The sequence below is a fragment of the Pseudomonas sp. FW305-E2 genome (genome assembly GCF_058782925.1).
Genome location: NZ_JBYSYE010000018.1, coordinates 1 through 56563, shown reverse-complemented (window position 1 = coordinate 56563; position 56563 = coordinate 1). Strand labels below are relative to the sequence as shown.

Annotated in this window: 49 protein-coding genes (1 of these 49 cut by a window edge); 18 read left to right on the top strand and 31 right to left on the bottom strand. The window is 62.3% G+C overall.

What is annotated here, in order from left to right:
• The 6 genes in view from gspH to AC3WLP_RS15360 are tightly spaced (each overlapping or abutting the next) and all read left to right on the top strand, a layout consistent with a single transcriptional unit that may run on beyond the window.
• Positions 1-303 carry the 3' portion of a type II secretion system minor pseudopilin GspH gene (gene gspH / locus AC3WLP_RS15385; RefSeq protein ID WP_003254996.1) on the top strand. The gene continues 129 nt to the left of window position 1, outside the view, so 303 of the gene's 432 nt are visible here — the last part of the coding sequence; its start codon lies beyond the left edge, outside the window; the stop codon is at positions 301-303.
• Positions 300-668: a type II secretion system protein GspI gene (locus tag AC3WLP_RS15380; protein WP_003254995.1), complete on the top strand. Its 369-nt coding sequence runs from the start codon at positions 300-302 to the stop codon at positions 666-668. Before gspH ends, AC3WLP_RS15380 begins: the two co-directional genes overlap by 4 nt.
• Positions 665-1255: a type II secretion system protein gene (locus AC3WLP_RS15375; RefSeq protein WP_088512952.1), complete on the top strand. Its 591-nt coding sequence runs from the start codon at positions 665-667 to the stop codon at positions 1253-1255. The genes AC3WLP_RS15380 and AC3WLP_RS15375 overlap by 4 nt, the downstream gene beginning before the upstream one ends.
• Positions 1252-2328 (top strand): type II secretion system protein GspL, encoded by a 1077-nt coding sequence (locus AC3WLP_RS15370; protein ID WP_237617306.1) that lies wholly within the window; start codon positions 1252-1254, stop codon positions 2326-2328. The genes AC3WLP_RS15375 and AC3WLP_RS15370 overlap by 4 nt, the downstream gene beginning before the upstream one ends.
• Complete coding sequence (gene gspM / locus AC3WLP_RS15365) at positions 2325-2711, top strand: type II secretion system protein GspM (RefSeq protein ID WP_003254992.1); 387 nt, start codon at positions 2325-2327, stop codon at positions 2709-2711. The genes AC3WLP_RS15370 and gspM overlap by 4 nt, the downstream gene beginning before the upstream one ends.
• Positions 2708-3370, top strand: coding sequence for a hypothetical protein (locus AC3WLP_RS15360; protein ID WP_003254991.1), 663 nt, complete (start codon positions 2708-2710; stop codon positions 3368-3370). The genes gspM and AC3WLP_RS15360 overlap by 4 nt, the downstream gene beginning before the upstream one ends.
• 293 nt (positions 3371-3663) lie before the next feature.
• Here the strand turns inward: AC3WLP_RS15360 and AC3WLP_RS15355 are convergent, their stop codons facing one another.
• The 3 genes from AC3WLP_RS15355 to AC3WLP_RS15345 all read right to left on the bottom strand — a co-directional run bounded on the left by AC3WLP_RS15355 (position 3664) and on the right by AC3WLP_RS15345 (position 8202).
• Positions 3664-4425 carry a siderophore-interacting protein gene (locus tag AC3WLP_RS15355; protein ID WP_012051379.1) on the bottom strand — a complete coding sequence of 254 codons (762 nt, stop codon included), beginning with the start codon at positions 4423-4425 and terminating at the stop codon, positions 3664-3666.
• The gene (locus AC3WLP_RS15350; protein WP_012051380.1) at positions 4418-4963 is read right to left on the bottom strand and encodes a PadR family transcriptional regulator; all 546 of its coding nucleotides are present in this window, start codon (positions 4961-4963) and stop codon (positions 4418-4420) included. The genes AC3WLP_RS15355 and AC3WLP_RS15350 overlap by 8 nt, the downstream gene beginning before the upstream one ends.
• 89 nt (positions 4964-5052) lie before the next feature.
• Positions 5053-8202, bottom strand: a complete 3150-nt coding sequence (locus tag AC3WLP_RS15345; protein WP_012051381.1) for a transglycosylase domain-containing protein — start codon at positions 8200-8202, stop codon at positions 5053-5055.
• A 388-nt stretch (positions 8203-8590) separates the two neighbouring features.
• On the opposite strand from AC3WLP_RS15345, the gene AC3WLP_RS15340 reads away from it, so the two are divergent.
• Positions 8591-10009 (top strand): amino acid permease, encoded by a 1419-nt coding sequence (locus AC3WLP_RS15340; protein WP_003254987.1) that lies wholly within the window; start codon positions 8591-8593, stop codon positions 10007-10009.
• Positions 10010-10045: 36 nt separating this feature from the next.
• On the opposite strand, the gene AC3WLP_RS15335 is transcribed toward AC3WLP_RS15340, so the two are convergent.
• Both AC3WLP_RS15335 and AC3WLP_RS15330 read right to left on the bottom strand, forming a co-directional pair.
• Positions 10046-11665, bottom strand: coding sequence for an FMN-binding glutamate synthase family protein (locus tag AC3WLP_RS15335; RefSeq protein WP_012051382.1), 1620 nt, complete (start codon positions 11663-11665; stop codon positions 10046-10048).
• A gap of 282 nt (positions 11666-11947) precedes the next feature.
• Positions 11948-16228 (bottom strand): DEAD/DEAH box helicase, encoded by a 4281-nt coding sequence (locus tag AC3WLP_RS15330; RefSeq protein WP_088512950.1) that lies wholly within the window; start codon positions 16226-16228, stop codon positions 11948-11950.
• 136 nt (positions 16229-16364) lie between these two features.
• Between AC3WLP_RS15330 and AC3WLP_RS15325 the strand changes: the two genes are divergently transcribed.
• On the top strand, positions 16365-16778 hold the full coding sequence (locus tag AC3WLP_RS15325) for an NUDIX hydrolase (protein ID WP_003254983.1): 414 nt from the start codon (positions 16365-16367) through the stop codon (positions 16776-16778).
• Here the strand turns inward: AC3WLP_RS15325 and metR are convergent.
• Positions 16762-17679 carry a transcriptional regulator MetR gene (metR, locus tag AC3WLP_RS15320; RefSeq protein ID WP_003254981.1) on the bottom strand — a complete coding sequence of 306 codons (918 nt, stop codon included), beginning with the start codon at positions 17677-17679 and terminating at the stop codon, positions 16762-16764. The two genes, AC3WLP_RS15325 and metR, sit on opposite strands and share 17 nt — an antisense overlap.
• A gap of 195 nt (positions 17680-17874) precedes the next feature.
• On the opposite strand from metR, the gene AC3WLP_RS15315 reads away from it, so the two are divergent.
• Positions 17875-18870, top strand: coding sequence for an alpha/beta fold hydrolase (locus tag AC3WLP_RS15315; RefSeq protein WP_012051384.1), 996 nt, complete (start codon positions 17875-17877; stop codon positions 18868-18870).
• A 117-nt stretch (positions 18871-18987) separates the two neighbouring features.
• Here the strand turns inward: AC3WLP_RS15315 and AC3WLP_RS15310 are convergent, their stop codons facing one another.
• The 7 genes from AC3WLP_RS15310 to AC3WLP_RS15280 all read right to left on the bottom strand — a co-directional run bounded on the left by AC3WLP_RS15310 (position 18988) and on the right by AC3WLP_RS15280 (position 25857).
• Entirely contained in the window at positions 18988-19323 is a 336-nt protein-coding gene (locus AC3WLP_RS15310; protein WP_003254977.1) for a GlpM family protein, read from the bottom strand.
• 23 nt (positions 19324-19346) lie between these two features.
• Positions 19347-20675, bottom strand: a complete 1329-nt coding sequence (aauR, locus tag AC3WLP_RS15305; RefSeq protein ID WP_012051385.1) for a two-component response regulator AauR — start codon at positions 20673-20675, stop codon at positions 19347-19349.
• Complete coding sequence (aauS, locus tag AC3WLP_RS15300; protein ID WP_012051386.1) at positions 20672-22576, bottom strand: two-component sensor histidine kinase AauS; 1905 nt, start codon at positions 22574-22576, stop codon at positions 20672-20674. The genes aauR and aauS overlap by 4 nt, the downstream gene beginning before the upstream one ends.
• 68 nt (positions 22577-22644) lie before the next feature.
• Positions 22645-23379: an amino acid ABC transporter ATP-binding protein gene (locus tag AC3WLP_RS15295; RefSeq protein WP_003254971.1), complete on the bottom strand. Its 735-nt coding sequence runs from the start codon at positions 23377-23379 to the stop codon at positions 22645-22647.
• On the bottom strand, positions 23376-24047 hold the full coding sequence (locus AC3WLP_RS15290) for an amino acid ABC transporter permease (RefSeq protein ID WP_088512949.1): 672 nt from the start codon (positions 24045-24047) through the stop codon (positions 23376-23378). Before AC3WLP_RS15290 ends, AC3WLP_RS15295 begins: the two co-directional genes overlap by 4 nt.
• A complete protein-coding gene (locus AC3WLP_RS15285) occupies positions 24048-24794 on the bottom strand; it encodes an amino acid ABC transporter permease (RefSeq protein ID WP_012051388.1) in 747 nt (248 codons plus the stop codon).
• Positions 24795-24939: 145 nt separating this feature from the next.
• Positions 24940-25857, bottom strand: a complete 918-nt coding sequence (locus AC3WLP_RS15280) for a glutamate/aspartate ABC transporter substrate-binding protein (protein WP_012051389.1) — start codon at positions 25855-25857, stop codon at positions 24940-24942.
• A 332-nt stretch (positions 25858-26189) separates the two neighbouring features.
• Here AC3WLP_RS15280 and AC3WLP_RS15275 point away from each other — a divergent pair, with 332 nt between their 5' ends.
• Positions 26190-30512 carry an NEL-type E3 ubiquitin ligase domain-containing protein gene (locus AC3WLP_RS15275; RefSeq protein WP_088512948.1) on the top strand — a complete coding sequence of 1441 codons (4323 nt, stop codon included), beginning with the start codon at positions 26190-26192 and terminating at the stop codon, positions 30510-30512.
• Between the two features lie 27 nt (positions 30513-30539).
• On the opposite strand, the gene glpD is transcribed toward AC3WLP_RS15275, so the two are convergent.
• The 4 genes from glpD to AC3WLP_RS15255 form a co-directional block, all read right to left on the bottom strand.
• Positions 30540-32078 carry a glycerol-3-phosphate dehydrogenase gene (gene glpD, locus AC3WLP_RS15270; RefSeq protein WP_088512947.1) on the bottom strand — a complete coding sequence of 513 codons (1539 nt, stop codon included), beginning with the start codon at positions 32076-32078 and terminating at the stop codon, positions 30540-30542.
• Between the two features lie 294 nt (positions 32079-32372).
• Entirely contained in the window at positions 32373-33128 is a 756-nt protein-coding gene (gene glpR, locus AC3WLP_RS15265) for a DNA-binding transcriptional repressor GlpR (RefSeq protein WP_003254962.1), read from the bottom strand.
• 101 nt (positions 33129-33229) lie between these two features.
• The gene (glpK, locus tag AC3WLP_RS15260) at positions 33230-34729 is read right to left on the bottom strand and encodes a glycerol kinase GlpK (protein ID WP_004575666.1); all 1500 of its coding nucleotides are present in this window, start codon (positions 34727-34729) and stop codon (positions 33230-33232) included.
• A 51-nt stretch (positions 34730-34780) separates the two neighbouring features.
• The gene (locus AC3WLP_RS15255) at positions 34781-35632 is read right to left on the bottom strand and encodes an MIP/aquaporin family protein (RefSeq protein ID WP_003254959.1); all 852 of its coding nucleotides are present in this window, start codon (positions 35630-35632) and stop codon (positions 34781-34783) included.
• A 302-nt stretch (positions 35633-35934) separates the two neighbouring features.
• Between AC3WLP_RS15255 and ybaK the strand changes: the two genes are divergently transcribed.
• The gene (gene ybaK, locus AC3WLP_RS15250) at positions 35935-36405 is read left to right on the top strand and encodes a Cys-tRNA(Pro) deacylase (RefSeq protein ID WP_003254957.1); all 471 of its coding nucleotides are present in this window, start codon (positions 35935-35937) and stop codon (positions 36403-36405) included.
• A gap of 120 nt (positions 36406-36525) precedes the next feature.
• Here the strand turns inward: ybaK and AC3WLP_RS15245 are convergent, their stop codons facing one another.
• Together AC3WLP_RS15245 and argF are read right to left on the bottom strand one after the other, a co-directional pair.
• The gene (locus tag AC3WLP_RS15245; RefSeq protein ID WP_014755513.1) at positions 36526-37635 is read right to left on the bottom strand and encodes an ABC transporter ATP-binding protein; all 1110 of its coding nucleotides are present in this window, start codon (positions 37633-37635) and stop codon (positions 36526-36528) included.
• Positions 37632-38552, bottom strand: a complete 921-nt coding sequence (argF, locus tag AC3WLP_RS15240) for an ornithine carbamoyltransferase (protein ID WP_012051394.1) — start codon at positions 38550-38552, stop codon at positions 37632-37634. The genes AC3WLP_RS15245 and argF overlap by 4 nt, the downstream gene beginning before the upstream one ends.
• Before the next feature lie 374 nt (positions 38553-38926).
• Between argF and AC3WLP_RS15235 the strand changes: the two genes are divergently transcribed.
• Positions 38927-41035 carry a molybdopterin-dependent oxidoreductase gene (locus AC3WLP_RS15235; RefSeq protein WP_012051395.1) on the top strand — a complete coding sequence of 703 codons (2109 nt, stop codon included), beginning with the start codon at positions 38927-38929 and terminating at the stop codon, positions 41033-41035.
• Positions 41036-41126: 91 nt separating this feature from the next.
• A complete protein-coding gene (grxD, locus tag AC3WLP_RS15230) occupies positions 41127-41462 on the top strand; it encodes a Grx4 family monothiol glutaredoxin (RefSeq protein WP_003254949.1) in 336 nt (111 codons plus the stop codon).
• A gap of 57 nt (positions 41463-41519) precedes the next feature.
• Here grxD and bfr read toward each other — a convergent pair whose 3' ends face one another.
• Both bfr and AC3WLP_RS15220 read right to left on the bottom strand, forming a co-directional pair.
• On the bottom strand, positions 41520-41993 hold the full coding sequence (gene bfr / locus AC3WLP_RS15225; protein WP_003254948.1) for a bacterioferritin: 474 nt from the start codon (positions 41991-41993) through the stop codon (positions 41520-41522).
• 199 nt (positions 41994-42192) lie between these two features.
• Entirely contained in the window at positions 42193-42411 is a 219-nt protein-coding gene (locus AC3WLP_RS15220) for a bacterioferritin-associated ferredoxin (RefSeq protein ID WP_003254947.1), read from the bottom strand.
• A 224-nt stretch (positions 42412-42635) separates the two neighbouring features.
• Here AC3WLP_RS15220 and AC3WLP_RS15215 point away from each other — a divergent pair, with 224 nt between their 5' ends.
• Positions 42636-43238, top strand: a complete 603-nt coding sequence (locus AC3WLP_RS15215; RefSeq protein WP_003254945.1) for a peroxiredoxin — start codon at positions 42636-42638, stop codon at positions 43236-43238.
• 159 nt (positions 43239-43397) lie between these two features.
• Here AC3WLP_RS15215 and rnt read toward each other — a convergent pair whose 3' ends face one another.
• Together rnt and pyrC are read right to left on the bottom strand one after the other, a co-directional pair.
• Positions 43398-44009 carry a ribonuclease T gene (rnt, locus tag AC3WLP_RS15210; protein WP_010952252.1) on the bottom strand — a complete coding sequence of 204 codons (612 nt, stop codon included), beginning with the start codon at positions 44007-44009 and terminating at the stop codon, positions 43398-43400.
• A 59-nt stretch (positions 44010-44068) separates the two neighbouring features.
• On the bottom strand, positions 44069-45115 hold the full coding sequence (gene pyrC / locus AC3WLP_RS15205) for a dihydroorotase (RefSeq protein WP_012051397.1): 1047 nt from the start codon (positions 45113-45115) through the stop codon (positions 44069-44071).
• A 130-nt stretch (positions 45116-45245) separates the two neighbouring features.
• Between pyrC and AC3WLP_RS15200 the strand changes: the two genes are divergently transcribed.
• Both AC3WLP_RS15200 and AC3WLP_RS15195 read left to right on the top strand, forming a co-directional pair.
• On the top strand, positions 45246-46187 hold the full coding sequence (locus tag AC3WLP_RS15200; RefSeq protein ID WP_088512946.1) for a flagellar protein MotY: 942 nt from the start codon (positions 45246-45248) through the stop codon (positions 46185-46187).
• A 462-nt stretch (positions 46188-46649) separates the two neighbouring features.
• The gene (locus AC3WLP_RS15195) at positions 46650-47867 is read left to right on the top strand and encodes an argininosuccinate synthase (RefSeq protein WP_003254941.1); all 1218 of its coding nucleotides are present in this window, start codon (positions 46650-46652) and stop codon (positions 47865-47867) included.
• A 67-nt stretch (positions 47868-47934) separates the two neighbouring features.
• On the opposite strand, the gene AC3WLP_RS15190 is transcribed toward AC3WLP_RS15195, so the two are convergent.
• A complete protein-coding gene (locus AC3WLP_RS15190; RefSeq protein ID WP_012051399.1) occupies positions 47935-48417 on the bottom strand; it encodes a hypothetical protein in 483 nt (160 codons plus the stop codon).
• A gap of 368 nt (positions 48418-48785) precedes the next feature.
• On the opposite strand from AC3WLP_RS15190, the gene AC3WLP_RS15185 reads away from it, so the two are divergent.
• On the top strand, positions 48786-49409 hold the full coding sequence (locus tag AC3WLP_RS15185) for a response regulator transcription factor (RefSeq protein WP_003254939.1): 624 nt from the start codon (positions 48786-48788) through the stop codon (positions 49407-49409).
• Positions 49410-49479: 70 nt separating this feature from the next.
• On the opposite strand, the gene AC3WLP_RS15180 is transcribed toward AC3WLP_RS15185, so the two are convergent.
• The 7 genes from AC3WLP_RS15180 to metG all read right to left on the bottom strand — a co-directional run bounded on the left by AC3WLP_RS15180 (position 49480) and on the right by metG (position 55182).
• A complete protein-coding gene (locus tag AC3WLP_RS15180; RefSeq protein WP_003254937.1) occupies positions 49480-49656 on the bottom strand; it encodes a PA3496 family putative envelope integrity protein in 177 nt (58 codons plus the stop codon).
• A 104-nt stretch (positions 49657-49760) separates the two neighbouring features.
• Complete coding sequence (nth, locus tag AC3WLP_RS15175; protein ID WP_003254935.1) at positions 49761-50399, bottom strand: endonuclease III; 639 nt, start codon at positions 50397-50399, stop codon at positions 49761-49763.
• Between the two features lie 4 nt (positions 50400-50403).
• On the bottom strand, positions 50404-50928 hold the full coding sequence (locus AC3WLP_RS15170; protein WP_064492965.1) for a hypothetical protein: 525 nt from the start codon (positions 50926-50928) through the stop codon (positions 50404-50406).
• Positions 50921-51523, bottom strand: coding sequence for an RnfABCDGE type electron transport complex subunit G (locus AC3WLP_RS15165; RefSeq protein WP_088512945.1), 603 nt, complete (start codon positions 51521-51523; stop codon positions 50921-50923). The genes AC3WLP_RS15170 and AC3WLP_RS15165 overlap by 8 nt, the downstream gene beginning before the upstream one ends.
• Positions 51520-52491, bottom strand: a complete 972-nt coding sequence (locus AC3WLP_RS15160) for an RnfABCDGE type electron transport complex subunit D (RefSeq protein ID WP_012051403.1) — start codon at positions 52489-52491, stop codon at positions 51520-51522. Before AC3WLP_RS15160 ends, AC3WLP_RS15165 begins: the two co-directional genes overlap by 4 nt.
• The gene (locus tag AC3WLP_RS15155) at positions 52488-53036 is read right to left on the bottom strand and encodes an Rnf-Nqr domain containing protein (RefSeq protein ID WP_014755521.1); all 549 of its coding nucleotides are present in this window, start codon (positions 53034-53036) and stop codon (positions 52488-52490) included. Before AC3WLP_RS15155 ends, AC3WLP_RS15160 begins: the two co-directional genes overlap by 4 nt.
• 106 nt (positions 53037-53142) lie before the next feature.
• Positions 53143-55182 carry a methionine--tRNA ligase gene (gene metG / locus AC3WLP_RS15150; RefSeq protein WP_014860064.1) on the bottom strand — a complete coding sequence of 680 codons (2040 nt, stop codon included), beginning with the start codon at positions 55180-55182 and terminating at the stop codon, positions 53143-53145.
• A 158-nt stretch (positions 55183-55340) separates the two neighbouring features.
• Here metG and apbC point away from each other — a divergent pair, with 158 nt between their 5' ends.
• Positions 55341-56435 carry an iron-sulfur cluster carrier protein ApbC gene (gene apbC, locus AC3WLP_RS15145; protein ID WP_003254924.1) on the top strand — a complete coding sequence of 365 codons (1095 nt, stop codon included), beginning with the start codon at positions 55341-55343 and terminating at the stop codon, positions 56433-56435.
• The last annotated feature ends 128 nt before the right edge of the window (positions 56436-56563 follow it).

Below are 56563 nucleotides of genomic sequence, written 5' to 3'. Positions count from 1 at the left end.
CTGGCGGTCGAGGTCCGCGGCCAGGCCGCGCTGGCCCGGCATGCGGGGCAACTGCGCGGGTTGCGCTGGAATGGCCAGCGCCCGGAGTTCGTCCGCCGCGAGGGCAATGCCTGGGTGGTCGAAGCGGTCCCGCTCGGCGACTGGCCCAAGGGCCTGCACCCGGACTGGCCCGCCAGCCCGCAACCGCGCGTGCTGTTCACGCCGCATGGCTGGGCGCAGGCGGGTAGCGTGCGCTGGCGCTGGGCCGATGGCAGTCAGCAATGGGCCTGGAGCCGCACCGATGGCATGTGGGTCGTGCCATGAAGCAAGCACAGCGTGGTTTCACTCTGCTGGAGGTGACCGTAGCCCTGGCAATCGCTGCCGTGCTGGCGGTGATCACCAGCCAGGTACTGCGCCAGAGGCTTGCAGTGCAGGACAACCTGCAACAGCACCGTCTTGGCCTGTTGTGCGCGCGTGAGCTGCAAGCCCGCTTTGCCGTCGAGCAGTACTGGCCTGCCGAAAACCAGGTAGCCGGCGAGCTCGGCCAAGGTGGCCAACGGTGTCACTGGCAACTGCAACTGCGCCGCACTGGCGTGCGAGACCTGCGCCGTGGCGAACTGCAATTGTTCGCCGACCGCGATCAGCGCCTGCCACTGGGCCAGTACACCGTGTTTCTGGAGCGCCCATGAAACACCGCCAAACCGGCCTGACCCTGATCGAACTGATGGTCGCGCTGGCCCTGACAGCCGTGCTCGGCATCATGCTGGCCGCCCTGGTCAACGGATGGCTGAAGGTGCGCGAACGCCTGCAGGACACCACTCGGCAAACCTCGGTGCTGGACTTTTGCCTGGCCCTGGAGCGGCGCTTCGACAGCCCGGTGCTGCGCCGTGTCTACGACCAGCGTCTGCCGCTGGCCAGCCGTTGGCTGGACTGGCAACCCGCCAGCAACCAGTTGCTGTGGGTCGCCAGCACCGGCCTGCCGGCAGCCGAAGGTGGCTCGCGCCTGCAACGCCAGCGCCTGCGGTTCGAGGCCCGGGAGCAACGCCTGCTGCTGGAAAGCTCGGCGGACTTGTACGCCGCCGTCGCCCCGCGCTGGGTACAGCGCGAACGACTCGACCAGGTCAGCGCCATGAACGTTCTGTACTACCAGGGCGGCCGCTGGCTGGCCTGGCCTTCTGACCAACCGGTGCACCCAGGCCGTGGTGTGCGTCTGGAAATGCTGCGTGATGGAGCCCCCTATGTCTGCACCTTCGCCCTTCCATGGGGGCGCTCATGAAACTTGAATGGCGGCGGCGTGCGCCGGCCCAGGTGTGGCTGCTGCTGCGCCCGGGTGCTGTCTGGCATTGGGCGCTGGTCCAGGACGGTATTTTGCAAAGCCAGGGGCAGGGCGAGCCACCGGCCAACCCGCAGGCCCATGTTGCGCTGGTCCTGCCTGCCGAGGCGTGCAGCCATTTTCGCGTGCCGGCCCCGCCCGGGCTCAAGCGCGAAGAGTGGCCTTTGCTGCTTGAGGATCGCTTGCTGCAGGCCCCGCATGAGGTGGCCTGTGCCTGCCTGGCCCGTGAACCCGGGTACCTTCGTCTGCTGGTAGTGGCGCGTCAGCAGTTGGATGACTGGCGTGGCCAATGTGCCGAATGGGGCTTGCAGACGGTGCGTTGCTGGGCGGAGCTGCAGCTGCTGCCTTCGCCGGAGCCAGGATGCGCCTGGCAATGGCAACGCACCCCCGGGCTGTCCTTCTACAAAGGCTTGGCCGAAGACGGACAGGAGCACTGGCTGGCGTGGCCTGATGCCTTGGGTGGCGTGCCGCAGCCACCGTGGGCAGGGCTGCACAAGACGTCGCTGAGCGGCAATTGGCCAACCGTATTTGCGCCGCTCGACACACTGCCCGGCCTGTTCGATCGCGCCCGCAAGGTGCGCTCGTTGCCGGCGGCCTCCCGCCAGCAGCAGCGGCTGCTGGCAGCTTGCCTGGTGCTGGCCACTGTTTGGGGTGGCCTGTGGGTGAGCCAGCAATGGCGTCAGGCGCAACTCTGGCGCAACCAGGTCGTTGCCGTGACCGGCGAGCAGGCCAGCCCTCGGCACGCGGCACAGGCCCTCAAGCGCCTGCGCGAGAGCGTACTGCAGCAGCAACTGCGTACACGTCAGCTAGACGACCTGCAGGCTCGCTTGCAGACCTGGCTGCGTGCCAACCCCGGCTTGCGCCTGCAAGCGGTGCGCTTCGATGGTCAGCGTTGGCACCTGCGCCTGGAAGGCGAGGGCAGTGCGCCGCCATGGCGTGATATGGCGGCTGCCGCTGGCGCCACAGTGCAGGTTCAAGAAGGCCAAGTGATCTTCGACCTGGGAGCAGCTTCATGAACCGGGACTGGCTACAGCGTCATCGCTTCACGTTCGCCTGGGGACTGATCGCCCTGCTGCTGGCCTTCCTGGCCCTGCGCGAAGGCGTTGCGCAATGGCGCGTGCTTGGCCAGTGGCGTGTGCTGGCCGAACAGGCGGCCAGCCTGCAAGGCGGGCCCGGTTTGAACCTGGAGCGGCTACGTCAGTCGGCCCAGGCCCGTGGGGTCGAACTGACCGAAGTCGATACGCAAGGCAAGGCCTGGCAACTGCGCGGGCAGGTGGCCGATGAGCGCATGCTGCAAGGCTGGGTGCAGAGCCTGCGTGCAGAAGGCGCACTGCCGTTGCAATGGGGACTGGAGCAGCAGGGCAAGGGTTTGCGATTTGATCTGGTGGTGCAGCCATGAGCCGCAGTGCAGCAATGGCCTGGGTGTTACTGGTATTCGTGCTCACGCTGTTTATCGAGCTTCCGGCCAATTGGGTGGTGCGTGCGTTCGGCCTGCCGGTACGCGATGTCGGTGGAAGCCTCTGGCAAGGGCAGGCACAACAATGGGGGCCGGTCGGGCCTTTGCGCTGGACGCTGCAGCCCTGGCGCTTGCAGGCGAACGCGCAAGTGGGGTTCCAGGGGCAGGCCTGGCAGTTGCGTGCAGAAGGCTGGCCCTGGCGTTGGCGGCTGGAGGCATCAGCCAAGGGGCCTTTGGCGACGGTCTCGACGGATTACCGCCTGGCCGGCCAGTGGCAGGGTGTGTTGAGGATGCAGGGGACAGGGCGCCAATGCCAGGCCAGTGAAGGCCGCGTGATCGTAACCGACCTTGCCCTGAGCGACCCGTGGTCCCTAGGCCTTGGGCACGGCTGGCTGGAAATGGATTGCCGCAGTGGCTGGCACCTGCGCGGGCAGTTGGCGCAGCAAGGGCAACATCAACTGGCCGTGGATGCCGACCTGCCAGGACGCCAGGCGCAGGTGGTGTTCCAGCTGCAGCCTGAAGCGCAGTTGACGCCATTGTTGCGTGGCGCCCAATGGCTTGGGCCGCAGGCCTTGGCGGGGCAGCGAGACCTTCGTTGGTAAGCAACAACGTGGCGCGGCCTCCTGTAGATACGCTGCGAGCGGTCGAGCTTTTCTGAGGTGCTCGGGGCTTAAGCGCTTGGTCGTATCGATGGTGCATACCCGCGAAGCAGGCGGCGCGTTGCGTGGCACTGGCTGCGCCGGTTTTCGCGGTTGAACCCGCTCCTACAACGGCCTGTGCCCAACCGCCGATTTGTGTCCAACCACCGATTTGTGTCCAACCGCCGAGTTGTGTCCATCCTCGATCGGTGTAGGAGCGGGCTTGCCCGCGAAGACGGCAGATCAGACAAGCACGTTCACTCGTCGTCGGCAGTCCCGTTGGCCCGCCAGTAGGCTGCAGCCTTTAGCGCGTCTTCCTTTACCCCTTTCTCCAGCAACAACGCCTTGGCCTGGCGAGTCAGGGCTTTTTCCAGCGCCACCCAGGCATACAGCTGGCCTTGCGGCAAGCTCAGGTTACGCACCAGCTCCAACAAGTCTTCCCCTTGGCGACGTACCCAGATCACTTCCACCTGCGCCTTGCTTGGCAGCGGCTGGCGCTCGTGCTCGTCTTCGATCTGGATCACTGCCAGCACCTGGCGGCCCGCCGGCAACTCCTCCAGCCGACGGCCAATGGCCGGGATGGCAGTTTCATCTCCGATCAGCAGGTAGCTGTCGAAAATATCCGGCACCACCAGCGAGGCCCGTGGCCCTGCGATGTCCAGGGTTTGCCCGGGCGCGGCTTGCGCGGCCCAGGTAGAGGCAGGGCCGTCGCCGTGCAGCACGAAGTCGATGTCCAGCTCATGTGCCACCAGGTCGATGCGCCGTGGTGTGTACTCGCGCATGGTGGGCCGCGCGCCACCGTCCTTGCCCAGATTACGGGCCTCGATGGCCTGTTGTTGCTCCGGCGTTTCGGCGAACAGCAGCTTGATATGGTCGTCGCTGCCCACGCTGGTAAAGCCTTGCAGCTCGGCACCCCCCAGGGTGATGCGGCGCATGCGCGGGGTCAGCTCGGTGACCCGCAGCACCTGCAGACGGCGCTGGCGGATCTCGTGGTTTACGCGGTGAATGGTGTCACTCATGGGGCGTCTCCCTGAAAGGTTCGGTGGGCCCGGAGGCGATGGCCTTGGCGGTATGGTTGAGCAGGTCACGGACCCGTTCGATTTCTTCCACTGTCCAGCGGCCGCTGTGCATGTGCAGTGCATGGCGCAGGTTGCCGACCGCTTCATGAATCTCTGGCGGGCGGTCGTGGCCGCGCAGGGCGCGTTTGCTGACCTCGATGCGCATGCGCACGCCATCCAGGGCTACTGCCTGATCCACCAAGGCGCTGCGGCCGGCATCGGTGATGGCGTAGAGGCGTTTGCTGCCTTGTACCTGGCCGCTGATCAGTTCGGCCTCTTCGAGGAAGTTCAGCGTGGGGTAGATCACCCCAGGGCTTGGGCTGTAGCTGCCGTCGAACAGATTTTCGATCTGGCGGATCAGGTCGTAACCGTGGCCGGGCTGCTCGGCCAGCAAGTCCAGCATCAGCAGCTTGAGGTCACCCGGGGCGAAGACACGCGGGCCGCGCTCGCCACGGGCGGGGCGCCGCTCGAAGGGATCATGAGGGGGATGTTCGCGCATAAGGATAGGGCTCCGTCGTTTGCGATATATCTTAAGATATTACTTAAGATATATCTAAAGACAAGCCCTTAAATGCTGATGATTATCATCTACTGCGTCGATGTGTTCCCTGCCGGTGGCGGTGTGTGCAGGGCAACCTGTGGCGGCTTGCACTCATTCGGATTGCCAGGCTGCAGGTATGGCATGAGGATCGGTGCCATGCCCTTGAGCACCTGCACTGGCAGCGCCGAAGTAAATTTGAACGCTTCTGCCGTGCGACCCGGCACGAAGGCGGTCAGCGTGCCGAAATGGTTGTCGCCGAGGAAGAACACGAAGGTGGCGGTGCGGTTTAGCGAGCGCGAGCCGATCAGCCGGCCGCCGGCGCCAAAGCTCTCGATTCGGTTGTCGCCGGTACCGGTCTTGCCGCCCATCACCAGTGGGGTGCCGTCCTGCAGCTTGAAACTGCCGGAAATACGCCGCGCGGTACCTGCATCGACCACTTGCGACATGGCGCCTTTGAGTGCACGCGCCACTTCGACTGGCAGAATTCGCACGCCCCGGTCAGGGTCTGTGATCAACTTGGTCTCATAGGGTGTGTTGGCTGCGAAATGCAGGGTGTCGATGCGCAGGGTCGGCAGGCGAACACCGTCGTTCTGGATGATCCCGACCAGTTCGGAGAGGGCAGCGGGGCGGTCGCCGGAGCTGCCGATGGCGGTGGCCAATGAGGGCACCAGGTGGTCGAATGGATAGCCCACGCGTTTCCAGCGTTGGTGGATATCGAGGAAGGCTTCGATTTCGACCATGGTGCGGATGCGGCTGTCACGGGCGCCCTGGTGGCGGCTCTTGAACAGCCAGCCGTATACCTCCTGGCGTTCGAAACGACTGGCGTTGATCATCTCGGTCAGTGTCGAGCTTGGGTTCTTCAGCAGGTAGCCAAGCAGCCAAAGGTCCAGTGGGTGGACCTTGGCGATGTAACCCTGGTCGGGCAGGTCGTACTTGCCGGGGCCGTAAGCTGCGTACATCTCGGACAGACGGCCATCGGTCAGTTTGCCCAGCACGGCCTTGTCGCCCTTGAGGTGGGCACGCACGAACGCGTTGAAGGTTTCCTGGCCTGCCTCGGGGAACAGGTAGCGGTGTACCGCCGCCAACCGCTGTGGGGTCACGCGCATGCTGTCGAGGAAGGTGTCCAGGCGTTGTTGCGAGGTTTTACGCTGGTACTTCTTCCAGAAGCGCATCAGGTAGTTGGTGCCTTCCTTGTCGGCAAAGCGCGCAAGGTATTCCTGGCGGCGCGGGTCGGCATCGTCCTTGAGCAGCGGCACGCGGTTGTACGGCTGCTGGTAAGTCACGTAACGCACCAGGTCGCGCATCAGGCGGATGAACGGCAGGTTGATCGACTCGCGCAGTGCATCCTTGAGTGTCGGGTTGCGGTTGTTGTCTTCCTTGCGGAAGTTGTTGAACACATGCATCCCGCCACCGGTGAAAAACGCTTCGCCGGTGTTGGCCGAGTACTTGCGTTCGAGCGCGGCGTCGAGCATGGCGTCAAGGCTCTGGTTCTTGCTGTTCAGCGCCAGCCATTCCAGCGACCATTGCGTGATGCGGTCGAGTTCGGCCACTTCGACCTTCTTCAGCTCGGCGGCAGGTTTGCCGGCGTACTTGTCGTGCAGCTCGGCGATAATTTCAAGGTAGGTGGTCAGTACCCGCAGCTTGGCGGTTGAGCCCAGCTCCAGCTTGCTGCCTTCGTTGATGTCGAAGGGCTGGTTGGTGCTGTCGGTCTGCACCCGGACCCGCGAGCCATCGGCGGTGCGTTCGAACAAGGTGAAGCTGTAGCTCACCTGGTCGGTGGTCTTGGCAGTGAGCAGCCGCTCGCCGATCAGGCCGATCTGTGCGGCAAACGCCGGGTCGGCAAGGTTTTTCAGGTACTGGCTGATCTGCAGCTGCAGGTCGGCCTGCAAGGTACTGGTGGCTGACAGGTCGAGGCGGTCGAGGTCGTACAGCGGGCGATTGAGCATGGCCGACAGGCGGTTGCGTGCCAGGCTGATGCCCTTGTTGGTAATGATCGGTACGATGGTCGGCTGCGCGACCCAGTCGCGGTACACCGCCTTGCTGGCCAGCGCGGCATCGGCCAGCGGCTGATCGATGACCTTGTTGGCGGCAAGCAGGCGAATGTGCGAATCGGTGAGTTCGGCCAGCTCGACCCGGCCCTTGGACAAGTAATGCGAGGGGCGGCGCTGGGCAATCATCAGCGAAAGCACCTGGCGCAGGGCCAGGCCACGTGCGGCCATGCTCTCGGGGTCGGTAGCGGTGGCGTTCAGGGCCTGGTTGACCTGGTCGAAGTCGGCGCCGTACCACACCCGCAGGCCCTCGGCCATGCCATGTACCTCACCATGCCCAGGTACAGCCGACAGCGGTACGCTGTTGAGGTAGTCACGCACGATGCGCTGGCGTGCCTCGGTGGTGTCGGGACCGCCCTGGTAGGCACGCACGCTGGCAGAAATCATCTGCCGGATTTTCTCCGCGCCCGACACCGTCAGGCCGTCGGGTGAGTGGCGATATTTCTCCAGCTGCGTGGCCAGGGTGCTGCCGCCGGCAGACTGGCCGGGCAGGGCCAGGTACTTGGCGACCTGGCTGTAGGCGGCCTTGGCAAAGCGTGGCCAGTCCACTGCCGGGTTGTTACGTGGGTCCTGGGTATCCAGCAGGTCGCGGTTTTCGATGAACAGCAAGCTGTTGACCATCACGGGAGGGATCGCTGCAAAGTCCGGGTACAGGTGCTGGGGGTAGTTGTACTGGTACAGCGTGTCGCCGCGGCAGTCGGTGATCGACAGGCCGGCCTGGATTTTCTCGATATAGGGCGCGAACAGCCCATGATCGACGTAGTTCATCAATGCGGGTGAGAACTTCACCTGTTCACTGATGAGGTAGTCGCGCTTGAGCAGGCGTGGCAGGAATTCACCCAGGGCGCTATAGCCCAGGCGTTTGTCGAACGGCCCGTCACCGGGGTAGATGATGGCATCGCTGGGACCGGCTTGCAGCGAATAGGTCAGTGTACCGGCCAGTTTACTGAACTCGCGCGATTGCAGTTCGGAGGTACGGAATTCGTCATACGCGGCAACACCTATGGCTACCAGTGCCACCAGCAGGATGAGGATGATCAGCCGCCACCATAGCCGACGCTGACGGGGGGACTTGGGTTGTGGCGTCTCGGCCGGAGGTATCTCGGGTGCTTCCGTTCTGCTTGGTTCCGATTGCCACAGTGCGCCCATAGTCTTCTATCCGGCCAAGTATTTTCGTCTTGCTTGTCTGAAGCTTAGACGTTGAGTGGATAGGGTGAAAAATTTGTAGAAGAAGGAAAGTGGTGAGGGGCTATGCGGCTTTGGTGTGGGTTCCTTCAACGGCCGATGTTGCTATGGTGCCCCGGCGATTTTTGGGGCGGGTAGCGGCCCCAGAGTTCTAGCCAAATTTCTGCATATATACAGTGAAAACTCCTACAACGGTCTTCCTATACTGCTCGCCCCCTTCGCCTTGCCGGGCGCTCTACTCCGGCACACGGGCCGGTCCACAAGGCCAGCCTGGCAAGCCAATGCCACGCCTATCGGCTTGGTCGCGGCGGCACGAAGGTCAAATCCAATAACAAAATGAGGTTGTATTGCTATGCCAGTCGGCAACCACTCTGCCCACGGCCAGGCCACAGAAGGCGGCCCGCTCAAGCGTGAACTGGGCGAACGGCACATCCGCCTGATGGCGCTGGGCGCCTGTATCGGTGTCGGTCTTTTCCTCGGTTCGGCCAAGGCGATCGAAATGGCCGGTCCGGCCATCATGTTGTCCTACATCATCGGCGGCCTGGCCATCCTGGTGATCATGCGCGCCCTTGGTGAAATGGCCGTGCACAACCCCGTCGCCGGCTCGTTCAGCCGTTATGCCCAGGATTACCTCGGCCCATTGGCAGGCTTCCTGACCGGCTGGAACTACTGGTTCCTGTGGCTGGTGACCTGTGTTGCCGAAATCACGGCAGTGGCCATCTACATGGGCATCTGGTTCCCCGACGTTCCGCGCTGGATCTGGGCCCTGGCGGCGCTGGGCAGCATGGGCGCGGTCAACCTGGTGGCGGTGAAGGCTTTTGGTGAGTTCGAGTTCTGGTTCGCGCTGATCAAGATCGTCACCATCATCGCCATGGTGCTTGGCGGCATCGGCATCATTGCCTTCGGCTTTGGCAATGACGGTGTGGCAGTGGGGATCTCCAACCTGTGGAGCAACGGCGGCTTCATGCCCAATGGCGTGACCGGCGTGCTGATGTCGCTGCAGATGGTGATGTTCGCCTATCTGGGCGTGGAAATGATCGGTCTCACCGCCGGTGAAGCACGCAACCCGCAAAAGACCATTCCCCAGGCCATCGGCTCGGTGTTCTGGCGCATCCTGCTGTTCTACGTCGGCGCGTTGTTCGTGATCCTGTCGATTTACCCGTGGAACGAAATCGGCAGCCAGGGCAGCCCGTTCGTCATGACCTTCGAGCGCCTCGGCATCAAGACCGCTGCCGGCATCATCAATTTCGTGGTCATCACGGCGGCGCTTTCGTCGTGCAACGGCGGCATCTTCAGCACCGGGCGCATGCTTTATAGCCTGGCGCAGAACGGCCAGGCGCCGGCGGCCTTTGCCCGCACCTCGAAGAACGGCGTGCCACGCAATGCGCTGCTGCTGTCGATCGGCGCGTTGCTGCTGGGCGTGCTGGCCAACTACCTGGTGCCAGAAAAGGTCTTCGTCTGGGTGACCTCGATCGCCACCTTCGGTGCGATCTGGACCTGGGTGATGATCTTGCTGGCGCAGCTGAAGTTCCGTGCCGGCCTTACCACGGCCGAGCGCAAGGCACTGAAGTACCGCATGTGGCTGTGGCCGCTGAGCTCGTATCTGGCACTGGCCTTCCTGGTGCTGGTGGTCGGGCTGATGGCGTACTTCGAGGATACGCGTGTGGCCCTGTACATCGGCCCGGCGTTCCTGGTGTTGCTGACAGTGCTGTATTACACGTTCCGCCTGGCGCCGAAAGACGCACAAGGTGTGACGAGTACCGCCTCCTGACCTGACGTGGGGCCGCTTTGCGGCCCCAGCGTTCTCTCAGGCCGCCACTTCGCTGTGCGGCTCGAAACTGTCCGCCCGGGCCAGTTGCCACATCCGCGAATAGAACTGCCCGTTCACCTCGCCGGTCAGCAGCTCACCTGGCTTCAAAAACACATGCATCTGCGAGAACAGCTTGATCTCGGTGGCTGAAATGCGCCGCACCAGGTGCTTGGCCTCCAGTTGTGCCGGATGCTCCAGGCCGGCCGCCGCCAGCATTTCTGCCAAGGCACGCAACGTGTTGTGATGGAAGTTCAGCACCCGCTGGGCTTTGTCGGGCACCACCAGCGCACGCTGGCGTAGCGGATCTTGCGTGGCCACACCGGTCGGGCACTTGTTGGTGTGGCAGCTTTGCGACTGGATGCAGCCGATGGCAAACATGAAGCCGCGTGCCGAGTTGGCCCAGTCGGCGCCAATGGCCAGCACGCTGGCGATGTCGAAGGCGCTGACAATCTTGCCGCTGGCGCCCAGCTTGATCTTGTCGCGCAGGTTCAGGCCGACCAGGGTGTTGTGCACGAACAGCAGGCCTTCACGCAGTGGCACGCCGATATGGTCGGTGAACTCCACGGGCGCTGCGCCGGTGCCGCCTTCCTTGCCATCGACGACGATGAAGTCGGGCAGGATGCCGGTTTCCAGCATGGCCTTGGCGATGCCCATGAATTCCCACGGGTGGCCCAGGCAGAACTTGAACCCCACTGGCTTGCCACCGGACAGCTCACGCAACTGGGCGATGAACTGCATCATTTCGATTGGTGTCGAGAAGGCGCTGTGGCGCGACGGTGAGATGCAATCCTCGCCCATCAGCACGCCACGGGTTTCGGCGATTTCCTGGGTGACCTTGTGTTTGGGCAATATGCCGCCATGGCCGGGTTTGGCGCCCTGGCTCATCTTGATCTCGATCATGCGCACCTGAGGGCTGCGCGCCTGGGCGGCGAAGCGTTCGGGATCGAAGCGCCCATCTGGCGTGCGGCACCCGAAGTAGCCGCTGCCCAGTTCCCACACCAGGTCACCACCGTGCTCGCGATGGTAGGGGCTGATGCTGCCCTCGCCGGTGTCATGGTGGAAATTGCCCAGCTTGGCGCCCTGGTTGAGCGCACGGATGGCATTGGCGCTGAGCGAGCCGAAACTCATGGCCGAAATGTTGAAGATCGACGCGGAGTACGGCTGGCTGCACTGCGGCCCACCGACGATGACGCGGAAGCTGGCCGGGTCGGCCAGCGGTGCCGGGCGCATGGAGTGGCCGATGAACTCGAAACCGGATTCATATACGTCGATCAGGGTGCCGAAAGGTTTGTCCGAGGCTTCGTTCTTCGCCCGGGCATACACCAGCGAGCGCTGGGCGCGAGAAAAGGGAAGGGCATCGCTGTCGGACTCCAGCAGGTATTGGCGGATTTCCGGGCGAATGGCCTCGACCAGATAGCGGATGTTGCCGAGAATCGGGTAGTTGCGGCGTACGGCGTGGCGCTGCTGCAGCAGGTCGAACAGGCCGATCAGGCTGAGAATGCCTGTGGTCAGGGTGAACGGCCACAGCCATTCGTGGTGGCTGAAGGGGAGGCTCGCCAGGGTGAACAGCACACAGGCGGCGAAGAAGGCATAACGACTGAGAAGTGACAGGCTCATACAGGGTCCTTGCGATGGCGCGGTCAGGCTCAGGGCCTGGGGCAAACCCCGACCATAGCCAAGTTGCCGGGCACTGCAAAATAAAATCGGGGTAGCGAAAATCATTCTCGACCCGAGCCAAATTGCCTGGTCGCAACGCAGATCGGTGGTGGACACACATTGATGATTGGGCGCAGGCCGTCGTAGGCGCGGGTTTACCCGCGAAAGGGTCGGGCCTGCTGGCCAATTTCTACCCGCCGGTCAGCGTTGCCGCCGCCACCGTATTCGCGGGTAAACCCGCTCCTACAGGGGGGCGCGCAGCAGTTTTTGCCGCCAGCTTTCCTGCTCCTGTGCGGACGCCTCGACCAGATACGCGTAACGCCCGGCCATCCGCACCGCCACCGGTATCCCGTCGCGATACAGAAGCCGGTTGCCAATCACTGCCGGCACTTTCGCCCCGGGCAGCAACGAGCCGATCAGGTTCAGCGGGTCACCGGCGCTCACCACCTGCAGCGTTCCGTCCGGTTCACGTCGTCTCACTTGCCGCAGCAACACTACCGCCTCAGGCAAGGCGAACTGTTCACCGGCCAGCCCGGCAATGAAGCGCCCGCCCCGGATCTCGCCACGCGCTTCCAATCGGTGATAGCAGCGCAGCAGCTCACGCCAGGGCGGCAGTACATCACTCTCGCGCGCCAACAGCCGCCAGCAGATCACGCCATAGCGGCGCAGCAGCGTGCGGGCAATGTGCTCCAGGCGCTGGTCGTGGTCCGGTGGCGCATCGCTGCGGCGCAGCAGGGCCCAACGTCCGGCATGCGCCATGCTGCTGGAAAGCGGCGGGTGGCCTCGGCGGCTGTTACGTGCGCTGCGCTTGGTTGCAGGCGTGATCAGGCTGCGCAAGCCAGTGAAACTGTCCGCCCCGGCCAGGCCCGAGCCCACCAGCTCCTGCAGTGCAGTTTCCAGTTCACTGGGCAGCAGGTGTGCCTCATGTGCCAGTTCATCGAAGAACAGCGCACCCTGGGTTTTCAGCGCTTCGTGCACACGTTGCGCACGTAGGCCAAGGGCGTCGACAGCAGGTGCGGGCGCCAGGCTGCGCCACGTGTTCAACTGGTCCCGCGGCAGCAACACCAGTGGGGTACTGGTCAACGTGCTGCTCGCCACTGTTGCCGCCAGCCGGCTCCAGGCAAACTGGCCGCTTCGGCAGGCTTCGTCGAGCCAATGCGGACTGTAGTCTTTGATACGCGCCGGCAGCAGTTCCGCCTCCCAGGCCGCTGCAGCGCTGGGGAACCCTTGTAACTGGCCCAGCACTTCGGCCACCGCCTGCGGACCACGCAGGCGCTCGTCTGGCGCCAGGTGCTGCCAATCGAACAGAAAGCGCATGAAGTCTTGCAGGCTGACCGGTTCGATCTCGCGGCGCAGGCGTTTGACCGTGTAGCGGTGGATGCGCGCCAGCAAGTGGCGTTCGCACCATTGCAGGTCAGTGGCACCTGGGCTGAAATGCCCGCGCAGCACATAGCCTTCGGCTTCCAGGCGGGCCAGCGACTGTTCGATATCGGTTACCGGTTTGCCCAATGGCGCAGCGATTTGCGCCAGGGTCTGTGGGCCATGGCCGCTCAGGCGGGCGCGCAGCAGTTCGCTCAGTGCGTGGTCGGGCTCGATGGGCTGGTCGAAGCCAGCGAGCCGTTTGAGCGCTGGCTCCCTGTGCGCTGTGGGGTACAGTGCCAGCAGCAGGTTCAGGCGTTCGCGGGCCAACCAGAGCTTGTCATCGGGCAGGCGCAAGGCACGCCCGGCATTGGCCAGCTGCTTTAGCAGCACATCCCAGCAGGGGTTGGCATCTACCTCGACCTGACCGATGGCCCCCAGGCTCATCAATGCTTCGTGCATTTCGTCGGGATTGGCCGGCTGTGGCCAGGCCTCGGCCGCGACGGCAGCAATGGCATCAGCGTCCAGCGCGCCCAGGTCGTCGCTACTGTGCACGTCGTTCCAGCGCCGGTTGAGTACCGCCTGGGTACGTCGTTCTTCCAGTGGCGCATCGTCCAGAAAGGCATAAGGCCGGGCGTTGAGAATCGCTGAAGCCAGCGGCGAGGGGGCGGGCAAGTCGCGGCACAGCAAGCGCACTGCACCGCTTTCCATGCGCTGCAGCAGCGCCAGCCAGCCTTCGCTGTCCATCGCCTCGTGCAGGCAGTCGTCGAGGGTTTGCTCGACCAGCGGATGGTCGGGAATCTGCCGCTCGCCGACGATGTTCTCCAGGCAGGCGATCTGGTCGGGGAACACGGCGGCAACCAGGTCCTCACTCTTCATGCGCTGGATTTGTGGCGCCACCTTGCGTCCGCCCACAAAGCGCGGCAGTGCCATGGCCACGCCTGCATTCCAGCGCCAGCGCACGCCAAACAGCGGTGCATCGAGCAGGGCCTGGATGAGAATCGGCTCGGCGCTGCGGCTGTTCAGGTAACGCCACACTTCGTCCAGCTCGAAACTGTGGCTGGTCGACAGTGACAGCACGATGGCGTCCTCGCTGGCGGCAGCCTGCAGTTCGAAGTTGAAGGTGCGGCAGAAGCGCTTGCGCAGGGCCAGGCCCCAGGCGCGGTTGATGCGGCTACCGTAGGGTGAATGAATGATCAGTTGGGTCCCGCCGGACTCATCGAAAAAACGTTCCATCACCAGCGTATCCTGCGAGGGCAGGGCGCCAAGCACTTCACGGGTGCGGGCCAGGTAGTCGAGCAACTGGCCCGCACAAGTTTCGTCCAGTTCGAAGGTCGCCTGCAACCAGGCCAGTACCTCCACCGTGTCGCCGCCTGCCAGCGCCAGTTGCTGGTCGATTCGCGCCTGCAGCCGGGCCACGGCGGCAGACAGCTCGTCACTGCGCCCCGGCGCTTCACCCAGCCAGAACGGAATGGTCGGTGGCAGGCCATGAGCATCCTCTACCCGCACCCGGCCCGGCTCGACGCGCAGAATGCGATAGGAGGCGTTGCCCAGCTGGAAAATATCGCCGGCAATGCTTTCCACTGCAAAGTCTTCATTGACGCTGCCGATGTTCAACGCCTGCGGCTCCAGCAACACGGCGTAGTCGGCGTTGTCGGGGATGGTGCCGCCGCTGGTCAGCGCGGTCAGTTGGCTGCCACGTCGGCCACGCAGCGTGCCGCTCACTGCGTCACGGTGCAAGTAGGCACTGCGCACACCCTGGCGGCCGTTGTAGCCCTCGGCGAGCATGCGCAGCAGGGCCTGGTAATGGTGCTGGTCAAGCTCGGCGTAAGGTGTGGCCTGGCGCAGGCAATCCAGCAGATCCTGTTCGTGCCAGGCCTGGTTGCTGGCTTCTGCGACGATCTGCTGGGCCAGCACATCCAGCGGTGCCCGGGGGATGTGCAGTGCGTCCAGTTCGCCCCGTCGAACGCAGTCAAGCAAGGCAACGCATTCGATCAGGTCATCGCGTGAGGTGGGGAACAGGCGCCCCTTCGGCACACCATCGACCTGGTGTCCAGCGCGGCCAACCCGTTGCAGGAAGCCGGCAATCGAGCCCGGCGAGGCGATCTGGCAGACCAGGTCGATATCGCCGATATCAATGCCAAGCTCCAGCGATGCGGTCGCGACCAGCACCTGGAGCTGGCCGCTCTTGAGCCGCTGCTCTGCATCCAGGCGCAGCGCTTTGGACAGGCTGCCATGGTGTGCGGCAACCGCCTCCTTGCCCAGCCGGTCGCTGAGGTGGCGGGTGATACGTTCGGCCAGGCGCCGGGTATTGACGAATACCAGCGTGGTGCGGTGTTCACGGGCAAGGGTGGCCAAGCGGTCATACACCAGGCCCCAGACATCAGTGGCCATCACCGCCCCCAACGGTACCGGCGGCACTTCGATGGCCAGGTCACGCTTGCGGGCATGGCCGATATCGACAATGGCGCAGGGGCGCCCGCTACCCACCAGAAACTGTGCCACCCGTTCGACCGGGCGTTGGGTAGCGGACAGGCCGATCCGCCGCAGTGGCTTTTTGCACAAGGCTTGCAGGCGTTCCAAGGTCAGTGCCAGATGGGCGCCACGCTTGTTACCGGCCAAGGCATGGATTTCGTCGACGATCACCGTGTGCACATGGGCCAGGCCTTCACGGCCAGAAGCCGAGCCCATCAGCACGTAAAGCGATTCGGGGGTCGTCACCAGAATGTGCGGGGCCAGCTTGCGCATGGCGGCGCGTTCCTTCTGCGGAGTATCGCCGGTGCGTACCGCCGTGGTGATGCGTGGGGCGTTCAGGCCTTGCTCTGCAACGGCTTGGCTGATGCCTTCGAGCGGGGCCTGCAGGTTCAGACGAATGTCATTGGACAGGGCCTTCAGAGGTGAAACGTAGATCACCAGTGTCTGTGCGGGCAGTTCGCCCTGGTGCTTCATGCCTTCACGCAGCAGCTCATCTAGCACGGCCAGAAAAGCGCTCAGGGTCTTGCCTGAGCCGGTCGGTGCGGCCAGCAGCATGGATTGCCCGGTGTGGATCAACGGCCAGGCCTGTGCCTGGGCATCGGTGACCGTGGCGAAGCGGCGGCGGAACCAGGTGCTGACGGCAGGGTGGAACAGCTCGAGCACCGGGTGGTGTTTGGCGGGCAGGTTCATGTGTTGTTTATGGAGGGTGTGCAACAGGTTGGCAAGGGGCCGCTCGTCTGCCAGGCCGACACAGGAATGACCGGCCTTGTCAGGCCAATGACCCCATGGGATCCTCGCGGGTCATTTTATTTAGCGAGCCCACTTCATGCCCAACATCATCCGCATCGCCGCCGCCCTGCTGATCGACCCTCAGGGCCGCACGCTGCTGGTGCGCAAGCGTGGCACCGAGGCTTTCATGCAGCCAGGCGGCAAGATCGATGCCGGTGAAACGCCGGTACAGGCACTGGTGCGCGAATTGCAGGAGGAACTGGGCCTGCGCATCGACCCGGCTCAGGCCATGCACCTGGGCCAGTTCAGTGCCCCCGCCGCCAACGAACCAGGCTTCGAAGTGCAAGCTGAACTGTTCCGTGTCGACAGCGCCGCTGCCGTGGTGCCGGCCGCAGAGATCGAGGAGGTGGTCTGGCTGGCTGCAGATCAGGCGCCCGTCATGCCACTGGCTCCCCTGACCCGCGACTTGATCCTGCCGCTGTATCGCCAGGCGCTCAACGCACCGCGCTGACGCCGTCGAGGGTGGCGAACGAGGTGTCCTTGGCCGTCAGCAAAAAGTCGCGCATGTACGGGGCATCGAGCATGTCGGTGCGTACGGCGGCATAAAGCGTGGCAAACAGGCCTTTCTCGCCCAGGCGTTTGCCCTTCACATAGCCGCGCGAGCTGTACTCGTGCAGCGCCCAATGCGGCATGCCGCATACGCCACGGCCGCTGGCCACCAGCTGCATCATCATCACCGTCAGTTCCGAGGTACGCACGGCGGCTGGCTCGATATCGGCCGGCTCCAGGAAGCGCGTGAAGATGTCCAGGCGATCGCGCTCCACCGGGTAGGTGATCAGCGTCTGGTCGAGCAAGTCTTGCGGCACGATGTAAGGCTTGCTGGCCAGCGGGTGCTGGTTGGCCACCGCCAGCATCGCCTCGTAGGTGAACAGCGGTACATAAGTGATGCCTGCCAGGTCCACCGGGTCGGAGGTCACCACCAGGTCAAGGTCGCCGCGGGCCAGGGCCGGTAGCGGGGCGAAGGCAAAGCCCGAGGCAAGGTCCAGTTCCACTTCCGGCCAGGCATCACGGAACTGGTCGATGGTCGGCATCAGCCACTGGAAGCAGCTGTGGCATTCGATAGCCATGTGCAGGCGTCCGGCAGTGCCTCCGGCCAGGCGTGCGATGTCACGTTCGGCGCTGCGCAGCAACGGCAGGGTGGCATCAGCCAGTTGCAGCAGACGCAGCCCGGCGCTGGTGAAGCGGATTGGCTTGGTCTTGCGCACGAAAATCGGGAGGCCCAGGCGCTCTTCCAGCTCCTTGAACTGGTGCGACAACGCCGACTGGGTCAGGTGCAGGCGTTCGGCGGCCTCCACCAGGCTGTCGGCCTCGCGCAGGGCATGAAGGGTTTTCAGGTGACGGATCTCCAGCACAGATAACTCCGGGGTGTGGAATAGAGGAATCAGGTAATGAGTTGAGTTTCTCTCATGATGCTACATCTGTCGACTAGGCGATCGTCGCACCGCCTGGCGGGAGTCATGAAACTGTCACCGAACTGTGGCAGCGCGCCCGAACAGAATTCATCAGACTCGCGCTCTACTGGGGATCTGCATTCTGGTGTTTCTTTCATGCGGGCTTTTTGGCTTTTTCTTTTCTTTCTGTTCAGCGCACCGGCGAGTTTCGCCGAACAGCGCTGTGACGCCCAGGTGCCGGTGCAGCGTGCCGAACTCGGTGCCGTCAGCCTGGTGTACCAGAGCGTCGGTGCGCCACGCGACCCGGCCTTGCTGCTGGTCATGGGCTTGGGCGGGCAGCTGATTCATTGGCCAGATGATGTGGTCGAGGCATTGTGCCGCCAAGGTTTTCGGGTGATCCGCTATGACAACCGCGATGTCGGCCTGTCCCGCTGGAACCAGGTACCACCGCACGCCAACCTGACGCTCGAACTGTTGCGTTACAAGTTGGGCCTGCCCGTGTCGGCGCCCTATACGCTGACTGATATGGCCGATGACGGCTTGCGCCTGATGGACGCGTTGGGCGTGCGCCAGTTTCATGTATTGGGGGTGAGCATGGGCGGCATGATTGCCCAGCACCTGGCGGCGATGGCGCCTGAGCGTGTGCGCAGCCTGACGCTGGTCATGTCCAGTTCAGGGGCGGCGGGGCTGCCGGCGCCGGCCCCGGCGTTGGTGCAGTTGCTGGCCCGGCGCAGCGCGCCGAACCGTGAAGTGGCTATCGAGCAGCAGGCCGACCTGCTGGCGGCCTTGGGCAGCCCTGAGGTACGAGACGACCGCGAAGTGCTGCTGCAGCAGGCGGCGCAGGCCTACGACCGGGCGTTCAACCCTGACGGGGCCAAGCGCCAGATCATGGCGATACTGGCCGAGCCGAGCCGCGTCGAGTTGCTCAACCAGTTGCGAGTGCCGACCCTGGTGGTACACGGCACGGCTGATCCGTTATTGCCGGTGATGCATGGCGTGCACCTGGCGGCGCATATCCAGGGCAGCCAGTTACGCTTGATCCCGGGGTTGGCGCACCGTTTTCAGGAGCCGTTCAAGGCGCCGTTACTGGGGGCGGTGTTGCCTTATTTGCAGGCGCACAGGCAAGCGGTCACGCACATCGCAGGGCTCTGAATCCGCGCTGGCTGCTTCGCGGGCTTGCCCGCTCCCACAGGTGCTGCACCGATCTCAGACATTGTGGAGACCCTGTGGGAGCGGGCGAGCCCGCGAAGCAGCCAGCGCCGCTTTCGCTCAGTGCATCCGCACCCACACAGTCACCAGCACAGTCGCGGCGATCAGCCAGGCCAGCGTGGCCAGCGCCATCGATGCCTCGAGGCGCAAGCGGTCGACCAGTACATACAGGGTTGCCAGGTACACGAAATACGGAATGATCGACCACATGCCAAACAGGATGGTGGTCTTGAGGTCGGCAATGCTGCGCCCCTTGCCGACGATGTAGTGGGCAATCAGGGCAAAGGTGGGGAACAGCGGCACCAGCCCCGCGATGTAGTAGTTGCGCGTTTTCGACAGCACCGCCAGCAACAGCACCACGCCTGCGCCCAGGGCCGCTTTGAATACCAGGTCCACGTTGTTTTCCAGTTTGGGTTCAGTCAGGCGAGGCCGTATTTTTTCACTTTGTCGAACAGCGTGGTCTTGGCCATGCCCAGCTCCTGGCTGGCCTGGCTCAGGTTGCCACCTGTGCGTTGCAGGGCATCAGTGAGCAGGTTGCGTTCGAATGCTTCCACCGCCTCGGCAAAAAGCAGGCCTTGGTTGGCACCTCCGCTGGGGCCTTTCTTGAAGGCTGGCAGGCCGAGGGCATAGCGTTCGGCCACGTTGCGCAACTCGCGCACGTTACCCGGCCAGTCATGGGCCATCAGGCGTGACAGGGTCTGGCTGTCCAGTGTCGGTGTTTCCCGGTCGAACCGCAGCGCCGACTGCTGCAGGAAATGTTCGAACAACTGCAGGATGTCTTCACGGCGCTCACGCAGCGGCGGCAGCTCCAGGGTGACCACGTTCAACCGGTAATACAGGTCGCTGCGGAACTGGCCGCTCTGGCCCAAGGCATCGAGGTCGGCCTTCGTCGCGGCGATCACCCGGCAATCCACCGGGATGCTCTGGTTCGAGCCCAATCGCTCCAGGGTGCGCTCCTGCAGCACGCGCAGCAGCTTGATCTGCAGGTTGATCGGCATGCTCTCCACTTCATCGAGGAACAGCGTGCCGCCATTGGCGTGTTCGATCTTGCCAATGCGGCGTTTGCCGGCTCCGGTGAAGGCGTTGGCCTCGTGGCCGAATATCTCGCTTTCAAACAGGTTTTCCGGCAGGCCGCCACAGTTCAGTGCCACGAACGGGTGGCTCTGGCGACGGCTGAAGTCGTGCAGGCAGCGCGCGACCAGCTCTTTGCCGGTGCCGGTTTCACCTTCGATCAGCACGTTGGCTGAGGTGTCGGCGACGTTGGCGATCAGTTCGCGCAAGTGCTCCATGGCCGGTGAGCGACCAATGATGCGTCCCTCCAGGCTGTTCTGCTCGGCCAGCTGGCGGCGCAGGGCCACTACTTCGCGTGACAGCCCGCGCTGTTCCAACGCGCGGCGTACTACATCGACCAGGCGCTCGGGGGAGAACGGTTTTTCCATGAAGTCGTAGGCGCCGTTACGCATGGCGCCGACGGCCATGTCGATATCGCCATGGCCAGTGATCAGCACCACCGGCAGGCTGCGGTCACGGGCCTTGAGGCGATTGAGCAGCTCCAGGCCATCAATACCCGGCAAGCGGATATCGCTGACGACAATGCCGGCGAAATCGTCGCCAATGCGCTCCAGCGCCTGTTCGGCGCTGCCCACGCCCTCGCAGGCGATATCCTCCAGGGCCAGCGCCTGCTGGCAGCCGAGCAGCACATGCGGGTCGTCTTCGACAATCAGGACGGTAAGAGGCGCTTGGTTCATGGATGCTCTGCCGATTCGCTAGGGGGGGAAACCAGGGGCAAGGCCAGGACGAAGGCTGTGCCGCCGGTGGCGGGATGCTCGACGTTGAGGCTTCCCTTGGCGGCGGCGGCAAGGGAAGCCGACAAGGTCAGGCCCAGGCCCAGGCCATGCTCGCCCGGTTTGGTGGTAAAGAAGGGTTCGAACAGGTGCTTGCGCGCTTCGGCGTCAATACCGTGGCCGTTGTCGCGCACCTGCAAACGGTACTTGTCGCCCTGCAACTCGCCTTCCAGCCACAGCTCAGGCTGCGGTTGCGCGGCCATCGCGTCAAGGGCGTTGCCGATCAGGTTGACCAGAATCTGCTCCAGGCGGGTTTGGTCGATGGCCAGTTGCTGGTCCTCGAACTGATGGTGCAATTGCAAGTGACAGGCACTGACGCGGTTGGCCAGCACCTGCAGGGTGGCCTCTACCGCCTTGGCCAGTGAAGCCTGGCCGCTGTCATCGCCGCGCCGGGCGAACGAGCGCAGGCTGGCGGTGATGCGGCCCATGCGGTCGATCAGGTCATTCATGGTGCGCAGGTTGGTGCTGGCGGTTTCCAGCGCCCCGCGCTCGAGGAAGCGCACTGTATTGCCAGACAAGGTGCGCAGCGCAGCCAGTGGCTGGTTCAGCTCGTGGGCAATGCTGGTAGACATTTGCCCGATGGCGGCCAGCTTACCTGCCTGCACCAGCTCATCCTGGGCGTGGCGCAAGGTCTGCTCGGCATGCCGGCGCTCGCGAATCTGGCCCTTGAGGCGTTCGTTGCTGGCGCGCAGGTCGGCAGTGCGTTCGGCAATCCGCCGCTCCAGCTGGCTGTTGGCTTCCTCAAGGGCTTCGCGGGCCGCCAGGCGGGTGGCGATCACTTTGCGCCGCTCGTTCCAGGCAATGCCGAGGATCGCCAGCAAGGCAAAGGCCACGCCCACCAGAATGCCCTGCACCATGGATTCGCGACGCAGGTCCTGCAGTGGGGTCAGCAGGGTGAAATGCCAGGGCGTGTCGACCAGGCGCCTGGTTTGCGCCAGGTACGCCACTTCGTGTGGTTTGCCATGAGCGGTTTCGGTGTTGGCCGGGAAGGTCAGCTTTTCCACACCATCGGCCAGGGTTTCCCGGGCCAGGGGCTGCAGTTCGTTCAGCGGCCACCAGTAGTATTGCAGGCTTCGCGCCAGGCGCTCCTTGATTTGCGGGGTCAGCGGGCGCACCGACTTAAGACGCCGGGCCGGGTCGCTGGAGAGAATGATGATGCCATTCTCGTCGCTGACGAACGCCTCCAGGCGGGCACGCTGCCAGCGCTCCTCGAGAGTGTCCAGGCGCACCTTGATCACCGCAACGCCTATGATCTTGCCGTGCTCCTCAAGGCCATGGGCCAGGTAATAGCCAGCCTCGCCAGTGGTACTGCCGATGCCGTAGAAACGCCCGGGCTCGCCGCGCACGGCAGTCTGGAAGTAGGCGCGGAACGACAGGTCTTCACCCAGGAACGAGTCGGCATCGCGCCAGTTGCTGGTGGCCTGTACCCGGCCATTGGTGTCGAGGACGAAGATGGCCCGACTGCGACTGCGACGGTTCAGGCCTTCAAGGTATTCGTTGACCGTCTGGCGTGAAGCGCCGTCCGGGTCGGTGAGCAGGTGCGAGACGCTGTCTTCCAGCTCCAGCAGGCTTGGCAAGTAGGTGTACTTGCTGATTTCGCTTTCGACCGTGCGTGCATGCAGCTCCAGCTGGCGTTCGCCGTTTTCGCTGAGGGCGCGGATACCATTGCTCTCGCTGATCAGGTAGCCAGCCATTCCCAGGCCGACCATCAGCAGGATGATCAGTGGTGGTAACAGCAATTGACGGATCAGGCGGGAATTCACGGCAGGCTTGGCAGGGCGAAGTAGCGAGGGATCGCATTTCATCACAGTGGCCTTGTTACGACCAGCTTCCGCTGCCTGGTGGGGCCGTGGCAGCGGAAGCTGTGGCCGGGTCAGTGCTGCAGGATCTTGCTGAGGAAGTGCTGGGTGCGCTGGTCGCGGGCGCTCTGGTCACCGAAGAACGCTTCCTTGGTGCAGTCTTCGATGATGCTGCCCTTGTCCATGAAAATGACCCGGTTGGCGACTTTGCGGGCAAAGCCCATCTCGTGGGTTACGCACATCATGGTCATGCCTTCTTGGGCCAGTTGCACCATCACGTCCAGTACCTCGCTGACCATTTCGGGGTCCAGTGCCGAGGTGGGTTCGTCGAACAGCATGACGATCGGGTCCATCGCCAGGGCGCGGGCGATGGCCACGCGCTGCTGCTGGCCACCGGAGAGCTGGCCGGGGTGTTTCTTGGCATGGGCACTGAGGCCTACACGCTCGAGCAGCGCCAGGCCCTTCTTGGTGGCTTCCGCCTCGCTGCGGCCCAGCACCTTGCGCTGGGCAATGGTCAGGTTCTCGGTGATGGTCAGGTGCGGGAACAGCTCGAAGTGCTGGAACACCATGCCCACGCGCGAGCGCAGCTTGGGCAGGTTGGTCTTCGGGTCGGCAATCGAAGTGCCATCGACCACGATGTCGCCCTTCTGGAACGGTTCCAGCGCGTTGACGCACTTGATCAGGGTGGACTTGCCCGAGCCCGACGGGCCACAGACCACCACCACCTCACCTTTCTTGACCTCGGTGCTGCAGTCGGTCAGTACCTGGAAGTCGCCGTACCACTTGTTGACGTTCTTGATGGAAATCATACGGTGATCCTTTTTTGCAGGCGCTTGACCAGCCACGAAGCGGAGAAGCTGATGAGGAAGTAGACGACGCCGGCGAAGATCAGGAACTCATGGGAGCGCCCGATGATGTCGCCGTTGGAGCGTGCCGAGTTGAGGAAGTCGACCAGGCCCACGGTGTATACCAGCGAGGTGTCCTGGAACAGGATGATGCTCTGCTGCAGCAGCAGCGGGGTCATCTTGCGGAAGGCCTGGGGCAGGATGATCAGGCGCATGGTCTGCGCGTAGTTCATGCCCAGCGCTTGTGCGGCGCCCATCTGGCCCTTGGAGATCGATTGCACACCGGCGCGGACGATTTCGCAGAAATACGCGGCCTCGAACATCATGAAGGCGACCACGCAGGAGGTGAAGGCACCCACCGGGGTATCTTCGCCGGTGATCCAGCGCAGCACGAACGGGACCGCCAGGTAGAACCAGGTGATCACCAGCAGCAGCGGGATCGAGCGGAAGTAGTTGACGTAGGCACCGGCCAGGTTCGACAGCAGTTTGCTCGACGACAGGCGCATCAGGGCCAGGATGGTGCCCAGCGCGATACCGCCGATGACACCCATGACCATCAGTTTGAGGGTCATGACCATGCCCTCCCAGAGGGCAGGCAGGGCAGGGATGATTTCGCTGAAATCCATTTCCATTTACTTGCCCCCCACGGAAATCAGGCCAGGCACGGCGACTTTCTTCTCGACCATGCGCATGAGCAGCATCAGGCCCATGTTCAGGGTGAAGTAGATCAGCGTGGCCAAAGTGAACGCCTCGAACAGGTTGGCGGAAAACTCTGCGGTCTGTTTGGTCTGCGCCAGCAGCTCCATCAGGCCGATCAGCGACGCCACCGAGGAGTTCTTGAACACGTTGAGGAACTCGGAGGTGAGCGGCGGAATGATGATCCGGTAGGCCTGCGGCAGCAGCACATTGTTGTAGATCTGCGGGAGGCTGAAGCCCATGGCGCGGGCGGCAGCTTCCTGGCCTTTGGGCAGCGCCTGGATACCGGTACGCACTTGCTCACAGACGCGTGCGGCGGTGAACAGGCCCAGGCAGATGACCACGCTGATCAGCGCCGAAGTGGTCGGGTTGAGGTCCTGCTTGAACCATTCCTGCAAGCCTTCTGGCAGCAGGTCCGGTACCAGGAAGTACCAGATGAACAGTTGCACCAGCAGTGGCACGTTGCGGAACAGTTCCACGTAGGCGGTGGCGATACCCGATACCAGGCGGTTCGGTACGGTACGCATGACACCGAGGACTGACCCCAGCAGCAGCGCGATGATCCAGGCGGTGATGGCGATGGCGATGGTCCAGCCCAGGCCGGTGATGTACCAGTCCAGATAGGTTTCGCTGCCCACGCCGGTGGACTTGAAGAACACGCCCCAGTCCCAGTTGTAATTCATCGGGATTTCCCCTCAGACGGTTGTTTCACGGGCACCTTCGAGCATCCGGGGGCGCAAGGCGCCCTCGGATGAAAGGTTAGACACTAATGAGTGGCCTGCAGAATTGATTCGTGCTTGTGAGCACCAGGCCACTATTTGCTGAGGATCAGGACTTCTTCTCGTCCGCAGCCTTGTCGGTTGGCTCGGCGATCAGTTTCTTCAGCTCGTCGCTCATCGGGAACTGGAGGTTCAGGCCCTTTGGTGGAATCGGCTGCTGGAACCACTTGTCGTAGCTTTTGTTGACTTCGCCCGACTTGAAGTAGGCCACGATGGCGTCGTCGACCGCTTTCTTGAACGCAGCGTCTTCCTTGCGCACCATGCAGCCGTAGATTTCATACGACTGTGGCGTACCGGTGATGACCCAGTCCGCTGGCTTGCGCGCCTTGGCCATTTCACCGGCGAGCAGGGCGTCGTCCATCATGAAGGCCACAGCGCGGCCGCTTTCGAGCATGTTGAAGGCTTCACCGTGGTCCTTGGCGGAAATCACGTTCATCTTCATCTGCTTGTCGGCGTTCATCGCCTTGAGGATGCGCTCGGAGGTGGTACCGGCGGTGGTCACCACGTTCTTGCCGGCCAGGTCCGGGAAGTCTTTGTATGCCGGCTGACCGTCCTTGACCTTGGTCAACAGGCGGGTACCGACTTCGAAGATGCCGACCGAGAAGCCAACCTGTTGCTGGCGCTCGACGTTGTTGGTGGTGGAGCCGCACTCCAGGTCGACGGTGCCGTTCTGCACCAGCGGAATACGGGTTTGCGAGGTGACCAGGTTGTAGCGGACCTTGATGTCCGTGCCCAGTTGCTTTTTCAGCGCGTCGACGACGGCCAGCTGGATGTCATGCGAGTAACCGACGGGCTCGGGTTTGCCGGCCAGGTAGGAAAATGGAATGGAGGAGTCGCGGTGCCCCAGTGTGATGGTGCCCGATTCCTTGATCTTCTTCAGGGTGCCGGTGAGCTCCTCGGCCATGGCCGGCGAAGCGATGACTGCAGCCGCGATGGCTGCGCCCAGCAATTGACGAACGATACGCATCAAATTTTCCTCGACGTGTTTGTTTTTTTTATGGAGCCGTTGGCGGACTCTTCGTTCAACGAATACAGCAAGAAGCGGGTGCATTCGGCTACCAAGTGTAGAGCATGACTCGTGCCAAGCCCTGCTGTCGACCTTAAACCGCTTGTATTGCTCGCGCTTGACAGTCTCGGCATCTCTCCGGGGTTCGCCAGGCCGAATAAATGGCGTTTGCTCGTTCGGTTATCCGAACGCATGGGTCGCCGCACATCCAGATATCGCGTGTGGTAACTATGCAGTGCGCGGCAAGGGCGCAGACGTAGTGTGCTCTGCTCTTTGCCTGGAGAGCTCCACAGATGTCACCGCACCGGCCCCCGAACGATTCCATCGATAGCCTGATTGCCCAAAACTTGCCTGGATGGCTAGTCGACCACGCGCAACCGGAAAGGCTCGATGCGTTACGAAACGCCCTGCGGCGGCAGGCGAACTGTAATGCGCGGCTTGGCCCAATCCTCCAGGCCATCCCTTCTTTGCAGGCCTACGCAGCAGCGTTGCTCAAAACGAAACTGCGCAAGAGCGGCTTCAGCAACCCGGACGTGACGGGCTGGAGGGTACGGGTCTCGCAGCGGCTGTTGCTGCCCAGCGCTTCGCCTGTGCTGCTGCGGCCCACCTATGTTCGCCGCTCCAGGCGGTCATTGCTGGAGGCGGCGCTGCATAACTATCATCGCAGGGAGACACGCCCCGGGCTCACGCTCAAAGGTGAACTGGTCGATGGCAACGGTAACCGGCTGCCGATGAGCTTCCACGCGTTTGCCTCCGCATGTCGCGAGGTTGACGCAGGGGGCAAGTACCAGGCGTTGCTTTCACACCATCTACAGCCTGAAGATGGCCCTGAGGATGAGCCGGGCCAGGCCGTTTCCCGCTTGCACGGGCTGTTCGAAGCGAGTTTCAAGGCCCATTTCGAGGTGGCGATGCGGGTCGCTGCGTTGAAACAGGACATTGACGAGCGCACGTATTTTTTTCTGTTGCCACTTATTGCCGAAAAGCCGGTGGTGCCTGCGCTGGTTGGCACTGTGGTGCCCCGACAGTTGTACCTGCTGGGCCGCCCGGTTCAAGGCGTGCTGACGCTGGAAGTGCGTCCGTCAGCTGAGCGCGCAGTGGAGTCGGTGGTGCTCTGGGTACCCGATGACCCTCATCAGCCCGTCTCCCGTCATGCCAGCTGGGATGCACTCGACAAGTACCTCGGTAAGCGCTTCCGTGCGCCGGCCTATCGGCGCTTTTTCGCGCGCTTCATTACCGAGCGTGAGCGCATCAATTTCTATCGGGTATTGAACGAACGGGTTGCGCAGGCATCGGCAGCCGGGGTGGAACTCGACGCCCGTTCTGCACCGATCACTGACGCACCGTTCGTACACCTGCGCCGGCAACACCTTGCCAAGATCAGGGATGACGCCAAAGTGCTCGCCGTGCCCACCGATGTCGAAGATGACGAAGACCGCGAAGCGCGCATGCAGGGCTACAAAGAGCTGGGTATGAACTTGCTGAATGTGGCGGGGGCTTTCGTGCCTGTGCTTGGCGAAGTGCTGCTGGTGGCAAACGCCGTTCAGATCGCTGACGAAGTGTATGAAGGGTATGAAGACTGGCGCATGGGTGATCGCGAAGGGGCGTTGAACCACCTGTTCAACGTTGCCGAGAACGTCGTGCTCGGCGGGATGATCGCCGCCGGCAGCCAAGTGGCCGTGCGTGCCCTTGAGCGTCTGGCCTTCGTCGATGATTTGGTACCGGTGTGCACCTCCGCAGGCAAGGTCAAGCTCATGGCCACGGATCTACCCGGTTACGATGCCCAACCGTTGCGGGGTGCTGGCGCACAGGAATGGTTATGGCACCTCGATGAGAGCCGTTATCGGGTGTTGGAGGATCCGCAGGATGGTCGCGCCAGGATCCTGCACCCTGGTCGTCCCAGTGCCTATCGGCCTGTGATGGAGCAGAATGGCGCCGGCGGCTGGCGCCACGAACTGGAAGCTCCCCAATACTGGGAAGGGCGGGCCAATCTGGTGCGCCGCCTGAGTACGCCCCTGGCAGAGCTACCGGAACCGACATGCGACTACCTGCTCCAGGTGACAGGGCTGAGTGAAGCGCAGGTTCGCCGTTTACACGTTGAGCACATGGGCGCACCTGCACGGTTGCTCGATGCCCTGGAGCTATATCAGGCACATGAATTCCACCCGGACTTCAGCGCGCCGCGACTTGCGCAGTACGTTGCTGATCGGCAAGTGCAGCCCAATGGCATCGAGCGGATATTGCGGCGCACTTTCCCCGGCCTGTCGGCTCGCTGTACCCGTGAGCTGCTTCAGCAATGCAGCGGTGCGCAGCTCGATACACTCAGCACCGCGCAGCGGATCCCTTTGGCAGTGGCCGAGCGTGCACGATGGTCGCTGCGCGAAAGCCGTCTGGACAGGGCCTGTGCCGGTTTGCGCCTGCCGCGTTGCGTCAATCCGGACACCGAACGCCTGGCTTTGGGCTTGCTCGAGCGTCAGCTGAAATGGCCGGACACCCTGCGCATCGAACTGCGCGAAGGTAGCCCGAGTGGCCGGTATCTGGCCGGTATCGGCGCAGAGTCTGCGCAGGATGTACGGTGTATCGTGCGCCGCGGCGACGGCTACCGCTACGCCGGTCAAGGCACATCCGGCCCCTACCTGGCGGCACTGTTGGCTGCGCTGGACGATACGCAGACAGCCGATCTCGGCGATGCCGCTGTCAGTCCAGGCGCCCTGGGCTCGTTGCTGATCGAGGCCGCTGCCGGGGATCGCACCCAAGCGGCTGAGCTCTGTGGCATGCCGCGTCTGGGTGTTGGCCTGCGACCCCCGACCCGTTTTGGAGATGGGCGTATCGGGTATGCCTTGAGTGGGCGAGGCGAGAGCAGTCGGCGTGCCATAGGGCGTGGTATTCACCAAGTGTTTCCGACGATGACAGACGGGGAGCTACAAGCCTATCTGCTTGACCTCATGGAGCGGCGAGTAGGGTTGTGGGAGCACTACAGCCAGCTCACGGGGCAGTTGGCGCGCCTGCGTCAGAGCCTGCGCCAGTGGCGCAGGGATGCCAGTAACCCACTGGACGCGCTACGCCGCCGTCGGGTCGCTACTGCCGTACGGCGAAGCTGGCGGCGCAAGATAACCGACGAGGCCGGGGACTACGCGCTGATCATCAGCGGAGAGCGTATCGGGAGTCTGCCCGAATTGCCGGAGGGGGTGAGCTTTGATCATGTGCGACGGCTGATCCTCAGTGACCTGCGCCTTGGTGAAATCAATGGAGACTTCCTTCGACGTTTTCCCAACCTGATTGAGCTCGACCTGTCCGGCAATCGCCTGACTGCGATCCCTCACGGCATTGAACATTTGCCCCGCCTGCGGCAGCTAAACCTGCGTCGCAACAGCGTGATAATGGATGAGGCCGGTGAATTGCGTCTTGCCGAGATGAGCGCGCTGCGGTACCTCGACCTCAGCCACAACCCGCTGGGAAGGGCGCCGGTACTGACGCGCCTGGGCAATTTGCGTGAAGTCAACTTGCGCTCTGCTGGCCTTGAGGCGTTGCCTGAGCGGATTTCATTTCGTGCCCACATAGACTTGCGAAACAACAACATTCGCACGCTGCGCCGAGAGTTGCAGCAGCTGCGCCTGCAGGTGCACCAGTTGTCCTTGCACGATAATCCACTTGGCGAAGCTGACGCATTACTGCTTGATGAGGCTCGAGGTGTAACCCCAGGGCAGTGGGGGTCAGCGTCCGCACGCCATCGCGCCATTGACAGTGACCTGTTCAATACCTGGGCCAACAGCACAGCCGACGCTGAACGTGATCGCCAGCAGGCCATATGGACAGCGCTGCTTGAGGAACCGCACTCAGATGGAATGTTCCGCTTTCTGGCAGACTTCGTTCACGGCGAGGACTTTGAGCAGCACCCTGGGCATTACCGCAGCCGAATCTGGCGAATTCTGGAAACGTGTGAGCAGCACGAGCAGTTGCGTCATCAGTTGTTTCTCGAGGCATCTGGCCCCCGCAGTTGTGAAGACCGCCTGCTGCTGTTGCTGGAGCAGATGGAGCTTGGGGTTCTGGTGCTGCGCGCCGTCGAAGACGCGCATGGCAGTCGGATGGAAGCTCGCTTGCTAAGCCTGGCGCGTGGTTTGTTTCGCCTGGACGAGGTCGACCGTCACGCGACGTTGCACGTGCAACGCATGCATGCCGAGCACGCCCCTCATGTCGATGAAATCGAGACACGGCTTTTTTACCGACAGCGGCTTGCGCGTCCGTTGGGCTTGCCGATCGAGCTCGACGAAATGCACTACCCAGGTTTTGCAAACGTAACCACCAGCGATGTGTTGCGGGTCCAGGACGCGGTTTTGCAAACTGAGACGACGGATGCCCTGATAGCCTCGTTGGCACAGCGGCCTTTCTGGGAGCAATACGCGCGCGAGTTTCATGCGCAGCGATTTGAAGACCTGGTACAGCCACTGCACCAGCGGATGGAGGCCCTGCAGGCTCAGGTAGATGAGCAAGTGATCAGCGAAAACGAGTTTCTGCAACGCTGTGAAGCACTGAAGGCTGATTTCGATCGCAGCGAGCGGGCATTGCTGGCGCGGTTGGCGCGGGAAGCCTATGAGCGCTGGGCGAATACGCCCCCTTGACGAATCAAGAGGGCTTCACCGTCGGTATCAGGCTGCGCGGCTATTCGTGCGCACCTTGCGGGCTTGCTGCAGATACGCCTCCAGGGCTATCTGCTCCTGTGCGGTCAGCGACAGGCCCAGCTTGGTGCGACGCCAGATAATGTCAGCGGTTTGCTCAGCCCATTCCTCCTCCAGCAGGTAGTCCACCTCACGGGTGAACAGCCCGGCCCCGATAGCCTGCCCGAGGTCTTCGGGGCCGTGAACGCCATCGAGCAGTCGCCACACACGGCTGCCATAGGTGAGCACCCAGCGTTTGGCCAGGTCTACAGGCAACCAGCCGCACCGTGCCAGTACGGCATCGATCAGCGCCTGTACCGTTGTCATGCCCTCTGCGCCCGGCAGTGGCGCACTGGCGGTCCAGGGGCCGCGCATCTGGGTGAAGAAGGGCTTGAGTTCAGCCATGGCCGATTCGGCCAGCTTGCGGTAGGTGGTGAGCTTGCCACCGAACACCGACAGCAGCGGTGCCTGGCCAGCTTCTGCCGAAAGGGCGAGTGTGTAGTCCCGGGTCACCGCCGAAGGGTTGTCCGACTCATCGTTGCACAACGGCCGAACGCCGGAGTAGGTATGCAGGATGTCGGCTTGGCTCAGTTGGTGGTTGAAGTGCTCATTGACGACCTTCAACAGGTAATGTGTTTCCTGCTCGGTAATGGCGACCGCGGCCGGGTCGCCGCTGTATTCCCGGTCAGTGGTGCCGATCAGGGTAAAGCGGTCCAGGTACGGGATGCAGAAGACGATGCGCTGGTCTTCATTCTGCAGAATGTAGGCATGTTCACCTTCATACAGGCGCGGCACGATAATGTGGCTGCCCTGGATCAGGCGGATGCCGTAAGGCGCATCGAGCTTGAGGTCGTCCTTGATGAAGCTGGCCACCCACGGGCCGGCGGCGTTGACCAGCGCGCGGGTATGGATCGTCTGGAGGCTGCCGTCGGCGTGCTGCAGTTCTACCTGCCACAAGCCCTCTACACGTTCGGCGCGCAAGCAGCGGGTGCGGGTGTGGATGTGTGCGCCCAGCTCACGGGCCGCCATGGCGTTGAGTACTACCAGGCGGGCGTCATCGACAGCGCAGTCGGCGTATTCGAAGCCGCGGGTGATTGCCGGCTTCAGCGGGTAGCCCGGGCCGAAGCGAAGGCTACGCGAGGCGCCCAGGCGCTTGCGCTTGCCCAGGTGGTCGTAGAGGAACAGGCCGGCGCGGATCATCCATGCAGGGCGCAGGTGCGGGCGGTGCGGAAGCACGAAGCGCATAGGTTTGACGATGTGCGGGGCCTTGGCCAGCAGCACTTCGCGTTCAGCCAAGGCCTCGCGTACGAGGCGAAACTCGTAGTGCTCCAGGTAGCGCAGGCCACCGTGAATCAGTTTGCTGCTGGCTGACGACGTGTGTTGGGCCAGGTCGTCTTTTTCGCAAAGGAAGACCTTCAAGCCGCGACCAGCGGCGTCGGCAGCGATGCCCACGCCATTGATGCCACCGCCGATCACGACAAGGTCATAGCAGTCGGCTGTTGGGGGCTGGGACGAAACTGGCTGGGACACGGGCAAGGCCTCCTGGGGCTGTTCACATCGAATATGAACATTGATGTTCGTTTGCGAAAATATTAGCGCAACAGAAAGCCGGTCGCCAGTCAGTCTCTATAGAAAAAACTGATCAAATGACAACGAAGTGAACATTTCCGAAAATTTAGGGGGTGGCTATGGTTCGGGGGGGGGCGCTGTCTCAGGCATAACTGGCCCGAAACCGATGCAGGCGCGAGCCACGCTCGCGATGCGCCGCGCGGGCCGCACTTGATCTCACGGCCTCCACACATCTGGCGGCATGCACCCACCAGCTCAAACCACCTCAAGCCTGATCTTGTTCTGGTTCAACAATTGGGTAAGGGTTGGGGTTGGTGTCTGGTCGGTCACCAGGCAGTCGACCAGGTCGATCGAGCCCAGCCGCACCATGGCATTGCGCCCGAACTTGCTGGAATCGGCCGCGAGGATCACTTGCCGGGCATTGGCGATGATGGCTTGCGACACCCGCACTTCCTGATAGTCGAAATCGAGCAGGCTGCCATCCTCGTCGATACCGCTGATGCCCACCAGGGCGAAGTCGACCTTGAACTGGTTAATGAAATCGACACTGGCCTGGCCGACTACACCACCATCACGGCGTACCGTGCCACCCGCGACCAGCACTTCGAAATCGTCCTTGGCGGCCAGGATCGCCGCCACGTGCAAATTGTTGGTGATGACTTTCAGGTGGTTGTGGTTGAGCAGCGCCCGTGCGATCGATTCGGTGGTGGTGCCGATGTTGATGAACAGCGACGCATGGTCGGGAATCTGCCGGGCTACGGCGTCGGCAATGCGCTGCTTTTCGTCGCGCATCTGGTCGGCACGCATGGCGTAGGCGGTGTTCTCGATGCTCGAATCGTAAGCCGCGCCGCCGTGATAACGACGCAACAGGTTGAGCTCGGCAAGCTGGTTGATGTCGCGTCGGATGGTCTGGGGAGTGACAACGAACAGCTGCGCCATTTCCTCGATACTGACATAGCCGCGTTCGCGTACCAGTTCGAGGATTTGTTGTTGGCGAGGGGGCAGATTCATGGGCGGTCCTTTGGGGCTGCCGGACAAATTCTGCAATGATGCCGTAGGAAGGGGATGACGGCCAGTGGACGATTGGGGCCGCATGGCGGCCCCAACAGCTATCATGCCTCGTGATCTTCCCAGTCACGGGTACGCTCGACCGCCTTCTTCCAGCCGGCATACAGCTTTTCTTTCTGCGTTTCGTCCAACTGCGGGCTGAACTCACGCTCGATGATCGCCTTGTCGCGCAGCTCGTCCAGGCCACTCCAGAAGCCACAGGCCAGGCCTGCCAGATAGGCGGCGCCCAGCGCCGTGGTTTCGCGCATCTGCGGCCGCTCGACGCAGGTGCCGAGGATGTCGGCCTGGAACTGCATGAGGAAGTTGTTGGCCACTGCACCACCGTCCACGCGCAGCTCGGACAAGCGCTGGCCACAGTCTTGCTGCATGGCGTCGAGGACATCGCGGGTCTGGTAGGCGATGGACTCCAGTGCGGCGCGAATAATGTGGTCCACCTTCACGCCACGTGTCAGGCCGAACAACGCACCACGGGCATACGGGTCCCAGTACGGGGCACCCAGGCCGGTAAAGGCGGGCACCAGGTACACGCCGTTGCTGTCCTTGACCTTGCTGGCGAAATACTCGGTATCCAGGGCGTCGTTGACGATCTTCAGTTCGTCACGCAGCCATTGCACGGTAGAGCCGCCATTGAATACCGCGCCTTCCAGTGCATAGGCCACCTCACCACGCGGGCCGCAGGCAATGGTCGTGAGCAGGCCGTGGGACGACTTCACCGCCTGGTCGCCCGTGTTCATCAACAGGAAGCAGCCGGTGCCGTAGGTATTCTTGGCTTGGCCCGGCTCAACGCACATCTGGCCGAACAGTGCCGACTGCTGGTCGCCGGCGATACCAGCAATGGCAATGCCGCTCTTGGTGTGGCCGTACACTTCCGAAGATGGGCGCACCTCAGGCAGCATTTGCCGCGGGATACCCAGGATCTGCAGCAGCTTGTCGTCCCACTGCAGGCTGTGGATGTTGAACATCAGTGTGCGCGAGGCGTTGGTGTAGTCGGTGACGTGAACCTTGCCACCCGTAAACTTCCAGATCAGCCAGGTGTCGATGGTACCGAACAGCAGTTCGCCACGCTCGGCGCGTTCACGGGCGCCGTCGACATTGTCGAGGATCCACTTCAGCTTGGTGCCGGAGAAATACGGGTCGGTGACCAGCCCGGTGGTTTCACGAATGTAGCCTTCGTGGCCGTCGCGCTTGAGCTGGGCACAAATCTCGGTGCTGCGGCGGCACTGCCAGACAATGGCGTTGTACACCGGGCGTCCGGTTTCCTTGTCCCACACCACCGTGGTTTCGCGTTGGTTGGTGATGCCCAGCGCAGCGACCTGGGCGTGGCTGATACCCGCCTGGGCAAGGGCCTCGACCATGGTGGCGCTTTGTGTGGCGAAAATCTCCATCGGGTCATGCTCGACCCAGCCCGCCTGCGGGTAATGCTGTGCGAACTCGCGTTGGGAGGTACCTACAACATTGGCGTCACGGTCGAAAATGATCGCCCGTGAGCTGGTGGTACCCTGGTCCAGGGCGATGATGTAGTTCTTATCCTGGGTGTCTGTCATGGTCGTAGGCCTTGCAAGAATAGGGGGTCAGGGCTGTGCGTGATGGCGGCATCAATTGGCTTGAGTATCGCCCTGGCGAATGTCATTTGTCTCAGGGGTCGCGGCGGGCGCCATTGGCAGGTTGCGTGCAATCAGGCCGCGATAGCTCGCTGCACCCAAGCAGGCGCCAAGGATCGGTGCAAATACCGGAACCAGGAAATAGGGAATATCCCGCCCGCCAGTGAAGGCGATTTCGCCCCAACCGGCCAGGAAGGTCATGAGTTTTGGCCCGAAATCGCGGGCCGGGTTCATCGCAAAGCCAGTCAATGGGCCCATGGCGCTGCCAATCACTGCAATCAGCAAGCCGATCAGCAGCGGGGCCATGGCGCCGCGCGGCAGGCCGTTGTTGTCGTCGGTCAGGGCCATGATCACGGCCATCAGAATGGCAGTGATCACCACTTCGACCAGAAACGCCTGGCTGGTGGACAGCGACGGGTGCGGGTAGGTGGAGAACACCGAGGCCAGCTCAAGGCTGCCTTCGCTACCGCGCAGCATGGCGTGGGCTTGTTCGAAATCGAAGAACAGATTGCTGTACAGCGTGTAGACCAGTGCTGCGCCACAGAATGCGCCGCATACCTGGGCCAGCATGTAGAAGGGCAGCTTGCGCTTGTCGAACCCTGCGAACAGTGTGAGGGCGATACTCACGGCTGGGTTCAGGTGCGCACCGGAAATACCGGCGGTGAGGTAGATGGCCATGCTGACGCCCACACCCCAGATGATACTGATTTCCCAAAGCCCGAAGCTGGCGCCGGCCACCTTGAGCGCGGCGACGCAGCCGGTACCGAAGAAGATGAGCAGGGCGGTGCCGAGAAACTCGGCCAGGCATTGGCTGGACAGTGTGGGTTGGCGCAGAGCAGTCGTCATGTATGACCTCGTTTTTTTTGTTGTGAGGCGCGTGGCGCTCGACAGCAAAACCCGGTGTCTATCCCCATTGACCCCGGGTGATGTAGGAAATGCACCTTATAAGTGCACCGCTTATTCAGAAACGAAAAAATATAGACAAGAAACGCTGATGTCAAAGGTCGAAAGTGAACGGTCAGTCACGATATGGTCGCTAGAATCAGCTGCTGATCCCTGTACTAGACGCGCGCGATTGCGGTGCGGTGGCTGGGATGTGGGAATTGTCCTAAAGTAGCCGCCGAGTCGTCCCTGACTGGAGCCCTTGCATGACCCCCGCCCTAGACCTGTTGAAGAAGCACCGTGCCGAGCATCGTGTGCACAGTTATGAACATGACCCGAAGTCGGCGTCGTATGGCCTGGAGGCGGCAGAAAAGCTCGGGCTCGACCCGCAACAGGTGTTCAAGACGTTGCTGGCAAGCAGCGAGAAAGGGGAATTGCTGGTAGCGGTTGTGCCGGTGGTGGGTACCCTGGACCTCAAGGCCCTGGCCCATGCTGCCGGGGTGAAGAAGTGCGAGATGGCCGACCCGGCGGCGGCGCAGCGGGCGACCGGTTACCTGGTGGGCGGCATCAGCCCGCTGGGGCAGAAGAAGCGCCTGCGTACCTTTATTGATGACTCGGCGCAGAATTTTGCAACTATCCATGTCAGCGCCGGCAGGCGTGGCCTGGAAGTGGAGTTGGCAGCGGCGGTGCTGGCGGAGTATACGCAGGGCACGTTTGCCGGGATCGGCAGAGGCTGAGATCCGGAGCCGCGCTGCAGCCCAATCGCGACACAAGGCCGCCCCACAGGAGTTCTCGATTTCCTGTGGGAGCGGCCTTGTGTCGCGATTGGGCCGCAGCGCGGCCCCAAGGGTCTGCAATCAGGTCGCGGAACTGTACCGACGCACGCCATTCTCCTGGCGCGGCAACTGCGCCGCTACGCTACCCGGCACCGGGAACAGCACCAGGTGATCGGCTTTCACCGCAATCCCCACATCTTCACCGACCTGAAGGTCGTTATGGCTAGGGAAGATCGCTTCCAGCTGGCTGCCAGTCGGCAGTTGCAGGCGGTACAGGGTCGATGCCCCCAGGAAGCTCTTGCCAACGATGTTCGCCTGTAGCCCGCTGCCCGGTGCATACACGATATCGTCGGGCCGCAGCAGTACATCCACCGAACTGCCCGGCGCCATGATGTAGGCGCGGTTACCGCGCAGCTCACCCACTTCGGTATTGACTGCCTCGTGGCTGCTCATTTGCCCACGGATGAAGTATCCCTGGCCGATGAAACTCGCCACGAATGGCGTCTGCGGTTCGTGGTAAAGGTTATAGGGCGTATCCCACTGTTCCAGGCGGCCTTCCTTGAAGACGCCAACCTGGTCGCTGACGGCAAAGGCTTCTTCCTGGTCATGGGTGACCAGAATGGCGCTGGTGCCGCGGCTTTTGAGAATATCGCGAACCTCATGGCTCAGGCGCCGGCGCAGCTCCACGTCGAGGTTGGAGAATGGCTCGTCAAGCAGCAACAGTTGCGGCTCGGGCGCCAGCGCCCGGGCCAGGGCGACACGTTGCTGCTGGCCGCCAGACAGCTCATGCGGGTAACGCCCGCCCAGCCCGCCGAGTTTGACCAGCTCCAGCATCTCTTCGATGACGGCGGCCTGGCGTGGGTGTTTGGCGATACCAAAGGCAATGTTCTGCGCCACGGTCAGGTGCGGGAACAGCGCGTAGTCCTGAAATACCATGCCGATGCGGCGCTTTTCCGGAGCCAGGGTGAAGCCCGCCCGGGAAATGACCTCACCGGCCAGGTGGATTTCACCTTCGTGCACCGGCTCGAAACCGGCGATGGCGCGCAGGGTGGTGGTCTTGCCACAACCGGATGAACCCAGCAGGCAACCGATGTCGCCTGCGTTCAGGTGCAGGTTGAGGTTCTGGACGATGCGCTGGTCGCCATAGCCGCAGGCGAGGTTGCGCAGGTTGAGCAGTAGGGGTTGACTCATGCGTGGTGGTAAGCCGGTTCTACAAGGAATTCGAGAAGCGCCTTCTGTGCATGCAGGCGGTTTTCAGCCTCGTCCCAGGCGACCGAACGTGGGTCGTCGAGCAGGTCCTGGCTGATTTCCTCGCCACGGTGGGCGGGCAGGCAGTGCATGAAGAGGACATCGGGTGCAGCCAGGTCGAGCAGTTCGCGGGTGACCTGGTAAGGCGCGAAATGCGCCAGGCGCCGTGCAGTTTCCTCCTCCTGACCCATGGAAGTCCAGACATCGGTGACCACCAGGTGTGCATCACGCACAGCTTCCTTGGCATCCCGGATGATCTGCACGCGGTCACCGCCCAGTGCCATGAAGCGTTGATCCGGCTCATAGCCTTCGGGGCAGGCGATGCGCAGCTGGAAATCGAACTGCCTGGCGGCTTCGATATAGGAGTTGCACATGTTGAAGCCATCGCCGATCCAGGTCACGGTCTTGCCCTGAATCGAGCCGCGGTGTTCAACGAAGGTCTGCATGTCGGCCAGCAGTTGGCACGGGTGCGATTCGTCGGACAGGCCGTTGATCACTGGCACACGCGACTTGGCGGCGAACTCGGTCAGGGTGCTGTGGGCGTGGGTACGGATCATCACCACATCAACCATGCTCGACAGCACGATGGCGCTGTCACCAATCGGCTCGCCGCGGCCCAGCTGGGTGTCGCGGGGCGACAGGAAGATGGCCTGGCCGCCGAGCTGGATCATGCCGGCCTCGAACGACACACGGGTACGGGTCGAGGACTTTTCGAAGATCATGCCCAGCACACGGTTCTTCAGCGGTTCGAACAGCACGCCTCGCTTGCGCAGGTCCTTCAGCTCGATGCCGCGGCGGATCACCCCGAGCAATTCGTCGGTGGTGAAGTCCAGCAGGGAGAGAAAGTGCCTAGCGCTCATGAGTGACTACCTTATCTGCAACGGTATGCAGGTCGACCGTATGGTTTTTTTGACAACGGGGGTGACCTGCGGCGTAAGCCGCACGGGGCGGACGAAATAGGGAAAGGCGCAATACTATAAGTAAATGTCGCCTGAAGCCAAGGGGGGAAAAGCGGGGGTGATCGCAAAGGGTATTGCAAAGGGTGTCTTTACCCGTTGGCCCGTGCTGTTCTTTATTTGCTACAGACGGTTGTACACGGCTTGCTGGCAATTTGGCAAATGGCTGTCGTAAATCGTGCGCCTGATGTCGGTGGATTCACGCGGCGAAGCGCACTGGCCGCAGGGCGGGGGCGGGCGCATAGTCACTGTTCGACAACAACAAGGCAGAGGCGGCCATGACCAAGACCCTGCATCACCGTGCCTGTCACCTGTGCGAAGCGATCTGCGGGCTCAACATCGAAGTCAGCCATGAGGAAGACGGGCGGGCCCTGATCAGCTCGATCAAGGGCGACCCCATGGACCCGTTCAGCCGTGGCCATGTCTGCCCCAAGGCCGTGGCGTTGCAGGACATTCAGAACGACCCGGATCGCCTGCGCCAGCCCCATAAGCGGGTCGGCGAGCATTGGCAGGCCATTGGCTGGGATGAGGCTTTCGCACTGGCAGCCGAAAAATTGTGGGCGGTCCAGCAAGCCCATGGGCGCAATGCCGTGGCGGTCTACCAAGGCAACCCGAGCGTGCACAATTACGGCTTGATGACCCACAGCAACTACTTTCTGGGCCTGCTCAAGACCCGTAACCGTTTCTCAGCCACTTCAGTGGACCAGTTGCCCCAACACCTGGTCAGCCACTTGATGTATGGGCATGGGCTGCTGCTGCCGATTCCGGACATCGACCACACGGGGTTCATGCTGATTCTTGGCGGCAACCCGCTGGCCTCCAATGGCAGCATCATGACTGTTCCGGACGTGGAGAAGCGCCTGAAGGCCCTGCGGGCGCGTGGTGGGCGCCTGGTGGTGGTTGACCCGCGGCGTAGCGAAACGGCGGCAATGGCTGACAGCCATTTGTTCATACGCCCCGGTGGTGATGCAGCCCTGTTGTGCGGCTTGCTCAACACATTGTTCGAAGAAGGCCTGGCACGGGGCTCGCACTTGCCGGTCAACGGCCTGCAGCAGGTGCGCGAGGCCATTGCGCCGTTCAGTGCCGAGGCCGTGAGCGCCCAATGTGGTATTGCTGCAGCGGATATTCGCCAGCTGGCACGCGACTTCGCTGCTGCCGGGCAGGCCGTGTGCTACGGCCGCATGGGCGTCTCGACCCAAGCATTCGGTACCCTTTGCCACTGGCTGGTGCAACTTGTGAACCTGGTGACCGGCAACCTCGACCGCACAGGCGGCGCATTGTGCACGGAGCCTGCCGTCGACCTGGTGGCAACCACCTCGGGCGGCCATTTCAACGCCTGGCAGAGCCGTGTGTCGGGTTTGCCCGAGTACGGCGGCGAGCTGCCGGTGGCTGCCCTGGCCGAGGAAATGCAAACACCGGGCGAAGGGCAGGTGCGCGCCCTGGTGACCGTTGCCGGTAACCCTGTGTTGTCCACGCCTAACGGCCGCCAGCTGGATACGGCGCTGGAGGGTCTGGAGTTCATGCTCAGTATCGATCTCTACATCAACGAAACCACCCGTCATGCCGACTTGATCCTGCCCTCCACCTCAGCGCTGGAGAACGACCATTACGACAGCACCTTCAACTTGCTGGCAGTGCGCAATGTTACGCGCTTCAACCGGGCGATCCTGGCCAAGCCGGAGGGGGCACTGCATGACTGGGAGATCTTCGTCGGCCTGGCCCAGGCGTTTGCCAAGCGTGCCGAGTTGGCGTTGAAGCCGACCTGGTCGCCTGCGCAGATGATTGATCAAGCCCTGCGCAAAGGGCGCTATGGTGAAGCAACGCCTTGGCAGCTCTCCCTGGCAACACTGGACGATCACCCGCACGGGCTTGACCTGGGGCCGTTACGCAGCAACCTCGCTGGGCGCTTGGCGACCGCCAGCAAGGCTGTCGAAGCAGCCCCTCAGGTCTTGCTGGACGACTTGCACCGCCTGGCGCGAATGACGCCCCCAGTGCCGGGCGAGCTGCTGCTGATTGGGCGCCGTCATGTGCGCAGCAACAACTCGTGGATGCACAACTTCCATCGCCTGGTGAAAGGCAAGCCACGGCATCAGTTGTTGATGCACCCGCAAGATTTACAGCAGCGGCAACTGCAGGATGGCCAGCGCGTGCGCATCCGTTCGCGTACTGGCTCACTGGAGGTCGAGGTGCAGGCCTGCGAGGACATGATGCCCGGTGTGGTCAGCTTGCCCCATGGTTATGGTCATGGTCGTCAGGGCGTGCACCTGCAGATCGCCCAGGCGCAACCCGGCGTGAGTGCCAATGACCTGACCGATGAGCGCTTTCGGGACCAGGTTTCCGGGAACGCTGCGCTCAATGGCGTACCCGTGCAGGTCGAGGCCGCTTGAGGAACGGCAAGGCCGAGCACGGCGCTCGGCTTTCCGATACAATGCGACACCGTGCCGACGACTGTGTCGGATAGTTCAGCCGAGGTGCTACATGGATATCATCGAAACGATCAAAGAGCAGATTGCCAACAACACCATTCTGCTTTACATGAAAGGCTCGCCGAATGCCCCGCAGTGCGGCTTCTCTGCGCGTGCATCGCAGGCCGTGATGGGTTGTGGCGAAAAGTTCGCCTACGTCGACATCCTGCAGAACCCGGAAATCCGCGCCAACCTGCCAAAATACGCCAACTGGCCGACCTTCCCGCAACTGTGGGTAGCCGGTGAGCTGGTTGGCGGCAGCGACATCATGCTGGAAATGTTCGAGAAGGGTGAGCTGCAAACCCTGATCAAGGAAGCGGCTGCCAAGGCCAAGGCTTCTGAAGCCTGATCTTCCGGCAAACATAAAAAAACCCGCGATCAGCGGGTTTTTTTATGGGGCGAATAGTTACTCTTCGCCCATCTGCGATTGCAGGTAGTTCTCGATACCGATCTTGTCGATCAGCCCCAGTTGGGTTTCCAGCCAGTCGATGTGTTCTTCCTCGGACTCGAGAATATCTTCGAGCACGTCACGTGAGCCGAAGTCGCCAGCGGTTTCACAATGAGCGATGGCGGCCTTCAGGTCGACCAGGCCTTGCTGTTCAATCTTCAGGTCACACTCGAGCATTTCCTTGGTGTGCTCGCCGATCAGCAGTTTGCCCAGGTCCTGAACGTTAGGAATACCTTCGAGGAACAAAATACGCTTGATCAGTTTGTCAGCGTGCTTCATTTCATCGATGGATTCTTTGTACTCGTGCTTGCCGAGTTTGTTCAGCCCCCAATCTTCGTACATGCGTGCGTGCAGGAAGTACTGGTTGATCGCGACCAGCTCGTTTCCGAGGATCTTGTTGAGATGCTGGATGACGCTTACGTCGCCTTTCATGTCGGGTTCCTGCCCTGTAGAAGTGTGTCACTCCACTGAAGTTTGAGCCCGATACTTAGGTGTGTCAAACCTAAGTTCTTGAATACTAAGTGAAAATTAATAGGAATAAGAATGTTTGTGAACCGCGTTGCAACGCTAACTTGTTGAATTTCGGGCATAAAAAAACCGGACATCAGGTCCGGTTCTTGAAATTCTGCGTTCAGGCAGCGGTAAATTCGACGGGATAGGGCAAGGCCGCCTGGCTGACCTGAAGCTCGGTCAGGGTCTCGCGGACCACCTGCTTGGCCACGCAAGCGCATTTCCCACACTGGCTGGCGACATTGGTGGCGGCGCGCACTTCCTTGTAACTGCAGCATCCTTCATAGATCGCATCGCGGATCTGTCCGTCGGTAACGCCGACACAAAGACACACATACATAAGGGCTGACCATCGCTGGTTGGGTCGATGGGTTGGAGCTTAATGTTAATGAGAATGCTTGTCAAAGATCTTTCTGAGGGTGCTGTGCTTGAGCGACCGGTGGTCGCTTTGTCGACGGAGTCGGCCTGTCATGAGAAGCCGTGTATGATGGTCGGCCTTTGTTGGATGTCGGGCAAGCCCGTCTGGCCCGGCAAACGGTTTTTCACCCTCATCAGGAGATTACAATGAGCGTACTCGTTGGTAAGAAAGCCCCCGATTTCACCGTTCCGGCCGTGCTGGGCAATGGCGAGATCGTCGATAGCTTCAACCTGGCCTCGGCCATCAAGGGCAAGTACGGCCTGGTGTTCTTCTACCCGCTGGACTTCACCTTCGTCTGCCCGTCCGAGCTGATCGCCCTGGACAACCGCATCCCTGACTTCCAGGCGCGCAACGTGGAAGTGATCGGCGTGTCGATCGACTCGCACTTCACCCACAACGCCTGGCGTAACACCCCGGTCAACAATGGCGGCATCGGTCAGGTGAAGTACACCCTGGCTGCCGACATGACCCACGAAATCTGCAAAGCCTACGACGTTGAGTCCGAAGGCGGCGTGGCCTTCCGTGGTGCCTTCCTGATCGATACCAACGGTGTTGTCCGTTCGCAGATCGTCAACGACCTGCCACTGGGCCGTAACATGGACGAGCTGCTGCGCCTGGTTGACGCTCTGCAGTTCCACGAAGAGCACGGCGAAGTGTGCCCTGCCAACTGGAAAAAAGGCGACAAGGGCATGAACGCTTCGCCTGAAGGCGTTGCTGCCTACCTGAGCGAGAACGCTGGCAAGCTGTAATTGCTGCGTGCATGAAAAAACCGGCCTTCGTGGCCGGTTTTTTTATGCCTTCCTGTGCCGGCCTCTTCGCGGGCGCGCCCGCTCCCACCGATTTTCTGCATGCCTGAAGGCAAAGGTGAACCTGTGGGAGCGGGCGTGCCCGCGAATGCCTTTGGCAGATCAATCGTTGAAATCGCGCCAGCCGCCCATTTCTTTCCAGCGGTTGACGATGCCGCAGAACAGCTCAGCCGTTTTCTCGGTGTCATAACGTGCCGAGTGCGCCTCACGCCCGTCGAAATCGATGTCAGCGCTCTGGCAGGCTCGTGCCAGCACGGTCTGGCCATACGCCAGGCCCGCCAGGGTGGCGGTGTCGAAGCTGGAGAACGGGTGGAACGGGTTGCGCTTCAGGTCATTGCGCGCCACTGCTGCATTGAGGAAACCCAGGTCGAAGCTGCTGTTGTGGCCGACCAGAATTGCCCGCTTGCAGCCGTTGGCCTTGAGTGCCTTGCGCACGCCACGGAAGATGTCGGTCATCGCGCTTTCCTCGCTGACCGCCATGCGCAGCGGGTGGTCCAGCTTGATCCCGGTGAACTCAAGTGCGGCCGGCTCGATGTTGGCGCCCTCGAACGGCTCCACGCGGTGGAAGTAGGTGTGTTCGGGGAACAGGAAGCCTTTCTCGTCCATGCCGATGGTGACGGCGGCAATTTCCAGCAATGCATCGGTAGCGCTGTTGAAACCACCGGTTTCAACATCCACCACGACCGGCAGATAGCCGCGGAAGCGCTCGGCCATCGGGTGGCGAGGACCGCTGCTGCCTTGGGTGTCCAGGTCGTCTTCGTAAAGGTCTTCGCTCACGCGTTTTTCTCCAGCAGGCGCCAGCGCAGTTTTTCGCCAGCGCGCAGCGGGACTACGGTTTGCTCGCCAAATGGCAGGCTTTCCGGAGCGGTCCATTCTTCGCGGACCAGGGTAATGGTGTCGGTGTTCGCCGGCAGGCCATAGAAGGCCGGGCCGTGCAGGCTGGCGAAGCCTTCCAGCTTGTCCAGCGCGTTACGCTGCTCGAACGCTTCGGCGTACATCTCGATGGCCGCATAGGCGGTGTAGCAACCCGCGCAACCGCAGGCTGCTTCCTTGGCGTGACGGGCATGAGGTGCCGAGTCGGTGCCGAGGAAGAACTTCGGATTGCCGCTGGTGGCTGCGTCCAGCAAGGCCACCTGGTGGGTGTTGCGCTTGAGGATCGGCAGGCAGTAGAAGTGCGGGCGAATGCCGCCGACCAGCATGTGGTTGCGGTTGTACAGCAGGTGCTGGGCGGTGATGGTCGCACCCACGTTGGCCGGGGCCTCGGTGACGAACTGCGCGGCATCGCTGGTGGTGATGTGTTCGAACACCACTTTCAGCGTCGGGAAGCGCTCGACCACACGGCGCATGTGCTCGTCGATGAAGCGCTTCTCGCGGTCGAACACGTCGATCTCGCTGCGGGTCACTTCGCCATGGACCAGCAGCGGCATGCCCACTTCCGCCATTGCCTCTATGGCCGGGAAGATGTTGTCGATGCTGGTCACGCCGGAATCGGAGTTGGTGGTGGCGCCGGCCGGGTACAACTTGGCGGCGTACACGAAACCGCTGGCCTTGGCCGCGCGGATGTCCTCGGGGCTGATGTTGTCGGTGAGGTACAGCACCATCAGCGGCTCGAAGCGGCTGCCGGCCGGGCGGGCAGCCAGAATGCGCTCACGGTAGGCGCCGGCCTCGTTGGCAGTGCGCACCGGCGGCACGAGGTTGGGCATGATGATGGCACGGGCGAAGGTACGCGCCACGTCGCCAACGGTGTGGGGCAGGACGGCACCATCGCGCAGATGGATGTGCCAGTCGTCGGGGCGCAGGAGGGTCAGGCGATCGGACATTGGGGATTCCAGGCGGGTCGAACTCAAGCCCCAATCCTACCGGAAAACCCCGGGGCGAGCACGGCTATCAAGTTTTCCGGACAGCGTCCGATAGCCTGCAGGTAAGCCGCCAGAATTTGTGGAGCCGCCCGTGCGCCAGCGTTACCTAGCCCTGTTGACCCTGTTCGCCAGCCTGCCGGCCGGCGCACTGACTTTCCAGACGCGCATGGAAAATATTGCCTGGAAGGTCGAGGGTGACCAGTTCGAGTGCCGTCTGAGCCAGCCGATCGAAGGTTTCGGCAGCGGTACGTTCGTGCGTCGGGCAGGCGAGCAGCCGGTGTTCCAGCTGTGGTCGGACAGCAACGTACTGGGTGCAGGCACCGCCAGCCTGCTGGCCGCGGCAGCGCCGTGGCAACCAGGGCGTGGCGATATCAACCTGGGCAATGTGCGTATGGCCCGCAGTGGTGTGCTGTTCAGCTCCTCCCAAGGGCAGGCCAGCCGGCTGATCAACGGCTTGCTCGACGGGCGTAGCACCGTCGTGCGCAACTACACCGGTGAGGCGGGCAGGCCGATGGAGGTGCGAGTGCTGCCGGTCAGCTTCGCCAAAGCCTACAATGACTATCAGGTCTGTGCTGGCAAACTGTTGCCGATGAACTACGACCAGGTGCGCCAGACCCAGGTGGGTTTCCCCGGGGGCGGTATCGAGCTGGATGCAGCAGCCAAGGCGCGGCTGGACGTGATCCTCGATTACATGAAAGCCGACCCGACGGTGAATCATGTCGAGCTCAACGGCCACTCCGACAACAGTGGCAACCGCCTTACCAACCGCGACCTGTCGCGCCGTCGGGCATTGGCCGTTGCCGATTACTTCAAGGCTAACGGTGTGCCGGAGGAGCAGATCACTGTGCGCTTCCATGGCGAACGTTATCCGCTCGCGAAGAACAACAGTGCGTCGAATCGGGCGCGTAATCGGCGGGTGAATATCGAGCTGGATCGGGTGGCGGTGGTTGAGAAACCGGTGGAAAAGCCGGTTGAGCAAGCGGCGCCGGCTGTTGCACCTGCCTCGGGCGTCCCGGGGGCGAAGGCGCCCTGAGATCTGGTCGGTGCATGTCATGGGCTCGCATCAAGGCCGCCATGGGTTCGTCATAACATTTTCAGCGCCTGTGAGATCGAGCGCCGCGCGGGCGGCGCTTGGTCTCACAGGCGCAGAATGTGTCGAGGCGGACACCTGGCGGCGCTCGGTCTCACAGGCGCAGAATGTGTCGAGGCGGACACCTGGCGGCGCTTGGTCTCACAGGCGCAGAATGTATCGAGGCGGACACCTGGCGGCGCTCGGTCTCACAGGCGCTGAACTCCTCCAGGCATGCACGCTGCGGTTCGACGCCCCTCCATGGTCCTCATGCCTCATGCCTCATGCCACATCCCGCAACCGACCGCCCGTCGCCCCTACGAAAGTTCTTGTCGCTTTGTCGTCAGAAGCTGTCGCCCCACTGTAAATTTATCCGCAACGCCGGTAGAATCGGTCCCTTTCCGTACAACCCCGTGGAGTGATGGCATGGCGGACGTAAAAAAGGTCGTACTGGCGTATTCCGGCGGCCTTGATACTTCGGTGATTCTCAAGTGGCTGCAGGATACCTACAACTGCGAAGTGGTGACCTTCACCGCTGACCTGGGGCAGGGCGAAGAGGTCGAACCGGCCCGTGCCAAGGCCCAGGCAATGGGCGTTAAAGAGATCTACATCGACGACCTGCGCGAAGAATTCGTGCGTGATTTCGTGTTCCCGATGTTCCGCGCCAACACCGTCTACGAAGGCGAGTACCTGCTGGGTACTTCCATCGCCCGTCCGCTGATCGCCAAGCGTCTGATCGAAATCGCCAACGAAACCGGCGCTGACGCCATTTCCCATGGCGCCACCGGCAAGGGTAACGACCAGGTGCGCTTCGAGCTGGGTGCCTATGCCCTGAAGCCAGGCGTCAAGGTCATCGCCCCATGGCGTGAGTGGGACCTGCTGTCCCGCGAAAAGCTGATGGACTACGCCGAGAAGCACGGCATCCCGATCGAGCGCCACGGCAAGAAGAAGTCGCCGTACTCGATGGACGCCAACCTGCTGCACATCTCCTACGAGGGCGGTGTCCTGGAAGATACCTGGACCGAGCACGAAGAAGACATGTGGCGCTGGAGTGTCTCGCCTGAGAACGCCCCGGACCAGGCTACCTACATCGAGCTGACCTACCGCAATGGTGACATCGTTGCCATCGACGGCGTCGAGAAATCCCCGGCCACCGTCCTGGCAGACCTGAACCGTATCGGTGGTGCCAACGGCATCGGCCGTCTGGACATCGTCGAAAACCGTTACGTCGGCATGAAGTCGCGCGGTTGCTACGAAACGCCTGGCGGTACCATCATGCTCAAGGCACACCGTGCCATCGAGTCGATCACCCTGGACCGCGAAGTCGCTCACCTGAAAGATGAGCTGATGCCAAAGTATGCCAGCCTGATCTACACCGGCTACTGGTGGAGCCCGGAGCGTCTGATGCTGCAGCAGATGATCGATGCTTCGCAGGTCAACGTGAACGGTGTGGTGCGCCTGAAACTGTACAAGGGCAATGTGACCGTGGTTGGCCGCAAGTCGGACGATTCGCTGTTCGATGCCAACATCGCCACCTTTGAAGAAGATGGTGGTGCCTACAACCAGGCAGATGCTGCTGGCTTCATCAAGCTCAATGCACTGCGTATGCGCATTGCCGCCAACAAGGGCCGTTCGCTGCTCTGATTGCTGGTGTGTGCGAAAACCCCGGCTCAGTCCGGGGTTTTTTTATGCCCGCGCAAAGGCGGGTCGTTCAACTTCGATGGCTCACATCATCGCCCTCAAGTGCGCTGATCGAAAGCTGCGCACATTGACGTCTCTCCAGATTGCAAAAGCGCCAGACTCGCGTTGGCTCGGGCGGTTGGGCAAGTGCGTGCAAGAGTTGCTGCTCCATCATGCGATAGGCGTCGGGGCCGGAGAACATGAACGTGACAGGCTCGCCCTGTACCGCCTCACGGGCATCATTGGAAATCGCGGGTGTGGCCACACTGTTCAGTGCTGGCGTGTTGGGCTGTGCTGTGCTGTCGGGTAGCGGGTTGTAGAACGACTTGTAATTGAAGTTGAGCGTCAGAAAGAACAGTGCCGTCAGAAAGAATGGAAAGCCTACCAGGAACCAGGTGTAGAGCTTTTGGCTGGACTCGCCGAGAAATGGCAGTGTGGCAAGGGCGGAGGCTTCGATGATCCCCGCGAAGATGGCAATGATCGTCAGCGGGGCGACAGGTTGTGCTTGGGTCATATGGGCCGTCTCCAGCGGTTTTGTCCATCTTTACCTTACCGCTGTACTCAACTAAAGGCTGGATTGTTTCCCGGGGGAGGAATGATCGTCAGAGAACCCTCTTGTATGGCTTTTTCAACGTGTTTGAATCGGAAGTTTTCCTCTGCTGAAGATCAGTATTCAACTGGTACGTTTATGACTGCGGGTGGTACCGTTTCTTTCGGTAATAAGTAATTTGTTTGTTACAACCATAGTCATTATGTGTAGGAAGTTTCTGTAAGTTCTGTAGGCTTTTTCTGTCCATCGCTTTCGCTGGTAAATCGCCGCGCCAGCAAGCGTCCTGTCGGTTATCGTGGCGTGCCAAAGCAACAACACTGTATGGATATCGCATGAATAAAGTGCTTATCGTGGATGATCATCCGGTCATACGCCTGGCCGTACGCATGCTGATGGAGCGGCATGGGTATGACGTTGTGGCGGAGACTGACAATGGGGTAGCTGCGCTGCAGCTGACGCGGCAACACCTGCCGGATATTGTGGTGCTGGATATCGGTATCCCGAAGCTGGATGGCCTGGAGGTGATTGCCCGCATGGCGACATTCAGCCCGGGTAGCAAGGTACTGGTGCTGACGTCGCAGGCCCCCGGCAACTTTTCGATGCGCTGCATGCAGGCAGGGGCGGCGGGTTACGTGTGCAAGCAGCAGGAGCTTACCGAACTGCTCAGCGCTATCAAGGCTGTGTTGTCGGGTTACAGCTACTTCCCCAACCAGGCCTTGCATGCGTCACGTGGCAGGGGGGCGGGCAGCGAGACGGATATGGTGAATCGCCTGTCTGCGCGAGAAATGACGGTGCTGCAACAACTGGCGCGAGGGCGTTCGAACAAGGAGATTGCCGACAGCATGTACCTCAGTAACAAGACGGTCAGTACCTACAAGTCACGGCTGCTGCTCAAGCTCAATGCACGGTCATTGGTTGACCTGATCGAGCTGGCGCAACGGCAAGGTCTGAACTGATCGCCAAGCCTTGAAGCCTCCAGCCAGGAGGCTTTGCCAAGGCTATCGGTCCTTGACTACGGGACCCGCACTACAGGTCGTAATCGAAATCGGCCAACTGCTTTTGCAGGCGCCGTTCTTCCAGCATGTTGTCGATGGTGCGGCGTTTGCTCAGGTTGGTTTTTGCTGTTTCAACCTGTGGCTCCGCGTCATCGTCTGCGGCAACAAAATCATCATCGATCGACAGGTCGTCTTTATCGGTACTCATGAGTCGCTCCAAGCCAAGGGGCCATTGGCCGTCCTTATAACCAGAAAGCAGACGCTGGTAAAAAAGATTTTTTCAATCGACGTGAGTGGTTTTTGGCAATCGGCTCAATCGTCGGAGGTTTTGTGCTTGTACTCGCACAAATCTTCGATCCTGCAGCTGCCGCACCTTGGCTTGCGCGCCTGGCATACGTAGCGCCCGTGCAGGATCAGCCAGTGGTGGGCGTCGAGCAGGTAGTCCTTGGGTACAAACTTGACCAGTTTCTTTTCCACTTCCAGCACCGTTTTGCCTGGCGCGATGCCCGTGCGGTTACTCACCCGGAAAATATGAGTATCCACGGCCATGGCCGGTTGGCGAAACGCCGTGTTAAGCACCACATTGGCGGTTTTGCGGCCGACGCCGGGTAGCGCCTCCAACGCTTCGCGGGTTTGCGGTACCTGGCTGTCGTGGCGCTCGATCAGCAGCCGGCACGCTTCTATGACATTCTTGGCCTTGCTGTTGTAAAGCCCGATGGTCTTGATGTATTCGCTGAGGCCTTCAACGCCCAGGGCATAGATGGCCTCGGGGGTGTTGGCGACGGGGAACAGGCGGGCAGTGGCCTTGTTGACGCCGACGTCGGTGGATTGCGCGGACAGTGTCACGGCGACCAGCAGTTCAAACGGGGTCGTGTAGGCCAGTTCGGTCTTGGGGTCGGGGTTGTCTTCGTGCAGCCTGCGAAAAATCTCCAGGCGTTTGGCGGCATTCATGAAATCAGGGCTTTCCTTGACGAGGTGGGTGGGCAGGGCCCGGAAGCAGGCGATTGTACAAGGCCAACAGCAGACCCAGCAGCAGTAGCGCACCGGGTGCGAGGCTGGCCAGGTGCAGCTCGGCATGGTCAGCCAGCCATTGGCGGCTGGTGCCCAGCAGCAGGCAAATGGCAAAGACAGCGCCGAGGTGCCTTGCGAGCAGGCGCCAGCGGCGTTGGTCAGGTAGCAGGTGGTCACTGGCCAGGCATTGCAGGCACAACAATGCGGGATAGTGGCCCAGGGCAATGGCCAGCGGTAGCAGCCAGGCCCGCAGGGCCAACTGCAGGCAACTGGCCAAGGCTGCCAGCAGCAGCAGGCTAGCCATTACATAGGCCCAGCTGGCCATGTGTTTACGCAGTGGCGCCAGCAACAGTTGGTGCAGGCACCCCATCAGTACTGCGCACAGGCCGATGGCCGCGCCTTCAGCCAGCGTTCGGGTGGCACCCAGCAGTGGCGCCAGGCTCATGGCCAGCAGGCAGAACCTATTCATGGGTGGCGCCCTCCAGCAATACACTACGCTGCTCGTCGAAATAGCTCAGCGCATCCTGCAATGCGGCGATCACCGCGCGCGAGGTCACGGTTGCGCCGGCCAATTGGTCAAAGTCACCCTGGTCCCGCTTCAGCGCCCAGTGATCGCCCTGATCGCGGTTGTTGAACTGACTCAGCCAGTGCAATCGCGGATCCCCCAGGCGATCGCCCAGCCCGGGGCTTTCCTGTTGTTCGACAACCTGGCTGCCGATCAGCCGGCCGTCCGTGGTGATGGCGACGCTCAGCACGATCGGCCCGGCATACCCCTGGGCCTGTGTGATCAGGATAATGGCGCTTGGCTTACCTGCCAAAGTGGCACGGTAAGCCGCCAGGATACGGCTGTTGGGCCTCTGTGCGGCGGGCCTTGGCAGCGGGCTTTCCAGGGGCTGGTTGTCATAGCTACCGTCGGGCAGCACGGCCAGCCGTTGGCGGCTTTGCAGCTGCTTTTCAGCGCCGGCGATGGCCGGACCGGTCCACTGCCGCCAGGCCAGGGTGGCAGACACTGCCAATACTCCAGTCAGCAGCAGCAGGCCTACATCCCGAACCCCGCGCTTCATCGGGCTGCCTGCTGACGCTGCGCAGCCATGCGCTCGAGCGCCGGTGCCAAAAGGTTCATCAGCAGGACGGCGAACGCGGTGCCATCCGGGTAGCTGCCCCATGTACGAATCAGGTAGATGAGCACCCCTGTCCCCACGCCGAAGCACAGCTTGGCCCAGTCGTCTCTGGGGCCGGACACTGGCTCGGTCGCAATGAAGAAGGCTGCCAGCATGGTCGAGCCGGAAAACAGGTGCAGCAAAGGCGAGCCATTGGAGTCCGACCCCGAACCGTTCCAGCCCAACAGGCTGAATACCACTAGCCCTGCCAGCAAACCTGCCGGCGCATGCCAACTGATCACCTTGCGTTGCATCAAGAACAGGCCGCCAAGCAGGAATGCCAGGTTGACCCATTCGCTGCCTGCCCCGCCAATGTTGCCAAAGCCCGGATGGCTGGCGAACAGCTCGTCGATGGTCAGGCTGCGGTTGTGGCGCAAGCCGTCGAGCAATGTCGGACGGGCCCAGGCATCGATCTGTTCGCCCCCAGCGAACACCTGCTGCACGCTGTCGAGCAGGCCAGGGGCCTGCCCAGGCCAATGGTTCATCTGCAACGGGAAGCTGAGCAGCACGAAGGCATAACCCACCATGGCCGGATTGAACAGATTTCGCCCGACCCCGCCGTAGGCCTGCTTGCCGATACCGATCGCGACACTTGCCGCGATGACCGGCAGCCACCATGGCGCCAGGGTGGGCAGGGCGGCCGCCAGCAGCACGGCGGTCACCAGTGCGCTGCCGTCGTTTAGCGCCTGGCTCAGTGATTGGCTGCGCAGTGCCAGCAGCAATGCCTCGCACAGCAGCGCGGCACTGGCGCACAGCAACAGGTTCAGCATCATGCCCCAGCCATGCAGCCACAACAGCGCCAGCAGTCCAGGCGTGCAGGCGAGCAAGACCAGGCCCATGCTGGTGCGTAGGCGGGGATCGGGACTGCTCATTGGCCAAACATTCCGTTGAAACCGGAAAGCGCCATGGCCATCACCCCGGCACCAATCAATTCGATGGGCAGGCCGCGCAGCGCGTTGGGGATATCGGCGTGGGCGCTGCGCTGGCGCAGGTCGGCGAACACCATCAGCGCCAGCCAGAAGCCGCCCCCCGTCAGCAAGCCTTGGAGCAGCATGGTTGGCCAGGTGCCGTCGTCGCTTGTCTGTTGCAAGGCCAGCCCAAGTACTGCTGCATTGCTCAACAGCAACGCTGGCAACCCCACTACAGGCCAGGCCGGGCGCCACTTGGCCAATAGCCAGGGCAGGCCCCAGGCGAGCAAAGCCAGCCAGGGCAATAGCAGAAACAGGGCAAGATCGTGGATGTGCAACGGGGCAAGTACCGCGTGCACCAGCAACTGCGCGCCGATTACACCCAGGGCGATGCACAGGGCGCAGGCCAGGCCGTGCACTTGCAGTTGCAGCCCGGAGAGTGGCTGTCGAAGCAGGCACAGGTGATTGATCAGTGCGGCGCTGATCAGGACCAGGATGTAGTCATTCATGAGATGACGATAGCCGGGAATCGGGGCGATTGTCCGGGTTTGGCATGAAGGGGCCTGCGTAATTGTGGGAGCGGGCAGGCCGCTCCCACAATGGCCCGCAGGGCGGTTACTTGATGCGCTGGCCTGGCTTGGCGCCGCTGTCCGGGCTCAGCAGGTAGATTTCTTCACCGCCAGGGCCGGCAGCCATGACCATGCCTTCGGACACGCCAAAGCGCATCTTCCGGGGTTTGAGGTTGGCTACCATCATGGTCAGGCGGCCTTCCAGCTTGGACGGGTCTGGGTAGGCCGACTTGATGCCGGAGAACACGTTGCGGCGCTCGTCACCAATGTCTAGGGTCAGTTGCAGCAACTTGTCGGCACCCGCCACGGCTTCAGCCTTGACGATCAGCGCCACACGCAGGTCGACGGCAGCGAAGGTATCGAACTCGATCTCTGCCGACAGCGGGTCCTTGGCCAGCTCGCCATTGCCCGCCGGGGCCTTGGCTTCGGCTGCCAGCAGGTCTTCCTTGCTGGCAGCGACCATGGCTTCGACCTTGGCCGGCTCGATACGGCTCATCAGGGCCTTGAACGGGTTAAGTGTGTGGTTTTCCAGGCGTGTCAGGTGGTCGTTCCAGGTCAGCGGGGCCACGTTGAGGAAAGCCTCGGCGTCAGCGGCCAGCACCGGCAGTACCGGTTTGAGGAAGATCACCAGCTGGCGGAACAGGTTGATGCCTTGGGCGCAAATGGCCTGGACTTCATCCTGTTTGCCTTCCTGCTTGGCCAGTGACCACGGTGCCTTGTCGGCGATCCAGGCGTTGGCGCGGTCGGCCAGTGCCATGATTTCGCGCATGGCGCGGCCAAAATCACGGGCTTCATAGGCTTCGGCGATGGAGGGGGCGGCAGCCAGGAAGGCTTCGGTCAGCTCAGGCGCGGCATCACCGCTGACCATCACGCCTTCGTTGCCCTTGTGGATGAAGCCGGCGCAGCGGCTGGCAATGTTGACGACCTTACCGACCAGGTCGGAGTTGACCTTCTGCACGAAGTCTTCCAGGTTCAGGTCCAGGTCGTCGACGCCACGGCCCAGCTTGGCCGCATAGTAGTAACGCAGGTACTCCGGCTGCAGGTGATCCAGGTAGGTGCGGGCCTTGATGAAGGTACCGCGCGACTTGGACATCTTGGCGCCGTTGACCGTCAGGTAGCCGTGCACGTTGACCGCGGTCGGCTTGCGGAAGCCGGCGCCTTCGAGCATGGCTGGCCAGAACAGGGCGTGGAAGTTGACGATGTCCTTGCCGATGAAGTGGTACAGCTCGGCCTTGGAGCCTTCGTTCCAGAAGGCGTCGAAGTCCAGCTCCGGGCGGCGTGCGCAGAGATTCTTGAAGCTGGCCATGTAGCCGATTGGTGCATCCAGCCATACGTAGAAGTATTTGCCAGGCTCACCCGGGATCTCGAAGCCGAAGTACGGCGCGTCGCGGGAGATATCCCACTCCTGCAGGCCGGAGTCCAGCCATTCCGCCAGCTTGTTGGCTACCGCGTCCTGCAGGGTGCCGCTTCGGGTCCACTGCTGCAGCATGGCCTGAAAGTCTGGCAGCTTGAAGAAGAAATGCTGGGAATCACGCAGTACCGGGGTGGCACCGGAGATCGCTGACTTGGGGTTCTTCAGCTCGGTGGGTGCGTAGGTGGCGCCGCATTTTTCGCAGTTGTCGCCGTACTGGTCTTCGGCCGCGCACTTCGGGCAGGTGCCCTTGATGAAGCGGTCGGCAAGGAACATGCCTTTTTCCGGGTCGAAGTACTGGGTCACCGAACGGGTGGCGATGTGCCCGGCTTCACGCAGGCGCGAGTAGATCAGGCTCGACAGCTCGCGGTTCTCTTCGCTGTGGGTGGAGTGGAAGTTGTCGAAGTCCACCAGGAAGTCGGCGAAATCGCTGCTGTGCTCGGCCTGGACGTTGGCGATCAGCTGTTCCGGGGTGATGCCTTCCTTTTCGGCGCGCAGCATGATGGCCGAACCGTGAGCGTCGTCGGCGCAGACATAGATGCACTGGTTGCCGCGCAGCTTCTGGAAGCGCACCCACATGTCCGTCTGGATGTACTCCAGCATATGGCCGAGATGGATCGATCCATTGGCATAGGGCAGGGCGCTGGTGACGAGAATCTGGCGTGGCTCGGACATGGTGGCTCGGCTACTTATCTGGCTACGGGGTAAAAATGAGGGTGATCGGCCACTATAAAGGGCTGGCGAAGATATTTCACCCCGCAAGCGCATCTGCTGACGATTGACGGGTTAGGATAGGCGGCTGTTTTACATTCAGTTTGCCAATGGGAGTCTCCATGAGTGCCGTCACCCGTGCCGCCGTTGAAGGCGTGCTTCGCCAGTACACCGACCCCTACCTGAACCAGGACCCGGTCAGCGCCGGCTGCGTGCGCGCCATCGATATCCAGGGCGGGCAGGTCAGCGTGCAGTTGCAGTTGGGTTATGCCGCAGGGCTGTTCAAGAACGGCTGGGCCCAGGTGCTGCAGACCGCCATTGGCAGCCTCGAGGGGGTCACTGGCGCCCAGGTTTCGATCGATTGCGTGGTGGCTGCGCACAAGGCCCAGGCCCAGGTACCAGCCATGGCCAACGTCAAGAACATCATCGCCGTGGCCTCGGGCAAGGGCGGTGTGGGCAAGTCGACCACCGCTGCCAACCTGGCCTTGGCCCTCGCACGCGAAGGCGCACGGGTAGGTATTCTCGATGCCGATATCTACGGCCCCAGTCAGGGGGTGATGTTCGGCATCGCCGAGGGTACCCGTCCACAGATTCGTGAGCAGAAGTGGTTCGTGCCGATCAAGGCCCACGGCGTGGAAGTCATGTCCATGGCCTTCCTCACCGACGACAACACGCCGATGGTATGGCGTGGCCCGATGGTGTCTGGCGCGCTGCTGCAACTGGTCACCCAGACCGCTTGGGATGACCTGGATTACCTGGTGATCGATATGCCGCCGGGTACCGGTGACATCCAGCTGACCCTGGCACAAAAGGTGCCGGTGGTCGGCTCGGTGATCGTCACCACGCCACAGGACCTGGCGCTGCTGGATGCCAAGAAGGGCGTGGAAATGTTCCGCAAGGTCAACATTCCGGTGCTGGGCGTGGTCGAGAACATGGCCGTGCATATCTGCTCGAATTGCGGCCATGCCGAACACCTGTTCGGTGAAGGTGGCGGCGAGAAGCTGGCCAGCCAGTATGGCGTCGACCTGCTGGCGTCGCTGCCGTTGTCGATGCTGATACGTGAGCAGGCCGACAGCGGCAAGCCGACGGCGATCGCCGAGCCGGAAAGCCAGATTGCCATGGTTTACCAGGAGCTGGCCCGCCAGGTAGGCGCGCGGATCGTGCTGCAGGAAGCTGCGGCGCCGGCAATGCCCAGCATTACCATCAGCGAAGACTGACGCATTCCCTGTGGGGGCAACTGTCTTGCTCAATTTCTAAAAGCTGGCGCGATCCCTGTGGGAGCGGCCTGGCGTCGCGAAAGGGCCGCGCAGCGGCCCCAGGATCTCCGCATCATGCATAGATTGCT

Bases quoted from the DNA above. Each gene is read 5' to 3' on its own strand.
- pyrC (WP_012051397.1), bottom strand. From the start codon at position 45,115: ATGTCCGATCGCCTGACCCTCCTGCGCCCCGACGACTGGCACATCCAT.
- AC3WLP_RS15190 (WP_012051399.1), bottom strand. From the start codon at position 48,417: ATGACCCAAGCACAACCTGTCGCCCCGCTGACGATCATTGCCATCTTC.
- AC3WLP_RS15295 (WP_003254971.1), bottom strand. From the start codon at position 23,379: ATGATTTCCATCAAGAACGTCAACAAGTGGTACGGCGACTTCCAGGTA.
- AC3WLP_RS15355 (WP_012051379.1), bottom strand. From the start codon at position 4,425: ATGAGTGACACCATTCACCGCGTAAACCACGAGATCCGCCAGCGCCGT.
- AC3WLP_RS15345 (WP_012051381.1), bottom strand. From the start codon at position 8,202: ATGGGCGCACTGTGGCAATCGGAACCAAGCAGAACGGAAGCACCCGAG.
- aauS (WP_012051386.1), bottom strand. From the start codon at position 22,576: ATGAAATGCGATCCCTCGCTACTTCGCCCTGCCAAGCCTGCCGTGAAT.
- gspM (WP_003254992.1), top strand. From the start codon at position 2,325: ATGAACCGGGACTGGCTACAGCGTCATCGCTTCACGTTCGCCTGGGGA.
- glpR (WP_003254962.1), bottom strand. From the start codon at position 33,128: ATGAATCTGCCCCCTCGCCAACAACAAATCCTCGAACTGGTACGCGAA.
- AC3WLP_RS15335 (WP_012051382.1), bottom strand. From the start codon at position 11,665: ATGAGCCTGTCACTTCTCAGTCGTTATGCCTTCTTCGCCGCCTGTGTG.
- AC3WLP_RS15350 (WP_012051380.1), bottom strand. From the start codon at position 4,963: ATGCGCGAACATCCCCCTCATGATCCCTTCGAGCGGCGCCCCGCCCGT.
- AC3WLP_RS15325 (WP_003254983.1), top strand. From the start codon at position 16,365: ATGCCCAACATCATCCGCATCGCCGCCGCCCTGCTGATCGACCCTCAG.
- AC3WLP_RS15215 (WP_003254945.1), top strand. From the start codon at position 42,636: ATGAGCGTACTCGTTGGTAAGAAAGCCCCCGATTTCACCGTTCCGGCC.
- AC3WLP_RS15255 (WP_003254959.1), bottom strand. From the start codon at position 35,632: ATGACGACTGCTCTGCGCCAACCCACACTGTCCAGCCAATGCCTGGCC.
- AC3WLP_RS15315 (WP_012051384.1), top strand. From the start codon at position 17,875: ATGCGGGCTTTTTGGCTTTTTCTTTTCTTTCTGTTCAGCGCACCGGCG.
- AC3WLP_RS15340 (WP_003254987.1), top strand. From the start codon at position 8,591: ATGCCAGTCGGCAACCACTCTGCCCACGGCCAGGCCACAGAAGGCGGC.
- metG (WP_014860064.1), bottom strand. From the start codon at position 55,182: ATGTCCGAGCCACGCCAGATTCTCGTCACCAGCGCCCTGCCCTATGCC.
- AC3WLP_RS15195 (WP_003254941.1), top strand. From the start codon at position 46,650: ATGGCGGACGTAAAAAAGGTCGTACTGGCGTATTCCGGCGGCCTTGAT.
- bfr (WP_003254948.1), bottom strand. From the start codon at position 41,993: ATGAAAGGCGACGTAAGCGTCATCCAGCATCTCAACAAGATCCTCGGA.
- AC3WLP_RS15155 (WP_014755521.1), bottom strand. From the start codon at position 53,036: ATGAATGACTACATCCTGGTCCTGATCAGCGCCGCACTGATCAATCAC.
- AC3WLP_RS15180 (WP_003254937.1), bottom strand. From the start codon at position 49,656: ATGAGTACCGATAAAGACGACCTGTCGATCGATGATGATTTTGTTGCC.
- nth (WP_003254935.1), bottom strand. From the start codon at position 50,399: ATGAATGCCGCCAAACGCCTGGAGATTTTTCGCAGGCTGCACGAAGAC.
- AC3WLP_RS15220 (WP_003254947.1), bottom strand. From the start codon at position 42,411: ATGTATGTGTGTCTTTGTGTCGGCGTTACCGACGGACAGATCCGCGAT.
- AC3WLP_RS15245 (WP_014755513.1), bottom strand. From the start codon at position 37,635: ATGAGTCAACCCCTACTGCTCAACCTGCGCAACCTCGCCTGCGGCTAT.
- ybaK (WP_003254957.1), top strand. From the start codon at position 35,935: ATGACCCCCGCCCTAGACCTGTTGAAGAAGCACCGTGCCGAGCATCGT.
- AC3WLP_RS15235 (WP_012051395.1), top strand. From the start codon at position 38,927: ATGACCAAGACCCTGCATCACCGTGCCTGTCACCTGTGCGAAGCGATC.
- AC3WLP_RS15370 (WP_237617306.1), top strand. From the start codon at position 1,252: ATGAAACTTGAATGGCGGCGGCGTGCGCCGGCCCAGGTGTGGCTGCTG.
- AC3WLP_RS15330 (WP_088512950.1), bottom strand. From the start codon at position 16,228: ATGAACCTGCCCGCCAAACACCACCCGGTGCTCGAGCTGTTCCACCCT.
- AC3WLP_RS15160 (WP_012051403.1), bottom strand. From the start codon at position 52,491: ATGAGCAGTCCCGATCCCCGCCTACGCACCAGCATGGGCCTGGTCTTG.
- argF (WP_012051394.1), bottom strand. From the start codon at position 38,552: ATGAGCGCTAGGCACTTTCTCTCCCTGCTGGACTTCACCACCGACGAA.
- AC3WLP_RS15170 (WP_064492965.1), bottom strand. From the start codon at position 50,928: ATGAATAGGTTCTGCCTGCTGGCCATGAGCCTGGCGCCACTGCTGGGT.
- glpK (WP_004575666.1), bottom strand. From the start codon at position 34,729: ATGACAGACACCCAGGATAAGAACTACATCATCGCCCTGGACCAGGGT.
- AC3WLP_RS15280 (WP_012051389.1), bottom strand. From the start codon at position 25,857: ATGCGTATCGTTCGTCAATTGCTGGGCGCAGCCATCGCGGCTGCAGTC.
- AC3WLP_RS15375 (WP_088512952.1), top strand. From the start codon at position 665: ATGAAACACCGCCAAACCGGCCTGACCCTGATCGAACTGATGGTCGCG.
- rnt (WP_010952252.1), bottom strand. From the start codon at position 44,009: ATGGCCGAGCGCTTCCGCGGCTATCTGCCGGTCGTGGTGGATGTTGAA.
- AC3WLP_RS15275 (WP_088512948.1), top strand. From the start codon at position 26,190: ATGTCACCGCACCGGCCCCCGAACGATTCCATCGATAGCCTGATTGCC.
- AC3WLP_RS15165 (WP_088512945.1), bottom strand. From the start codon at position 51,523: ATGAAGCGCGGGGTTCGGGATGTAGGCCTGCTGCTGCTGACTGGAGTA.
- AC3WLP_RS15380 (WP_003254995.1), top strand. From the start codon at position 300: ATGAAGCAAGCACAGCGTGGTTTCACTCTGCTGGAGGTGACCGTAGCC.
- aauR (WP_012051385.1), bottom strand. From the start codon at position 20,675: ATGAACCAAGCGCCTCTTACCGTCCTGATTGTCGAAGACGACCCGCAT.
- AC3WLP_RS15185 (WP_003254939.1), top strand. From the start codon at position 48,786: ATGAATAAAGTGCTTATCGTGGATGATCATCCGGTCATACGCCTGGCC.
- AC3WLP_RS15290 (WP_088512949.1), bottom strand. From the start codon at position 24,047: ATGGAAATGGATTTCAGCGAAATCATCCCTGCCCTGCCTGCCCTCTGG.
- grxD (WP_003254949.1), top strand. From the start codon at position 41,127: ATGGATATCATCGAAACGATCAAAGAGCAGATTGCCAACAACACCATT.
- AC3WLP_RS15285 (WP_012051388.1), bottom strand. From the start codon at position 24,794: ATGAATTACAACTGGGACTGGGGCGTGTTCTTCAAGTCCACCGGCGTG.
- apbC (WP_003254924.1), top strand. From the start codon at position 55,341: ATGAGTGCCGTCACCCGTGCCGCCGTTGAAGGCGTGCTTCGCCAGTAC.
- AC3WLP_RS15360 (WP_003254991.1), top strand. From the start codon at position 2,708: ATGAGCCGCAGTGCAGCAATGGCCTGGGTGTTACTGGTATTCGTGCTC.